Annotated in this window: 47 protein-coding genes (2 of these 47 only partly in view); 13 read left to right on the forward strand and 34 right to left on the reverse strand. The window is 46.8% G+C overall.

All coding sequences use genetic code 11. From position 1 onward, the window contains the following. The 11 genes from ACEN8J_RS20480 to ACEN8J_RS20530 form a co-directional block, all read right to left on the reverse strand. Positions 1-167 carry the 5' portion of an FAD-dependent oxidoreductase gene (locus ACEN8J_RS20480; RefSeq protein WP_029516812.1) on the reverse strand. Its footprint begins 1,444 nt before the window's first position, so 167 of the gene's 1,611 nt are visible here — the first part of the coding sequence; it begins with the start codon at positions 165-167; the stop codon falls past the left edge of the window. Between the two features lie 25 nt (positions 168-192). After that, a complete protein-coding gene (locus ACEN8J_RS20485) occupies positions 193-1,128 on the reverse strand; it encodes an ROK family protein (protein WP_152526700.1) in 936 nt (311 codons plus the stop codon). A 156-nt stretch (positions 1,129-1,284) separates the two neighbouring features. Continuing rightward, positions 1,285-2,124, reverse strand: coding sequence for a MurR/RpiR family transcriptional regulator (locus ACEN8J_RS20490; RefSeq protein ID WP_029516814.1), 840 nt, complete (start codon positions 2,122-2,124; stop codon positions 1,285-1,287). After that, complete coding sequence (locus ACEN8J_RS20495; RefSeq protein ID WP_029516815.1) at positions 2,102-2,821, reverse strand: N-acetylmannosamine-6-phosphate 2-epimerase; 720 nt, start codon at positions 2,819-2,821, stop codon at positions 2,102-2,104. The genes ACEN8J_RS20490 and ACEN8J_RS20495 overlap by 23 nt, the downstream gene beginning before the upstream one ends. A gap of 5 nt (positions 2,822-2,826) precedes the next feature. Then, positions 2,827-4,368, reverse strand: a complete 1,542-nt coding sequence (locus tag ACEN8J_RS20500) for a DUF4127 family protein (RefSeq protein ID WP_495593902.1) — start codon at positions 4,366-4,368, stop codon at positions 2,827-2,829. Positions 4,369-4,465: 97 nt separating this feature from the next. Then, positions 4,466-6,286 (reverse strand): protein O-GlcNAcase, encoded by a 1,821-nt coding sequence (locus ACEN8J_RS20505; protein ID WP_495593903.1) that lies wholly within the window; start codon positions 6,284-6,286, stop codon positions 4,466-4,468. Between the two features lie 49 nt (positions 6,287-6,335). After that, positions 6,336-7,226: a carbohydrate ABC transporter permease gene (locus tag ACEN8J_RS20510; RefSeq protein WP_029516818.1), complete on the reverse strand. Its 891-nt coding sequence runs from the start codon at positions 7,224-7,226 to the stop codon at positions 6,336-6,338. Continuing rightward, positions 7,226-8,107, reverse strand: a complete 882-nt coding sequence (locus ACEN8J_RS20515) for a carbohydrate ABC transporter permease (RefSeq protein WP_029516819.1) — start codon at positions 8,105-8,107, stop codon at positions 7,226-7,228. Before ACEN8J_RS20515 ends, ACEN8J_RS20510 begins: the two co-directional genes overlap by 1 nt. A gap of 61 nt (positions 8,108-8,168) precedes the next feature. Next, on the reverse strand, positions 8,169-9,443 hold the full coding sequence (locus ACEN8J_RS20520) for an ABC transporter substrate-binding protein (RefSeq protein WP_029516820.1): 1,275 nt from the start codon (positions 9,441-9,443) through the stop codon (positions 8,169-8,171). Positions 9,444-9,627: 184 nt separating this feature from the next. Beyond that, positions 9,628-10,194 carry a DUF420 domain-containing protein gene (locus ACEN8J_RS20525; RefSeq protein ID WP_416145688.1) on the reverse strand — a complete coding sequence of 189 codons (567 nt, stop codon included), beginning with the start codon at positions 10,192-10,194 and terminating at the stop codon, positions 9,628-9,630. A gap of 291 nt (positions 10,195-10,485) precedes the next feature. Continuing rightward, entirely contained in the window at positions 10,486-10,761 is a 276-nt protein-coding gene (locus ACEN8J_RS20530; RefSeq protein WP_029516822.1) for a GNAT family N-acetyltransferase, read from the reverse strand. 313 nt (positions 10,762-11,074) lie between these two features. Here ACEN8J_RS20530 and ACEN8J_RS20535 point away from each other — a divergent pair, with 313 nt between their 5' ends. Both ACEN8J_RS20535 and ACEN8J_RS20540 read left to right on the forward strand, forming a co-directional pair. After that, positions 11,075-12,040 (forward strand): ATP-dependent DNA ligase, encoded by a 966-nt coding sequence (locus tag ACEN8J_RS20535; protein ID WP_029516823.1) that lies wholly within the window; start codon positions 11,075-11,077, stop codon positions 12,038-12,040. A 110-nt stretch (positions 12,041-12,150) separates the two neighbouring features. After that, positions 12,151-12,693 carry a MarR family winged helix-turn-helix transcriptional regulator gene (locus ACEN8J_RS20540; RefSeq protein WP_029516824.1) on the forward strand — a complete coding sequence of 181 codons (543 nt, stop codon included), beginning with the start codon at positions 12,151-12,153 and terminating at the stop codon, positions 12,691-12,693. Positions 12,694-12,978: 285 nt separating this feature from the next. Here ACEN8J_RS20540 and ACEN8J_RS20545 read toward each other — a convergent pair whose 3' ends face one another. Next, on the reverse strand, positions 12,979-13,914 hold the full coding sequence (locus ACEN8J_RS20545; RefSeq protein WP_274386410.1) for a manganese-dependent inorganic pyrophosphatase: 936 nt from the start codon (positions 13,912-13,914) through the stop codon (positions 12,979-12,981). Between the two features lie 362 nt (positions 13,915-14,276). On the opposite strand from ACEN8J_RS20545, the gene ACEN8J_RS20550 reads away from it, so the two are divergent. Further along, on the forward strand, positions 14,277-18,563 hold the full coding sequence (locus tag ACEN8J_RS20550) for a S8 family serine peptidase (RefSeq protein ID WP_318628200.1): 4,287 nt from the start codon (positions 14,277-14,279) through the stop codon (positions 18,561-18,563). Positions 18,564-18,646: 83 nt separating this feature from the next. Here ACEN8J_RS20550 and ACEN8J_RS20555 read toward each other — a convergent pair whose 3' ends face one another. After that, positions 18,647-20,143 (reverse strand): sensor histidine kinase, encoded by a 1,497-nt coding sequence (locus tag ACEN8J_RS20555; RefSeq protein WP_209949955.1) that lies wholly within the window; start codon positions 20,141-20,143, stop codon positions 18,647-18,649. Continuing rightward, a complete protein-coding gene (locus tag ACEN8J_RS20560) occupies positions 20,140-20,826 on the reverse strand; it encodes a response regulator transcription factor (protein ID WP_029516829.1) in 687 nt (228 codons plus the stop codon). Before ACEN8J_RS20560 ends, ACEN8J_RS20555 begins: the two co-directional genes overlap by 4 nt. A gap of 286 nt (positions 20,827-21,112) precedes the next feature. Here ACEN8J_RS20560 and ACEN8J_RS20565 point away from each other — a divergent pair, with 286 nt between their 5' ends. From ACEN8J_RS20565 to ACEN8J_RS20585, 5 genes are all read left to right on the forward strand, one after another. Further along, positions 21,113-23,452: a glycosyltransferase family 39 protein gene (locus tag ACEN8J_RS20565; protein ID WP_495593904.1), complete on the forward strand. Its 2,340-nt coding sequence runs from the start codon at positions 21,113-21,115 to the stop codon at positions 23,450-23,452. Positions 23,453-23,469: 17 nt separating this feature from the next. Next, complete coding sequence (locus tag ACEN8J_RS20570) at positions 23,470-24,561, forward strand: glycosyltransferase family 2 protein (protein WP_029516831.1); 1,092 nt, start codon at positions 23,470-23,472, stop codon at positions 24,559-24,561. Positions 24,562-24,564: 3 nt separating this feature from the next. Further along, the gene (locus tag ACEN8J_RS20575; RefSeq protein WP_029516832.1) at positions 24,565-24,987 is read left to right on the forward strand and encodes a GtrA family protein; all 423 of its coding nucleotides are present in this window, start codon (positions 24,565-24,567) and stop codon (positions 24,985-24,987) included. Then, the gene (galU, locus tag ACEN8J_RS20580; protein ID WP_023986636.1) at positions 24,984-25,865 is read left to right on the forward strand and encodes a UTP--glucose-1-phosphate uridylyltransferase GalU; all 882 of its coding nucleotides are present in this window, start codon (positions 24,984-24,986) and stop codon (positions 25,863-25,865) included. Before ACEN8J_RS20575 ends, galU begins: the two co-directional genes overlap by 4 nt. Before the next feature lie 141 nt (positions 25,866-26,006). Then, a complete protein-coding gene (locus tag ACEN8J_RS20585) occupies positions 26,007-26,834 on the forward strand; it encodes a class I SAM-dependent methyltransferase (RefSeq protein ID WP_029516833.1) in 828 nt (275 codons plus the stop codon). Between the two features lie 164 nt (positions 26,835-26,998). Here ACEN8J_RS20585 and ACEN8J_RS20590 read toward each other — a convergent pair whose 3' ends face one another. The 11 genes from ACEN8J_RS20590 to ACEN8J_RS20640 form a co-directional block, all read right to left on the reverse strand. After that, on the reverse strand, positions 26,999-27,748 hold the full coding sequence (locus ACEN8J_RS20590; protein WP_209949951.1) for a glycerophosphodiester phosphodiesterase: 750 nt from the start codon (positions 27,746-27,748) through the stop codon (positions 26,999-27,001). An 87-nt stretch (positions 27,749-27,835) separates the two neighbouring features. Beyond that, positions 27,836-28,897 carry a hypothetical protein gene (locus tag ACEN8J_RS20595; RefSeq protein ID WP_029516835.1) on the reverse strand — a complete coding sequence of 354 codons (1,062 nt, stop codon included), beginning with the start codon at positions 28,895-28,897 and terminating at the stop codon, positions 27,836-27,838. A gap of 24 nt (positions 28,898-28,921) precedes the next feature. Then, positions 28,922-30,817, reverse strand: a complete 1,896-nt coding sequence (locus ACEN8J_RS20600; protein ID WP_165149180.1) for an HSP90 family protein — start codon at positions 30,815-30,817, stop codon at positions 28,922-28,924. 421 nt (positions 30,818-31,238) lie between these two features. Continuing rightward, positions 31,239-32,753: an arabinosylfuranosidase ArfA gene (gene arfA, locus ACEN8J_RS20605; protein WP_039274274.1), complete on the reverse strand. Its 1,515-nt coding sequence runs from the start codon at positions 32,751-32,753 to the stop codon at positions 31,239-31,241. A 305-nt stretch (positions 32,754-33,058) separates the two neighbouring features. Continuing rightward, positions 33,059-34,645 (reverse strand): S8 family serine peptidase, encoded by a 1,587-nt coding sequence (locus tag ACEN8J_RS20610; RefSeq protein ID WP_165149182.1) that lies wholly within the window; start codon positions 34,643-34,645, stop codon positions 33,059-33,061. A gap of 148 nt (positions 34,646-34,793) precedes the next feature. Beyond that, positions 34,794-35,576 (reverse strand): type 2 periplasmic-binding domain-containing protein, encoded by a 783-nt coding sequence (locus ACEN8J_RS20615; RefSeq protein WP_069010098.1) that lies wholly within the window; start codon positions 35,574-35,576, stop codon positions 34,794-34,796. A 157-nt stretch (positions 35,577-35,733) separates the two neighbouring features. Further along, entirely contained in the window at positions 35,734-36,009 is a 276-nt protein-coding gene (locus tag ACEN8J_RS20620; RefSeq protein WP_069010100.1) for a peptide maturation system acyl carrier-related protein, read from the reverse strand. A gap of 13 nt (positions 36,010-36,022) precedes the next feature. Beyond that, entirely contained in the window at positions 36,023-37,147 is a 1,125-nt protein-coding gene (locus ACEN8J_RS20625) for a TIGR04066 family peptide maturation system protein (protein ID WP_209949949.1), read from the reverse strand. Between the two features lie 11 nt (positions 37,148-37,158). Next, on the reverse strand, positions 37,159-38,613 hold the full coding sequence (ccpM, locus tag ACEN8J_RS20630) for a Cys-rich peptide radical SAM maturase CcpM (RefSeq protein WP_318628194.1): 1,455 nt from the start codon (positions 38,611-38,613) through the stop codon (positions 37,159-37,161). Positions 38,614-38,684: 71 nt separating this feature from the next. After that, positions 38,685-38,870, reverse strand: coding sequence for a CLI_3235 family bacteriocin precursor (locus ACEN8J_RS20635; RefSeq protein ID WP_080710748.1), 186 nt, complete (start codon positions 38,868-38,870; stop codon positions 38,685-38,687). A gap of 104 nt (positions 38,871-38,974) precedes the next feature. After that, entirely contained in the window at positions 38,975-40,717 is a 1,743-nt protein-coding gene (locus ACEN8J_RS20640; protein ID WP_318628193.1) for an ABC transporter ATP-binding protein, read from the reverse strand. 229 nt (positions 40,718-40,946) lie between these two features. Between ACEN8J_RS20640 and ACEN8J_RS20645 the strand changes: the two genes are divergently transcribed. Continuing rightward, a complete protein-coding gene (locus ACEN8J_RS20645; protein ID WP_277884425.1) occupies positions 40,947-41,522 on the forward strand; it encodes an RNA polymerase sigma factor in 576 nt (191 codons plus the stop codon). 93 nt (positions 41,523-41,615) lie between these two features. Here the strand turns inward: ACEN8J_RS20645 and ACEN8J_RS20650 are convergent, their stop codons facing one another. From ACEN8J_RS20650 to ACEN8J_RS20660, 3 genes are read right to left on the reverse strand one after another with little or no spacing between them, the layout of a single operon-like run. Next, a complete protein-coding gene (locus ACEN8J_RS20650; protein WP_370682672.1) occupies positions 41,616-42,476 on the reverse strand; it encodes a carbohydrate ABC transporter permease in 861 nt (286 codons plus the stop codon). Positions 42,477-42,488: 12 nt separating this feature from the next. Beyond that, entirely contained in the window at positions 42,489-43,373 is an 885-nt protein-coding gene (locus ACEN8J_RS20655; protein WP_013308374.1) for a carbohydrate ABC transporter permease, read from the reverse strand. Between the two features lie 36 nt (positions 43,374-43,409). After that, positions 43,410-44,663: a sugar ABC transporter substrate-binding protein gene (locus ACEN8J_RS20660; protein ID WP_029516846.1), complete on the reverse strand. Its 1,254-nt coding sequence runs from the start codon at positions 44,661-44,663 to the stop codon at positions 43,410-43,412. Positions 44,664-45,264: 601 nt separating this feature from the next. On the opposite strand from ACEN8J_RS20660, the gene ACEN8J_RS20665 reads away from it, so the two are divergent. The 3 genes from ACEN8J_RS20665 (at position 45,265) to ACEN8J_RS20675 (ending at position 52,059) form a co-directional block, all read left to right on the forward strand. Continuing rightward, positions 45,265-47,427 (forward strand): glycoside hydrolase family 3 N-terminal domain-containing protein, encoded by a 2,163-nt coding sequence (locus ACEN8J_RS20665; protein WP_449292535.1) that lies wholly within the window; start codon positions 45,265-45,267, stop codon positions 47,425-47,427. 25 nt (positions 47,428-47,452) lie between these two features. Beyond that, on the forward strand, positions 47,453-50,893 hold the full coding sequence (locus ACEN8J_RS20670; RefSeq protein ID WP_449292526.1) for a GH36-type glycosyl hydrolase domain-containing protein: 3,441 nt from the start codon (positions 47,453-47,455) through the stop codon (positions 50,891-50,893). A gap of 161 nt (positions 50,894-51,054) precedes the next feature. Next, a complete protein-coding gene (locus tag ACEN8J_RS20675; protein ID WP_449292525.1) occupies positions 51,055-52,059 on the forward strand; it encodes a LacI family DNA-binding transcriptional regulator in 1,005 nt (334 codons plus the stop codon). A 93-nt stretch (positions 52,060-52,152) separates the two neighbouring features. On the opposite strand, the gene ACEN8J_RS20680 is transcribed toward ACEN8J_RS20675, so the two are convergent. The 6 genes from ACEN8J_RS20680 to ACEN8J_RS20705 form a co-directional block, all read right to left on the reverse strand. Then, positions 52,153-52,830: a hypothetical protein gene (locus ACEN8J_RS20680; RefSeq protein WP_165149208.1), complete on the reverse strand. Its 678-nt coding sequence runs from the start codon at positions 52,828-52,830 to the stop codon at positions 52,153-52,155. A gap of 93 nt (positions 52,831-52,923) precedes the next feature. Then, entirely contained in the window at positions 52,924-54,144 is a 1,221-nt protein-coding gene (locus tag ACEN8J_RS20685; RefSeq protein WP_495593907.1) for a stalk domain-containing protein, read from the reverse strand. Positions 54,145-54,476: 332 nt separating this feature from the next. Beyond that, positions 54,477-54,962 (reverse strand): CcdC protein domain-containing protein, encoded by a 486-nt coding sequence (locus ACEN8J_RS20690; protein WP_342434736.1) that lies wholly within the window; start codon positions 54,960-54,962, stop codon positions 54,477-54,479. A gap of 40 nt (positions 54,963-55,002) precedes the next feature. Beyond that, positions 55,003-55,770, reverse strand: coding sequence for an ABC transporter permease subunit (locus ACEN8J_RS20695; RefSeq protein ID WP_029516853.1), 768 nt, complete (start codon positions 55,768-55,770; stop codon positions 55,003-55,005). Continuing rightward, a complete protein-coding gene (locus tag ACEN8J_RS20700) occupies positions 55,767-56,480 on the reverse strand; it encodes an ABC transporter ATP-binding protein (RefSeq protein WP_069010117.1) in 714 nt (237 codons plus the stop codon). The genes ACEN8J_RS20695 and ACEN8J_RS20700 overlap by 4 nt, the downstream gene beginning before the upstream one ends. After that, positions 56,477-56,890: a GntR family transcriptional regulator gene (locus tag ACEN8J_RS20705; protein WP_029516855.1), complete on the reverse strand. Its 414-nt coding sequence runs from the start codon at positions 56,888-56,890 to the stop codon at positions 56,477-56,479. Before ACEN8J_RS20705 ends, ACEN8J_RS20700 begins: the two co-directional genes overlap by 4 nt. Before the next feature lie 217 nt (positions 56,891-57,107). Here ACEN8J_RS20705 and ACEN8J_RS20710 point away from each other — a divergent pair, with 217 nt between their 5' ends. Beyond that, positions 57,108-57,671, forward strand: partial view of a hypothetical protein gene (locus tag ACEN8J_RS20710; protein WP_318628188.1) — the 5' portion only. Its footprint extends 6 nt past the window's final position; only the first 564 of its 570 coding nucleotides appear in the window; it begins with the start codon at positions 57,108-57,110; the stop codon falls past the right edge of the window.

Consider the following 57,671-nt stretch of genomic DNA (forward strand, 5'->3'; position numbering starts at 1 on the left):
TGCTCATCTGGGGGAACCGCCTGTGAAGTTAACTGCCCCCCTAACCAGTCCGTCTCCTCTGTCACGATGACTCTCATGCCAGCCTTCGCCGCCGCGAGAGCTGCCGATGTCCCCCCCAGGCCTCCGCCAATCACAACAATGTCGGTATCAAGCCGTTTTTGCGTCATGGTTCGTTCCCCTTTCATTCTTGTACTAGGACTCGGTCATTTCGAAGGCAAGCCGTGCAGCACCGATAATTCCAGCGCGATTGCCCAACAATGCCCGACTTACTTCCGTTTGAACTCCAAATTGGTGCAGATGCTTTTCCAGCATGGGCCACCAGACCTCTCCCGTGTCCGATACTCCTCCGCCTACAATGATCCTCTCAGGATCAAGAGTCACTGAGATGTTAGCTAGAAGTACAGCTAAATCTGCGGTGTAATCATCCAGCACCTGAATTGCCTCCTGGTTACCGTGAACGGCCTCTTTCACAATCTCGTTTCCCGAGCGGTACAATTTACCGACGTGTTCCCTACCTCGACGTAAGAGGGCGCTCCCCGATACATATTGCTCGGCGCACCCTTTTCTTCCGCAATTACAGGGGTGTCCTCCGGGGAATAGAATACTGTGCCCCCAATCACCGCCGCTCCAATGAGCCCCTCTGCACAAGAGGCCATTTTCCATATATGCACCTCCGACACCTGTTCCCAACGTGAGCATCACCAAGCGTCGCTTGCCCTTCCCCGCTCCCTGCCACGCTTCTCCAAGTAAAGCGGCGTTCGCATCATTATCAGCAACCGCTCGTAAAGCCAGTTTTTCCCTAGCCCATGTTACTAAGGATGTACCTTGCCAGCCAGGTAGGTTATCTGTGGCATACACAACTTCGCCGCTCTCCACATTTACTCTGCCAGCAGTAGCAATGCCAAGAGCGCCTACATCTATATGGGCACCGAGGCTGGTATCTCCAAAAGAACGCAACAGTCCGAGCACAGATTCTGACACCTGCGACAATACCCATTCACGTCCCCGGGAAGCGTCCGTATCCAGCCGGATTTCATCAAGCACCGATCCGTCCCGTGCCACTATGGCGGCCTTCACCGATGTGCCCCCAATGTCGATTCCAATGACTCTGTTCACAGCAGCTGCCACCACACCAACCTCCTTGTTACCTACATAAAAGCTTACTAGCTCTTTGTACAAACCCTCTATTAATAGCAATACATGAAATAGCCATTCATAAGCACCACAAACACAAGTCATTGAACCTGTCGAAACGCACAGTTTTCAATTCACAACTGAAAAATCTCAATAGCTTCGTTCAATAACGGCCCTCGCTGTTTTTTCCTTCATCTGTTTGGTGTGACTCGTGTGCTTGCGAGCAAGCCCTTCGCAGATGAGGTCAATCACGAATAGTTGTGAGATTTTAGCACCGATTGAACCACCTTCTATCGGCGCTTCTTTGCCCGCTGTTAGCAACACGATATCTGCAATGGAGGTAATGGGTGATTTCGCATAATTTGTAATTGCGATAACAGTTGCACCGTTTTGCTTGGCTTTATACAGCATATCGTTCGTATCCAGCGTACTTCCTGATACACTAATGCCGATAGCCACATCACCCGGGTTCATGGACACCGCCATCATCGACTGAATATGTCCGTCTGCCACAGCCTCGGCGCGACGCCCGATGCGTAAGAAACGGTTTTTAGCATCCTGCGCGGAAATCCCCGAAGCACCTACGCCGAAAAATTGAACATAGCCCGCTTGATCGAGACACGCAATCGCACGACCAAGCTCTGAATGGTCCAGCAGCCCCATACTGGAGTGCAAAATATCGAGCATGTTGTGATACACCGTACGCGTAATATCTTGTTCGTCATCTGGGTCGATGTTCTCCTCGCCCATATCAGTTTTACGATAAGTCTGGTTTTGCGCTAGGGACAGTCGGAAATCCTGATAACCTCTGAAACCAATCTTCCGACAAAAGCGCATGACGGTCGTTTCGCCTGTACCTGCAAAATCCGCCAGCTCCGTCACAGAGAAATATATGATGTCTGCGGGATGCTCCAGTACGCACAAGGCAACTTTCTGCTCCGATTTCGTTAATGAAGGATAATACGTTTTAATTCGGTCGTTCATCTCCATAGATGCATTTCACTGCCTTCCTTGCGGCATCGGCAAACCGCTGCGTAATCAATTGGGGTCTGGTAATCGCCGAGCCTACAACCACTGCATGTGCTCCCATTCGGAATGCTTCCTCAACCTGCGCAGGATCATAGATTTTGCCCTCTGCAATTAAAGGAACGGGAACCAGTTCCGACGCTCTCCGAACCAGCTCCAGATCAGGACCCTCAATCTGAGCAGAGTACGGCGTATACCCGGATAACGTGGTGGATACGCAGTCTGCGCCAAGGGAGGCCGCATGAAGTGCCTCCTCCAGTGTCGATATATCTGCCATGGAAGTGACTCCCTGCTCATGGGCATAATCTATGAGCCTCTTCAGCTTGCATCCCGCTGGGCGCGGTCGTAATGTGGCATCCAGCGCAATGATATCCGCGCCTGCCTCCACCAGTTCCTCCATTTCACGAAGGGTAGGCGTAATGTAAATATCAGAATCATCATAATCCCGCTTAACCAAGCCAATCACTGGTAGAGAAATTGCCTGTTTAATCGCACGTACATCCGATGCGCCATTGGCGCGTATCGCCACAGCTCCACCCTGCTGTGCGGCAAGCGCCATTTTGACCATAGAATCTGCTCCATGTAACGGTTCGCCTGGTAGCGCCTGACAGGACACGATCAGTCCGTGCTGAACTTTGGATAATACACCTTCCATTCCCATAGGAATCACCCTCTCTTCTCAGCATGATGCCGTACGGTTAATGCGACTTCAAAGGTGCGGTTCCACGGCATGTAGCAATCTATAATTTCCACGCGGCCTTCCGGCCCGTTCACATATTCATTGAGCGCCTGCTCCAGCCGTCCGCGAATAACCGCAGCTACCGAGCCTCTCGGTCCATCGAGCATAAACTTGGTAAAACCCATCTGCTCCACAATTCCGTTATTCATAGCCGTACGTACCACAGCGCAATAACAGGCATCCTCGGCGTAGCGCAGCGACAGAAAATCCAAATGTTCCTCCGTAGAGCCATAGTGGGTATACAGCATGGACTGGGCAATGACGGTGCCCAGCGTGTTAGAACTGGTATTCCAGCCTGCATAACCCGCCAGCTTAAAAAGCAGTCCTTTTTGCTTCAATAGTCTAAGTAGCTTGAGATCTGCGCCGTTGGCGTAGCCCACATCAGCAACTGCAACATTTTGACCTGCATATTGCAGCATATAAGAACCGTACTCAACCAGCTCTACTACATTCCGATGCACATCATATCCGGTCATTGCACGCTGCTGGGATGAAGCCTCTGCCATCGTGTCACCAGGTGTGTTAGCCAACAAAATCAAATCAGCCTCCGTTGCTGAGGAAGCGATCAGCCCACCTGCCGCCATAATCTGATATTTTAAGGTTTCGTAAAAATAGCGATCTTCAAAAAGCGGTACTACGAATGCCCCCTGCAAAGCAGACAATCGGGGATACACCAGTGGGACTACATTATTCATCTTGTTAACCCAACGAGCCAGCAACGTACAACCCACTTCATCTGCCCCCGGGTACATGTATACATTCAAATCCAGCCCAAGCTCAGAAATACGACTTCTTAGCCGCTGCTGATCCTTGGCGGTATAGCCGTAGGGAGCCGAATCATCCTGTGGGATGATCATAAAATCAATGATACCTTCTGCTACGAGATCCAGCGCAACTTCATTGGCCTCCAAATTCACATGGCGACGCCCTAGGTAATCATCCAATATTTCCATTGGCAGACGCTCGTTGATATCAGCTAATTCGAGTAACTCTTCTGCGGTAGCAATCCCCAGCTCCTGACGATGCTCAATGAAGCCCTTTCTGAATATCTCACGACCCCAATCGGCATAGTAATCCGGTTCTTCATCAGCCAAAGAATATTGCGGACAGCGCATAATCAGTTGAAATGCATACAGGGTCAGTTGCGGATATAGCTGTTTTAGCCTGCGAAGCCGATTCACTCTATCTTTGACCTGCTCGCTCGACATACTGTGTAGTCGAGAAGGTACGATTCCTCCGTACAGCAACGTATCCATCGCAACAATGGCTCCATCAGCCGCCGCTGCGCGTTCTTCGAGCCATGCCCATAGTCTGATCGTATCGCCAGGGGTTTTCTTTTGTCCCATCCATTCTAATGGGGGCCGCTCCATCTCAAAGTCTGTGCCCTGTGCCAGTAAATAAGGAAATTGATAATTACAGGGCCGCTCATCCAGCGGTATAAAAAGTAATCGGGTTTTGGGCTTCACCATACGTTCCACCTCTCCTGAAAATTACCGTTATCCTAACGGCAAATGATTATTTTCAGGGCAGCTATGCTGCCTTGGTTGCTTAATCCAGCGCAAATACTCACAAAATCAGCCGATATTTTCCTTGTTCGTCCTGATCGACATAACCCCACTGCGCAGCAGCACGGATCGCCGGATTGCTACCCAGCCGAGCCTCCGCTTCTAAGCAAGCAGTGATACCGCTTCGCAGTTCTCCTACGATTTCGTCTGTCAGAGGTGACGGCTCTTGCTCGTCAACAGCTTCCCTCGGCGTGCCGCTCGACTGTGCATCGTCCTGTCGCTCGCTGCTGAGCGCAGCTTGACGCAACACCTGCCACAGGCCCGCATCCAGCTCGGCACGTTCCAGCCACGGTGCGGCCTGGGACACGAATCCTGCCGCTGGATCACCGGCAGGCACGCTCCGTAGGACGTTCACGGCCTGAAGCAGCCGCTCAAAGTACATATCCAGTGCAGGGATATCGAGCATTTGCAAAGCAAGGTCCACGTCCTCGTACGTGTTGCAGCCTAGTCGGCTGTTCCTGTTTTGACGACAGAAAAACATCAGTTCATCCGCACGCTCTCCTGCTAACTGCCGCGCAGCCCATTTCCAAGATCGCTCAGGCATATACCGTTCACTGTTCCACATATAGTGGGACATCGTAATGAGCGTCACTTTGGAGCATTCCCACTGATTCATCGGGTTGGCCACCATACCGGTATGTCCACAGTCTGGTAGCCCGGAATATCGTCCGCGCAGCGGATCAAGGAATAACCGATCATGGTCACAATCATTCACCGGGATGTTATCCCACAGCCACAGCTCATGCCCGAAGAATGCATGATTATCAGCGGCGTGCTCGCGACTAATCTGTGGAGCAAAAACAAAGTACCCCGTCCAGAACACCTTAATCTCCGGATGCAGCCGCTCACGGAAATCCTTTTTGTATTCGGTATCCCAATACGACCAATATTCCGAAGGACAGACCGTCAGGGTAAATTCAGGCAGCCGCTCAGCCAGCCATGTATGAACCTTGTTCGTCAAAAAGACATGAGCGTGACCCGAGCGGCCCAGCAAGTGTCGATTTTCCCCTTTGAGTACATAGTCAATGTCATCCATTAATACAGAAAAATGACGTACGCCAATCGCAATCACGGCCGCCAGCTTTTCAGTCAATTTAAGGAAGTCTTCATCACTGCCAAAGCTCAGGTCGTTCCCTGGGCTGATACAATAATGGAAATCAACCTCATGCCGTTCGCAGGCTTCCTTTAATTCGCAAATCTGGGCAAACGTATCCTCAGGGTACGGCTCTCTCCATAGCTCACGATGATATGGATCATCCTTGGGGGCATACATGAATGTGTTCATCCGATGCGTAGTCATAAAACGGACGGCATCCAGCCGATCCGCGAAACTCCACGGTTTCCCATAGAAGCCCTCAATAATTCCTCTGACCGGGAAGGAAGGCTCATCCCGAATAGACATCACCGGCAAAGTACATCGCTCCTGTTCCACTTGAAGCAGGAGATGCAGGGCATCCATGCCGTATTTGAGCCCTCTTTTATTGGAAGCATGGACTTCAATTCGCCCGTCCTTCTGAATGTCCAACCGATATCCGTCTGCAGCAAGCGTTCCGTCATATTCGAGCACCAACTGTACGCTTCCCCGTGTTTCAGTCGGTACACCCGGTCCTGGAGGTACAATAAGCTTGATCGGTCCCTCAGGGTCCAGCACACCTTCATACTCCTGATTCATTGCAAAGCGAGAGGACAGTTCACAGATCAGTCGCGGTTCGGAGATAACCAGCCTTTCCCCGCTGTCATACACATCACGAAAATAATATTGAATCTCCTGCGGTGTTAGCCCTACACTCGAATAAGGCCCCGTTCCTTCGGACAGTTCCATCGCAATCGTCTCCTTCCATTCACAGGCTCTTCGTAGCCGTGACTACTGGCTATCCTTTTACCGCTCCCGCCAAACCTTCCATATAGTAGCGCTGTGTAAACAGGAACAATATAATGATCGGCAGTACCGAAATCATTGTGCCGGCAGCAATCCAGCCGAAGTTATAGGCAAATTGACCGTTGAGATACGTGAGCGCAGCTGCTAGCGGATATAGCTCCGTATCGTTCAAAATAACGATAGGCCACAGAAAGCTGTTCCAGAACGACATCGCCTCCAACAGAGAAATTACAGCAAGCGCTGGCTTGACCAGCGGAAGCACCAGCTGCCACCAAATTCGAAACTCCGAAGCGCCGTCCATTTTACCGGAATCACGTACATCGGTGGGAATATGAATAAACGTCTGTCGCATCAGAAAAATGTTGAACACGGAGACTGCCCCAGGCAACACTACACCCAAATATGTATTGCCCAGATGAAGCCCTTGAATGGTCAGATAATGCACAATAAATGCGGTGTAGGAAGGAATAATCATCGTGGCAATCAGCAGCGTAAACACCAGATTTTTACCCTTAAAACGAAACACAGCCAAGGGATATCCTGTCAGACTGGCGAGTACCACATTGAGCACAACGCCCAACACCGTAATGATGACCGTATTCAGCATATATTTCGGGAAATTCATGAACTGCCACACCTGAACATAGTTGTCGAAATTAATAAAGGTCGGAAAAATAGCGGGCGGCGTTGAAAAAATGTTACGGCCTGGCATGAGGGATACGCTGAGCAGCCAGAGGAACGGTCCCATTAAAAAGAGGGCGAGTAGCACTAGAAGCATGTAGATGACCGTCATTCTCAGCATTCGGGCGAGACTGCGCATGCTGCGGCTACTTTCCTTTTTAGGAAGAGATGAGCATAGCAATTTGTCATCCTTTAGATTCATCAATAGGGATTGACACCACCTTTCCTATTGAATCGGAATACGATAATACTAAGTACGGCAATCATTGCACCGACAATTAAGCCAAGCGCCGAAGCATACCCAAAATTAAACTGCTCCATCCCCTTTTGAAAAATATACAAGCTCGATGTCAACGTGGCCGTTCCCGGTCCACCCTTGGTTAGTACATATACTTCATCAAATACGCGGATAGCTGACATGAGTGATATAAGGGTACAGAACAGAACGTAAGGTCTTAGCAGTGGAAGAGTAATATGAACAATCAGACGCCATCGGCTTGCACCGTCGACTCTAGCGGCTTCGTACAGATCTTGAGGAATGTTTTGTAATCCAGCCAGATAGAGCATCATATAATACCCGAGTCCCTTCCACATTGTGATGAACATCAGTACATACAAGGCCAAGTTGCTGTCCGATAACCAGTGTATGTCTTTGCTAATCAGGCCGATCTGTATGAGCAAGTAGTTCACTACGCTGTTATTGCCCAACAGCCAGCTCCAAATTAAGGCTACAGCTACCATTGAAGTCACAACAGGGATGTAGTAGGTCGTGCGGAATATTTTGATTCCCGGAATACGGCTGTTCACAAGCACGGCCATCAGGATGGAGAAAATTTGGAGAAAGGGGACAATGAGCACGTACAACAATGAGTTCCAAATCGAAATAAGAAAGTTACGGTCCTTAAACGCCGCTTCAAAATTATTCAAACCGACAAAATGGGTATCTGATATGACAGAGTAGTCTGTCAATGCCAGCGGAATGCTGTAAATAATAGGCCAAAATACAAAGACGGCAAGCAATAACAGTCCCGGCGTCATAAAAGCCCAGGCCGTAAAAGACTCCGACCTCAACCATTTGATCATGCTGCATCACCACCTGATTTCGATAAATGAACAGGGGAGTATTCACTCCCCCCTGTCAAACCTATTGCTTTAAAATATCGTTTACTTCCTGCTCCAGAGCAGTTAGCGTCTCCTTCGTATCTCTTCCGTTCAATAAAATATTTTGCAAGGCTCGCGCGATGGCACTATTCACATCTTTGGCATTGGGCACACCAACCATATAATCTGTCGCCTTATCCAAACTTTGCGCGGATACTACCTTGGCTTGTGCTTCTAATGATTTGTCAGACTGAGTAAAATATGGATCCTTAATGGAGTCTTTCGTGGAAGGTAGTGTATTCGCCGCTTTAGAAAAAGCAGTTTGACTCTCTGCGTTTGTCAAGAAAACAGCAAATTTCACTGCTTCGTCCACATGTACAGACTTAGCAGGTACGACCAAGTCCATAGAGTTGGAGAGCCGCACATCGGCTTTGCCAGTTGGGACAGGGACAGCAATTGTGTTCTTATAAACGTCTGGCGCTGCCGTTTTGATAAAATTGATGAACGTGGGGCCTGCCAGCTCGAAAGCAACCTGCTCGCCGGCATAATATTTCACTTGTTGTGAGAAGTCAGCGTCTTCCTTGAGTACAACGCCATCTTCCATCTGTTTTTTTAGATTATCAATCATGGTGACTGCTTCTGGTGTATTGAACGCCGCCGCTGTCTTTTCTTTATTTAGGATAGGAATGCCGTCCACAGCGAAAAGCTTGGATACAAGCTGCTGAGCATAGCCTGCCTTGCCAATTTTTCTATTGATCTGACGGCCCCATTCAGACAATTCCTCCCGGGTTTTGGGCGGATGAGCAGGGTCCAATCCGGCGGCTTTGACCAGCTTTGTATTCATGTAAAGTACTTCTGTACCGGTATACCAGGGCAGCGCATAAGCTTTACCGTTAATGACTGTGGAATTATAAATACCCTCGAAATAAGCAGCCTTTTCCTCGGGCGACAAATGCTCATTCATATCAACAACAGCACCCTTGGAGCCCATTTGGCTAGCAAATTCTGTATTGAGATTAACTACATCCGGACTGCTGTTGCTAGCGATACTTGTCAACAGTTTGTTGGTTACTGCGTCATAAGGGTAATCCTTCCAGTCAATTTTGACATTGGGGTTCTTCTGCTCATAATCGGCAATCACCCGATTGAAATACGGGGTAAATGTAGGTTGTAGTGCAATGGTCCAAAATTGCAGTGTTACTTTCCCTCCGTCAACCTTTTCCGACTTTGATCCTCCACCACCGCAGCTGCTCAGCAGTACAACCAGCGCCAGCATAGATACAAGCAACCGTAACCTGCCTTTCGCTTTCTTTGTCACATGGTGACCCCCTTGTTCTTAGTTGATTAAGGCAAATTATAGCAGAAATACCGTTATAGAAGGAACGTTTTTTTAATAAAATAAATTTAGAAGGAATAATTTTTCTTTTATTGGATACAAAAAAGACGCCTCTTCAGCAAAGACGCCATTTCCCTAAATCAACCCATCAAAGGGTTCACATCTATTAATAGTATGGGGCCATGAAAACGTACACCAGTACCCCGGTCAAGCTCACATATAGCCAAATTGGCATCGTCCAGCGCGCAATCTTACGATGTTTTGCTACCTGCATCGTCCATCCCCATACAACCGTGAACAGTGCCAGCGGTACAATAATTGCAGCCAGTATGCTATGCGAAATCAACAATGTAAAGTAAATCGGACGAAGGATACCCACACCGCCATATTTTGCAGTTTCCGGCGAAATGTAGTGAAAGGTCAGGTAGGAAAATAAAAATAAAACGGTACTGGCAAAGGCCAGCAGAATAAAGGTTTTATGCACCTTGATGTTCTTCTTGAAAATAGCAACCAATGCAGCCACCAGGAAAATAAACGTGAAGCTGTTAAAAATCGCATTCAACCTTGGGAAAATAGTGAGATCAAAACTGACACTCCCCTGGTATCCGATCGGCGAAAAGAATAGCAGCAAAATAATCACGTTGGCTATAATGGAAACGGTGATAATCAAGGTTGTAAAATTACGATTGCTCGTTGGAACGTACTGCTTGTCCTCACTCGCTTTATTCATCATGAGCGTCTCCTTCGTTTAAATTCAGGTTTTCATTATTTTTGCGGTCATAACCATAATATATTATATAGAACTCATAGTTAGCCTGTGAAGTGACAACAGTATGAACAATTTCACAGCCATCCGGCAAGAAATGTGCTTCAACATTTGAGGATAGCCCTTTGTTTCCCTATATCAACGGTAGAATGCATTCTTTTTAAAAGCTTTATGCACACAAAAAAACACCGGAAGAGTCTGATTACCCGCTCCGGTGTTGTGTCGGTTATGCAGTTAAGCAGCCTTGATGATCCATATTCATTGCTGCCACACGTCACTGTATTCTTTATGGCGCTTGAACAGAGCAAGTGCGTACGAGCAAGCAGGGATAACCTTTTTATGCTGATTTCTTGCCATCTCAACCACTCTGTCGATGAGCTCCTTGCCAATTTTTTGACCCCGTAACTGCTCGGATACAAATGTATGGTCAATGACCAATGAGTGGTCATCTACGGATTTATAACCTACTTCTGCAACTACCTGTCCATCATCCACCATGACTACTGCATGGTCCTCCTCGCGAATTTGTCTCATGAGACCAATCCCCTTTCTGACTGAAGAAAATCCCGTAAAACTCATGCTAACGAATTAATGCAATCACTTCATGCCGACGCTAGATATTCTTATCATTCCCCTATTTAGGGATCAGAGAAACATCACATACGAGGATTTTGCAAAAATCCCATAAGCGACTTCCAATGAACAAGATATAGATCGAAATGGTTTAGTTCGTCTATATCTTGCACTTCGGAGCGACTGGAATCAAATTTTGCAAAATCCTGATACATAAAATAAGATCTATCGTCGACACTATATTTATTCATATAAAGGCAAGGGAGGTGCTGCGTTGCGTACAGAAATAAAACCCGTCATCCCGTTTGAACCGGAACTGAGCGAAAAAGTACCTGTAGATGCAACAGGCCTTTGGCGTTACGAAATAAAATGGGACGGTACGAGAATTTTGACGTATCACAACCAGGGCAGCACACGCCTGTTCAACCGCAAACAGCACGAACGAACGCTTTTATACCCGGAGCTTGCTCTCTTTCCCTCCTACTGCAAGGCTGATTCGGTCATATTGGACGGGGAAATGATCGCACTCGGTGCCGACGGTAAACCATCGTTCCATGAAATTATGCGACGGGATCTGATTCGTCGGACGGATCGAATTCAGTCAGCCTATGAAGCTGTGCCTGCTACTTACATGTTGTTTGATATTATTTATCTGAACGGGGAGTGGGTTCATCTTAAACCGTTACAGGAAAGGCTTGAACTGCTGCATCAGATCATCATACCGAATGAACGGATTCAACTGGCTCCCGCTCATCCTGATGGACAAGCTCTATTTCAGGTTATGTGCAGCCAAGGAATGGAAGGTATTGTGTGTAAAAAGCTGGATAGTCCGTACACATTGGGCGGAAAGGACGGACGATGGCTCAAGGTCAAAAATTATGGCGATATCATTGCCGTTATCGGTGGCTATACTCTGAACGGAGGCATTATCAACGCTGTGTTGCTGGGCCAATATGATAAACAAGGAATGCTGCGCTATATCGGGCATGTGGGTACGGGCAAGCTGACTCGGGAAGATTGGCGTCAGCTTACCGAGCGCCTGCTACCACATACCATATCGGAACGACCCTTTAGCAATAAACCGGATCGGCATCAAGATGCGTTTTGGGTGCAACCCATGTATACCGCCAAGGTTCAATATAGTGAGTGGCGGTGGCAAGAAGGACGTACCCTGCGTCAGCCCTCCATACAAGCCTTTGTGAATCAGGACCTCGATCAGTGTATCGGCCCCTGGATGTGACGTTTTACAGATATATTTTCAAAAAATGCGGAACAAAGTTTGTATAAATCATTGCAACCAGTGGTTAATTAAATTACAGTTAACTAATTAACTACATCGAGGTGGATCGCATGTTCTTTTTTTTGGACTCCGAAATTCGTCAACTGGCCTATAATCTCTTTCCAGGTGGCAATAAACCAATTGGTGTTTTGGTAGATTTATTTTCCATAACTTATGAAATACGTAAAAACATGGAGAAGCGTTCACGTGAATTTGGTCTCTCCTACGGGCAATATATCGCGCTTTGTGTACTTTCAGCACAAAGAGATGAAATGTCTTCTCCTTCTGCTTTGGCTGAAAAGATGGGTGTAAGCCGGGCAGCAATCAGTTCCATGGTTATTTCTCTCGAACAAGAGGGATTCATTAATAAATATGACGATCCCAATGACAAGCGGGGAGTGTTCGTGTCCCTGAACGATAAAGGAAAAAGTAAAATTCAACAGATGGATCCCTTTTTCGTAGGGCTGGCTTCACGTCTGATGTCAGACTTTAGTGAGTCGGAAATCTGTCAGTTCCAAACCTATTTGTCACGCGTACGTTCTGCGTTTGAAGATGTCAAAGGTTCGCGTCTAACCGACTCCAGAGAGAAGAGAGAAAAATGGTGCGAAGACTGAGGCAAAAACTGTTCGTCAAACTTGCCCGCATATCTGCTGGCAGAATGGGTGCTGCGTCCGATTTCAAACCTTCGTATTCTCCCAAAGTACATCGGAAAGAAAGGATCATCCACTCCCTGTATTCTTCATTTTTCATGGTAGCGGTTTCATGATGGGCAGCGCTGAAGTTGAAATTGGCATTTGAGTTCCGCATCGGAGACGTCTGGCAGAACTGAAGAAATAAAAATAAGCCTCCTGCTGCCACTGCCATTATGCAGTCGGGTTCAGGAGGCTTATTATTTATCATTACAAACTGTTAAAAGCGTCAGTCAATACAGGTACAATTTGCGATTTGCGCGATACGACGCCTTTCAGAACAGCCTTATTGTCGTCCAACTGAACATTATAGGCTTTTTCAACTGCCTGGGCTTGGCTTCCCAGCGCAATACCAATGGAATCACTGTTCACAATGTCTGTTACGACGAACAAGAACAGATCAAGATTTTTAGCTTCAATGGTTTGGGCCAATGCAGCTTCCAGATCAGCTTGACGGGACAACACATCGTTTACGTCTACTGCGTTCACTTGAGCAATTTCCACTTTGCGACCATTCATCTGAAATTCTTTGGCATCCAGACTTACTAACTGTTCAATGGTATGACCACTCAAGTCAGCTCCCGCTTTAAGCAAGTCAAATCCGTAACGATCTGCATCCACACCAGCAATTTCAGCCAGTTCACGAGCAGCAGCTACGTCTTGATCCGTGCAGGTTGGGGATTTAAACAACAGAGAATCGGAAATAATCGCGGACAACATTAGACCTGCGATATCTTTCGGAATTGCTACACCATTTTCCTTGTAGAGCTTGTTCAAAATGGTGGCTGTGCAACCCACTGGCTCAGCGCGGAAGTATAACGGCTGGCTTGTTTCAAAGTTAGCGATCCGGTGATGGTCGATGACTTCAGTTACACGTACCTTGTCAATATCAGCGGCGCTTTGCTGGCGTTCATTATGATCGACCAGAATGACGTTGTCCGTTTCAGCAGCAACCTGCTCAACCAGACGTGGCGCGCTCACTTTGAAATAATCCAGTGCATACTGCGTTTCCCCGTTCACCTCGCCCAGACGAACCGGCTCTACGTCCGCGCCCAGTTTGGTTTTTAAGTCTGCATAAGCAATAGCTGAGCAAATGGTATCCGTATCCGGATTTTTATGCCCGAAAATCAATGTTTTTGCCAACATAATCGACTCCTTTGCCTTAGGCATTTTACATGATTGTGAAACCTCAACAATTCCAATGCAGATTATATCATTAAATCTCGCATTCTCCCATTCCTCTTCGATTGTTTACAAAAATAATCTAGTAAATTCATAACATTTCCATGGAATCTACATGTAATGTTAACCTTATTTTTTCTAAAAATATAAAAAACATATAGTAATATATCCCACCAATATGGTAAGATATGCCTCAAAACTGGCAAGTTAGTCACCAGTGGTCAATTCTATTATTTTAGATATTAAGGGAGGCGTGAGAATAACGGCAGTGGCTTCAAATCCTAGTATGTAGAGATATCATATTTTGATTGAAAAGAGGGAAATCTTTGAAAAAGCCGATCATTTTGCAAAAAATACCTGTCGTATCACTCGCTCTTGCCTTGACGGTAAGCTTGTCTCTGCCGTCTGTCAGTTCTGCTGCTAGCGCAGATCTGCAAATCAACTCATTTCTGGAAGCTCAGCAAGCATTGACTATTGAGGCGGCTCCGGCCTTCATTTCGCCAGAGCTCAGCACAGATTCTTCCCGTCAGGTCAGAGTCATCGTACAGCTTGATGGTGAGCCCTTAGCCGTGGACAAATATGCAGCACGTTCAGGCGTCCAAGCTTTTACAGCTCAATCTGAGCAAAAAGCGGAATCCGCGATTGCCACTGAGCAAACTACGTTCGTAGACCAAGCCGCTGAGCATGGTATTTCTCTTCAGGTGAATTACCAGTACAACACGGTGCTTAACGGCTTGGAGGTCACACTGCCAGCCAATAAGATTCCAGAACTGGCTAAACTGCCAGGCGTAAAATCCATTCATGAAAACAAAACGTATTATTCCATCCCCGTACAGGACCCGCCAACACTTACAGCCAGTGAAGCCACTTATGATAACGCACCGCTGGACCAGATTGGTGTTCCTGAAGCCTGGGCCAAAGGATTGAATGGCGCGGGAATCAAGGTCGGGGTTATTGATACCGGTATCGATTATGAGCATCCGGACTTGAAAGAAGCCTACAAAGGCGGATATGACTCTTTTGAACAGGACAACGACCCTTACGAGGAACCGTTCCTCGAAAAGGAGAATGATCCATTCGGCACAGGTTTTAGCGGAACGACACATGGTACTCACGTCTCTGGCACAATTGCTGGTAAAGCCGCCAATAAATCCTCGGATATTGTGCAAAAGGGTATTGCCTATAAATCGGACTTATACGTGTATAAAGTGCTTGGACGCAATACCAAGACGGGTCGCTCCTCCGGTTCCTCCGCACAGGTCATTGATGGTATTGAACGTGCTGTCAAAGATGGTATGAACGTCATTAACCTGTCGCTGGGCTCGGATTCCGAAAAGGACCCGAACTCCCCGGATTCCATTGCTATTAATAATGCTGTACTTTCCGGCGTAGTCGCGGTCATAGCGAATGGTAATGCGGCCCAACAAGGACCCTACTTTTATTCCATGGGTTCTCCCGCAACATCCCAGCTGGCGATTTCCGTCGGTGCAGCCACTTCCCCGAGCCATAGCTATTCAAATAAAGCATCCGTCAATCTTGTAACCTATGGTAATGATGAAAAGCCTTTAACAGTTACATCAGATACCTATTACAATTTTAATATGATGGCTTGGCAAACTTTTCATGAGGATTTTTCTTCTATTATGGGGACAGAACCATTGGAATTGGTTTATGCCAATTTGGGATATCCAGATGATTTCACTTCTAAAGATGTAAAAGATAAGGTTGTGATCGTATCGCGTGGCGTCTTGGGCTTCGTAGACAAGATCGCAAACGCACAACAAAATGGTGCAAAGGCTATTATTATTTTTAATGGTCAAGCGAAATCTGGCGACAGCACACGAGCCAATCTGAGTGAAGCTATCCCTGGTTACGATGGTTACATTAATTCGAATCAAGGAGACAATGTAGATTATATCCCTACCTTTGACATGACAGGAAAAGAAGGTAGAGCACTGGCAAGACAAATCATTGAAAGCCAAAACCACAAACAAAAATTCTTTATTGCTTTTGGAGAAGAGTATCATCGTACTGACAATCCTGGTAATACCATGGCCGGATTTAGCTCCCGCGGACCCAATGGCGATGAACTGCTGAGCATCAAGCCGGACGTGAGCGCACCAGGGGTTAGCATCATGTCAACCTACCCTGCCTTCGCCAAGTTCTATCCGGATGCATCCTATGAGCAAGCTTACAAACGCAGCAACGGAACGAGTATGGCATCTCCGCATGTGGCTGGACTTGCCGTGTTGCTGAAGCAGCAACATCCGAACTGGACACCGTTTGATATCCGCGCTGCTCTGGCAAACACTTCGGTTACACTCTTTGATGAGGATAAAATCCAATATGATGTGTATTCCCAAGGTGCAGGCCTTGTAAACATCGCTAATGCGATTCAGACGCCAGCCCTGCTGGAAACCGTCGAAAAGATTACGATTCTCGACAAAAACTTTAATCGGCAGGAGGTTGTGAATTACAATCCTTCCGCCAGCTTCGGGGTGTTACGACCTGGTAGTGATGCGAAGCAGATTCAGCTTCAACTCAAAAACTTGTCGGCTAACACTGTGCAATATGAAGCCAGCACCGTGTTACATGATAATGTAACCTCTGATCCAACTAAGCCGATTGCTACACCTGACGTGAGCAACATTGCCGTTCAGTTGCAAGGTGTTGGCGCGAATGGAGCAATTTCGGCAGAACCGGGTAAATCGCAACCGTTCTTCCTGTCTGTGCAACCAAATTCGGGTGCAGCCACAGGTGTATATGAAGGGGAAGTTATTCTGAAAAGCGCCGGACTGCCAACACTACATTTGCCGTTCGTCGTTCATGTGGGCAAAGAAAATCCAACGACAGGCTTTGGCTTGCAGGACCTGAGTGTTACCAACCCGATTATTTACCCAAGTCGGACAGGTGCTCAGCGCTCAACAGATTTGGCTTTCCGCCTGACCACAGATAAAACCAACCAGATCGCGCTTTATGTATACGGCGTAGATGATAAATTGATCGGTCTGATTGATGGAATAACGACTTCCAAAGAACAAGGAGCTAACGCTCGCCTCAAACAAGGCGTATATTCCTTTAAGGGTATTGACGGAAGTTACGTGGAATTAGATGACAATGGCAAGCCTGTGCTGGATGCTAATGGTCAACCCGTTATTCAACACTTGAAAGATGGCGTGTACAAGCTGGAAGTCAGTTCTCCTGAACTGAATGAAAAGGGCGAAGTTGAACGCAATACCGATGGCCCTAAACTGTTCACCGCCACTAAAGCTATTCGTGTGGATAATAGCGCCGCATCCAGCGGTAGTGGTGGAGGCGGAGGTGGTGGAGGTGGCGGCAGAAGCAATACTACACCTTCTGCTGCAACGAACACATCCACCCCTGTTCCTACATCTGCTCCTTCACTTCAAAGCGTAGTGAAGCAAGGACAGGCTGTTAAAACTGTCACTACAGCCGTTGCATTGAACAATAATGTACAGTCGCTGACAGTAACCGATGCAGATTTGCAGGCTGCCGTGACAGCAGCAGGTTCCAGCCCGACAGCTATTGTACTGTCGGCTACTAGCCAAGCAGGCCAAACGACGAAAGCATCGCTCACTTCCACACAACTGGTAACGCTGGGCAAGGCTGCAGCAGGAAGCAGCTTGATTGTAAGCAATACAGGCTCCTCTCTGGCTTTGCCAGTATCCGCTCTGAAAAATGTTCCTGCTGGTGCAGGCATTGAAGTGATCATCAGCAGCCAAGCAGAGGCGAGCGGTACATTTACAGGCAAGCTGAAAGGCTCCAATGTGATCGGCACCCCGGTAGGGTTTGAAGCTAACGTTGTCACTGGTGGCAAGAGTCAATCGCTCAAAGTTGCTCCAGGACAGTTTATTAGCAGATCTTTTACAGTACCTGGTCAAATTGATTCCAATACAGCCGGTGTACTCTATACGGCAAACGGAAATGTCTATCCCGTTCCATCCGTCTTCACCAAGCAGGCTGATGGATCTACCGTCGTCAAGGTAAGCCGTCTGGGCTTCTCGACGTATGCAGCGGCGACACGTCCCGTTAGCTTTGAAGATATTTCATCGTCGTATGCCCAATCCGAAATTCAATCGCTGGCGAACAAGTTGCTGATCAACGGTACGACCGACACGACTTTCTCACCGAAGAAGAACGTGACACGTGCAGAATTTGCAGCCCTGGTAACCCGGGCACTCGGCCTGACACCAGGTACTGCTGGACCATTCAGTGATATCCCGGCAGGTAGCTGGTACTCCGGCGATGTGGCAGCCGCTTATGAAGCTGGATTGATTACGGGCCGCAGCAGCGACAAGTTCGATCCGAATGCTAATATCAGTCGTCAAGAAATTGCTGTCGTGCTGGGTAAAGCTATAGACCTGCTTCAAATCAAAGCAGCAGCCGATGGCCCTGCACGTACACCGTACCATGATGCTTCATCCTTTGCAGGCTATGCCAAGGACAGTATTGAAAAAGTAAGTGCAGCAGGCATCATTAACGGAGAAGCGATTAAAGGCTCCTCCTACTTCCAGCCGAATGCACCTACAACCCGTGAGGCATCTGCCAAGGTGCTGCATGTGCTCTTACAAAAAGCTGCGCTGATTAACTAACAATTAAAAAGCCTCCCGAGCCGTGTTATAACCAAAGCTGCGGTTCGGGGGGCTATTTCTATGTTACGCCATAATCTGCAATACTATACTGTTCCCGCTAAAGGTAGCGTTACTTTGAATACACTTCCCGTTCCCAGGGTGCTTTCGGCTGTAATGTTCCCGCCGTGTGCTTCCACGATAGACTGTGTAATGGCCAGACCAAGACCCGCCCCGCCTGAGCTACGTGTACGCGATTCATCTCCACGATAAAAACGCTCAAATATCCGCTCCAGCTGTTCTTTACTCATGCCTGGCCCGTTATCACGAATTTGGATATCCACCAACTTCTTACCTGCAGACAGGTTTACCTGGATTACACCTCTTTCCATATCGGTATGCTGAACCGCATTGTGAAACAGATTGAGCACGACCTGCTTGATTTTATCCCCTTCTGCCAATACCCGTATACCTGCCGTCATATCAAAAACCACTTTACGTGTACCTGCTAGCATAAGAAGCTGCGGTTTCATTTCCAGCAGCAACGCATCTAATGGTATGTCTTCCAGCTTTAACTCCGGTGTTCGATCCAGCTTAGCCAACAATAGCAAGTCAGAGACAAGCTTATTCATCCGCTTGGATTCACCATACATACTTTCTAATGCTGATTGGAGCTGCTTCGGATTGGATGCAGCTCCACGAAGCAACACTTCCAAGAAGCCGTGAATAGACGTGAGCGGGGTGCGCAGTTCATGGGAGGCGTCCGCAATAAATCGTCTCATCTGCATCTGCAATTCCCGTTCGGCTGCAAAAGAATGCTCCAGCCGTTCCAGCATTCCGTTAAATGAAACCGCCAAACGATCCACCTCATACTGCCCCTGCTCTGCATCAAAGCGCTCGGCCAGATTGCCGGCATCAATACGTTTGACTGCCTCAACCATCCTGGAAAGGGGTACCAACGTGCGGCGCAGCACCGGAAGCATAAGCGCCAACCCAATCGCAAGTGCAATCAGAGACAATAAAATAAAGGTGCGGAGCTGGTTAATCAACTGCTCTTGCATAGAAGTCGTGGATACGCCCATTTGAAGTAAACCGGAAGAACGGTCAGGTGGACCAAGCGGACGGAATACAACCAGTTGCTCTTTCCCCTGGGCATCCGTGATTAATTGATAGCCGTGACGCATGCGCTTACTCTGCTGCATTGCTTGATACTGCTGAGTGGTGAGACGCGGCGGTTTAAGTCCATTTTCATTGGACAAGCTCTGGAAGGTACCGTCTATACCTATAGAAGCAAGCGACATATCCGGCCAAAACAGAAACGGTCCCGGTCGATTACTCCTTCGATTGGACTCATCTTGAGGAACGGTTACCCCAGCCCCGCTCTTTTCCTGCGAATCCTTAATCAATAAATCGGCAGGAATTGAATTCAGCTGTGTATTCATGGCTTCTGCCCGACTGCGATACAGAAAATCTTTCATCAGAAAATATTGTAGAAAACCAATCAATACAAGCAACAAAGCCAAAATGAGTAACGTTCTGGCCAAAAGCTGGGATCGGAGAGAACGGAGTGCATATTTTCTCCGACTTTTCCCGCCCGCCTTCATAGCAGATCCACCCGGTATCCCACACCGCGCAGCGTACGAATGACCCGGTGCTCCTTGTCTTTGAGTTTTTCACGCAAGGAGCGAATGTACACCTCAACAATATTATCCTCGCCTCCAAAATCGTACCCCCATACCCGGTCCAGAATACGACTTTTACTTAACACAATCCCGTGATTCAACACCAAAAACTTCAATAGTTCATATTCGGTAGGCGACAGTTCCAGCACCTGACTCTGATAACGGATTTCCTTCCGTCGATCATCCACTTGAAAGGGGCCGTGAACCACTTCTCCCAGCAGATCGGGGAACTGATTGCGCAAGCGCGCTTCAATGCGAGCCAGCAGCTCATTAAAACTGAAGGGTTTTACAACATAATCATCCGCGCCGAGTTTTAATCCCTTTACCCGATCGTCGACATCATCCTTGGCAGTCAGCATAATGACCGCGATGTTATCCTCCGTCTCCTTGAGACTTTGGCACACCTCAAAACCGTTCATTTCCGGCATCATCACATCCAGCACCGCTACATGCGGGCGAAACTCTTTTGCCAAATCGAGCGCTTGACTCCCGTTCTCGGCGGTTCTGACTTCATATCCTTCATTAATCAGTCCAAGCTCTAAAAATTGCAAAATATGAGGCTCATCATCTGCCAGCATAATTTTAACTCCGTGTATTGGATTCATTATTCATCTTCCCTTTCATGTTGCTGCATTTTTCTCATATAAAAGTCGATTCATTTTCACCTGTATCTAATATACCTGAATCCTGTCGCAAAAAAAGCACCCCTGCTCAGCTTTCAGCTAACGTTCAGGGAGCGCTCAGAACCAATTAAGGTAGGTCTGGCATGATAATAGCAAGCCGGTAGTTCACCGGGCCAAGATCGGAAGCGACTGGTCATTCCGCAGTCCTGAAGATAGCGGCTAGAACAACGGAATAAATACAAAGAATTTTACAGGGAGTGGAATGAACATGATTAAGAAATGGTTTAAGACCAGGGCGGACATCCCCCTGATCATCATTATGCTGATATCCGCATTTTTGAACGGATACAACATCTGGCAAGACAAATATGTAAACACCTACTACACGACGGCCGTAGCAAGCATGCTACAAAGCTTTCACAACTTCTTTTTCGCCTCACTTGATTCTGCCGGATCGGTAACGGTAGACAAACCCCCTGTAGTGTTCTGGATTCAGACACTGAGCGCCTATATATTCGGACTTCACGGATGGAGCGTTATCTTGCCACAGGCGCTGGCTCAGGTCGGATCGGTCTTGCTCGTTTACTTGCTCGTCAAACCGAGCTTCGGTACGATGGCCGCACGTTTGGCCGCCTTCGCTATGGCAACGACACCGATAGCCGTAGCGGTTAGCCGCACGAATAACATCGACGCTATGTTGGTTTTCACACTGTTGCTCGCAACATGGCTATTGTTCAGAGGCCTTAGAAATAGCAAAACCGGGCTGATCCTTGCTGCTTTCGCAGTCGTAGGCATCGCCTTTAACGAAAAAATGTTACAAGCCTATATGATCGTTCCCGCACTGGGTCTGTTCTATCTGCTGGCTTCCAAGTTTAACTGGAAGCGAAAAGCAGCAACACTGGTAGGATCAGCAGTTGTCCTCCTGATCGTATCACTCTCTTGGGCAGTCGTAGTGGACTCTACTCCGGCAGATGAACGCCCTTATATGGGGAGTAGCGGTACGAACTCTGTGCTGAATTTGGCCTTTGGTTATAACGGCCTGTCCCGTCTGACAGGAGATCAGGGTACAGGTGGCAATCGTGGCGGAGAACGTACGGATCGGAACAATAACGCTGCAACGAATAGCAGCAACACAAACACGGATCAGGCTCAGACGACCACATCATTGGACAGCACTACTTCTACGGATGACTCAGGTGCCAACAACATGGGTGCAGGTGGTCAAATGCCACCGGGTGGATTTGGCGGCAACGGACAAGGTGGTCCTGGAGACGGGCAAGGTGGTCAGGGCGGTCCAGGCGGTGGACCGGGAGGGAATTCTGGTGGAGGCATGTTCGGTACTGGCGAAAAAGGACCTTTACGGTTGTTCCAATCCTCCCTGTCAGGTCAAGCCAGCTGGCTGCTTCCATTTGCATTAATTGCTTCCATCGGCCTGCTTGCAAGCACTCGACGTCGTAATATCACACAAAAACACAAAGAGGTCATCTTCTGGCTGACCTGGTTGATTCCCGTAGCTGCATTTTTCAGCGTAGCAGGATTCTTTCATCATTATTACCTGATTATGCTCGCGCCACCAATTGCAGCGCTCTTTGGAGCAGGATTCGTAGAATTGTGGAAGCAGTATCGTGAGCGTTCCAACTGGCTCTCCTGGCTGTTACCCGCAGCAGTATTGGCAACCTCGGTATTTAGCTGGTTTGTTTTGCAAAATTACAACGATACCATTGGCAGCGGCTGGTCCATCACGGTATTGATCTTAGGGATCATCGGCACGGTGCTGCAGGTAGTGGCACGAATGAAATCTGAGAAGTTCACAAGGTTCGCCATCATTGCAAGTGTACTCGCTATGTTTATCGGTCCTGCATATTGGGCATTGACACCGATCATCTACGGAGGGAACAGCATGATTCCACAAGCCGGACCCACTCAATTTGGCGGCGGTGGCGGTGGCGGAATGCCGGGCGGCAATGATCGCAATAGAGGTCAGAGCGCCAATGGACAACAAGCCGAAGGAACTCAAACGAATAACCAGACCAATAATGCAGAGAATTCCAGTCCTGATGGAAATACTTCAAGCACACAAACAAGTACAGACACGGAGCAAAAATCTTCTACCCGTTCCAGAGGAATGGGAGGACCCAACGGTAGCCAAAGTTTAGATCAAAAAACGTTGAGCTATTTGCAAAAAAATAACACAGGTGAAACCTACCTTTTCGCAGCAAGTAATTATTCAACGGCTGCTCCTTACCTGGTCGAGGCCGGACAAAAAGTAATTATTATGAACGGTTTTGTATCCTACGATCCAGTCTATACCGTCGATAAAATCAAGGCGCTGGTCGAAAGCGGACAAGTGAAGTACTTCATGATTTCTGGTGGAGGCGGCGGACCGGACGGCGGTAACTCTGAAGTCACTGCATGGATCAAAGAACACGGCAAGTTGATCCCTACAGATGAATGGAAAACAACAGCAGACGAAACAAGTACAGACGTTAAAGCCACCGAGAGCGGAAGCGACACGACGAACAGCAATGCGAACGCCCAGGATGGTCAAGGTGGCCCTGGCGGAGACGATCGTGGCGGAAGCGGTACTTTATACGAAATCACATTATAAATGAGGAGGAACTACGAATGAGTGAACCCATCCGTTATTCCATAGTTATTCCGATGTACAACGAGGAAGCTGTTATTACGGAAACCTACCGGAGGCTGAAACAAGTCATGGGCTCAATGGGTGAGCCCTACGAGCTGATCTTCGTAAATGATGGAAGTTCGGACCGCAGCGTCCAATTGATCAAGGAATTCAGTCTCAGAGATGACACCATTGTATTGATTGATTTCTCTCGCAATTTTGGTCATCAGCTAGCGATTACCGCCGGGATGGATTATGCGGTGGGGGAGGCGGTCGTCGTCATTGACGCCGACCTCCAAGACCCGCCGGAACTGATTGTTGAGATGGCTAACAAGTGGAAGGAAGGCTATGAAGTGGTCTACGCCAAACGGCTCAAACGCAATGGCGAAACTCGCTTCAAGAAATGGTCTGCCAGCCTCTTCTACCGTGTACTTAAAGCATCAACGGACATTAATATCCCGGTCGACACCGGGGACTTCCGCCTAATGGATCGTAAGGTCATAGAAGAATTGAAACGGCTGCCGGAAAATAACCGATTCGTTCGTGGACTGGTCAGCTGGATCGGATTCAAACAAACTGCTGTAGAATATGAGCGCGACGAGCGGCTCGCGGGCGAGACCAAGTATCCGTTGAAACGAATGATCAAGCTCAGTCTGGACGGGATCACATCCTTTTCGATTAAGCCGCTCAAGCTGGCAGGGTATATCGGTGCACTTCTCTCCATGTCCGGCTTCCTGTATCTGATGTACGTACTGTTTCTCAACTTTTTCACCGACTCCTACGTGATGAAGGGCTGGTCGTCTATGATTAGCATCAGCCTGATTTTCGACGGGGTGATCCTCATCATTCTCGGTATTATGGGTGAATATGTTGGACGGATTTATGACGAAACCAAAGCACGTCCGCTATACATTGTCCGTGAGCATCTGGGTGGACAATACGAAAACGGTCCGACACATGCTATGAAGGCCCCTGAACCACGCGAGTCCCTGTACATGCAAGGAGCCCGTGAAAGCCTGATTTCGGCAGGACGCACAGTGCGCGGCAACAGTGCGGTATATACCGGACCCAAATCCGGTCATGGAGCCTAAACTATGAAAAGTCGCATGGCCCAGCTGCTTCCTATGATTCGATTTGGCATTGTAGGTCTGGTGAATACAGGCGTAGATTATATTATTTTTATGCTGCTAGCTTGGGGCGGAGTGCCGGTCATTGTAGCGCAGATCATTTCGTACAGCTGCGGCACAGCCAACAGTTATATTTTGAACAGCAAATGGACATTCAACAAACAACTATCAAACGACACAAATAAGCGTCAATTACCCAAATTTATCGTCATCAACCTGGTCGTATTAGGGATAACCTCCCTATTACTGCAAGTGCTCCACACGGGAACCGAGTTGCCACTTGCTTTAGACAAGCTGATCGCCACCGCAGCCGGAATGATCATCAATTATATCGGGAGCCGATACTGGGTATTTGGTTCCCCATCCCGAAAGGAAAGTGAGTTTCTATGAGAAAAATTACAAAAGCTGTTATTCCAGCCGCCGGATTAGGAACCCGTTTTCTACCAGCTACGAAAGCTTTACCGAAAGAGATGCTTCCCATCGTAGACAAGCCGGCTATTCAATATATCGTAGAAGAAGCTATCAAGTCCGGAATTGAGAGCATCATTATCGTAACGGGGCGTAATAAAAAAGCCATCGAGGATCATTTTGACAAGTCTGTGGAGTTGGAGCAGGTACTGGAGAGCAAAGGTAAATACGATCTTCTGCGTGAAGTTCAAAGCATCGGGGGTAAAGCAGTCATTCACTATATCCGTCAAAAAGAACCTCTCGGCTTGGGACACGCGGTAAGCTGCGCTCGTCAGTTCATCGGCGATGAACCATTTGCCGTGTTGCTGGGCGATGATATTATGAATTCCTCCACCCCGGCGATCCGTCAAATGATGGATGTCTACGAGGCGACTGGCAAGCAAGTGGTCGGCGTGCGCACGGTGGAAGAACAAGATGTGAGTAAATACGGCATTATTGACTCTACTCACCAGAACGGTCTCATCCACGAAGTCGGCGGGCTTGTTGAAAAACCTTCTCCGGCAGATGCCCCTTCGCGGCAGGCAGTCATTGGTCGGTATGTATTGGAGCCTTCCATTTTCTCTATATTGGAAAACCTGTCCACTGGGGCAGGCGGTGAATATCAATTGACAGACGCACTCCATCAGGTAGCATTGCAGAACCAACTGCTCGCATTGGAACTGGAAGGCACACGTTATGATATTGGAGATAAAGCTGGATATCTGGAAGCCGTGCTCCACATGGGTATGCAACGCGAAGATTTGCGTCCAATGCTTGACTCCATGATGCGCGAGTGGGCGCTTGCTTCAATGATAAAATAGGGAATTTCCCCTCCGAAATCCGACGGGTGCTGTGAAATCACGAGAGTAGATGGATGAACATGTAAACCTGTACAATGTAGGAGTACAGCAGCATTTGAATCTGCTCGGCCGCCCGGTCGAAACTAAGGAGGAAGAGGACCTATAATACCTGAGGGAAATCTGCAAAGCAACGTAGATCGTTTTAGCGGTTTTGCCGACAACTACGATCAGCACCGCCCGGAAGCACCGTCACTCGTCGTGGAAATCGTCAGCCGCTATCTGGAGCGAAACGTAGAGCTCGTTGCCGATATTGGCTGCGGTACAGGACTTTCAACTTTCATATGGGAAAACGCCGCTCGGCAAGTCGTCGGTATCGAGCCTAACTCGGACATGAGAGGAAAAGCGCAGCACAAGCTGGAGACAGCAGGAACGACAAAGGCAGGAACCATTTCCTTCAAAAGCGGGTTCTCCAACAACCTGCCCTTTGAGGACGGAACTGTAGACGTCATCACCTGCTCTCAATCCTTTCACTGGATGGACCCCGAGAGCACGCTTCAGGAAGCGGGCAGGGTCTTGGCTCAGGGCGGCGTGTTCGCAGCCTTTGACTGTGACTGGCCTCCGGTGCTGCAATGGCAGATAGAGCAAGCTTATACAGAGCTTATCACCAAAGCGGATACCCTTTTGGAACAGGAAGCCCCAGTAGAGCAGCAAGCTCATAAATGGAGCAAGGATCAGCATTTAGCTAATCTGCACCGCAGCGGGCAATTCCGATATACCCGGGAGATTGTTTTCCACAACCGTGAGCAGTGTGACGCAGCTCGTTATACAGGGCTCGCTCTCAGCCAAGGGGGTATTCAAAGTCTCTTAAAACTTGGCAATAGAACGCTTGACGGCGATGTAGCCCGCTTCGTGAACCTGGTAGAGAATCATTTTCAGGGCAGAACACTAGACATTCTGTTCAGCTATCGTATGCGGCTCGGCATCAAGTAGAAAGGAATCAAGGCCATCGTGGATGATACGCTCTTCGGCTTAGGGCAAAAAAGACTCTCCCTCGCCTCGTAAAAACGAGTGCGTACAGGAGAGTCTTTTTCTTCAATAAATAGCCACGCTCATATCCCTGCAAACCTTAGTTGCAGTTCCACTGTGTCTTCAACCTAGGAAGAGCGGACAGCCAATAAGTGCGCCAACCGATCAGGATAGTCCGTGATAATGCCGTTTACCCCGGCCTCTAGCAGACGCTTCATTTCTTCTGGCTCATTCACCGTCCATGGGTGGTAGACGACGCCTAATGCCAAAGCCTCTGATACAGCTTCTGGTGTAACCACTTGTTTGTAGGCATGAAGTGCGGTAACCCCGAATTGGGTGGCATACTCGGATGGGCGGACCATAATTTCGATATACAGCGCCCCCGTCTTGATTTCAGGAGCAAGCTGCGCACAGAGCGCCAGCGATTCGTGATTAAAGCTGGATATGATTACCCGCTGTTCTAATCCAAAACGCTTCACGGTAGCAATGACCTCTTCCTCCATTCCCGGATAGAGATAAATGCTATTTTTCAACTCTAAATTAATTATTGTATTCGAGGAGGACTGGGCTAGTTCCAGTAGCTCATCCAGCATAGGGACCCGCTCACCTCGGAATTTCTCACCAAACCAGCCGCCCGCATCCAATTTATTTAATTCTTCCAGCGTAATATCCCTTACATCCAGTGAGCAACCTGTCGTACGCTTCAGCGACTCATCGTGAATCAGCACCAGATGCCCATCTTGGGTACGCTGCACATCCGTTTCTATACCTGTTGCTCCCAGTTCCAAGGCGTGGCGGAATGCCGCCATCGTATTCTCAGGACATACACCTGAAGCTCCGCGGTGTGCGAAATTAATCACCTTTCCGGTTACAGTCACCACATAACCCCTCCTGTCATTTCACAGGAACATTATACCTGCTCATTGTTTGGGCAGTATAAAATATTCGTCACAGCTACACTTCTTCTATGCCGTTTGAACAATTTTCCCGATCCACTCGGAATAAAACGTATTCCCGTTCCGTCGATCAAAATCAGCCGCCGCTGACTCTGCCAGTGGCCTAAAATACGCAATGATTTCCGTCAATGTGCGCTCCTCTTTCCCCCATTCCAAGGAAGCCGGCAACCGGATCAACCGTTTTTCTCCCGAAGTATCCAACTTTTGCAGCAGACTCACCATCGTCGCGTAAAAATACATCTGCTCCAGCCCGCTCTCATAGTCTAGCGCCATATGTAGATGACGCTCTACCACTTCGATCCCTTGAACCGGATCAGCAATCGTCAAATATTCGATATGCTCTGCTATCGTTTTCAGAAAGTCACGGTCATCCCGGACTAGGCGATAGCCTTTACGATGCTGCTCCTTTGCCTGATCAACCTCGCCTTGACGATAAAGCGGCAATAGCACCTGCGAGAGCGTCACATGCGGCACTTCTGCACATCTCATACGACCCGACAAAATCGGTTTTGCCACGGCAAGCGCCTGCTCATCCTCTCCGGCCAAGTAGTAGAACCGCACCATCTGGCTCTGCTCGCAGGCTTCACAATCACTCATACTGTCCCGTTCGATCAAGCGGAAGGTATCCAGATATCGCCGTGCTTCTTCCAGATTTCCCATGTCCATCGCGATGCGGAACTTATAATAGTAATATGGACGCTCATTATACCCGTATTCGGCATAACGTCTGCGCATATCCTCCGCCAGATCTTCTATTTGAGTCTTCGATATATTGGAAAAGCTGCACACCTTCCCAAGTATCCATTTGTAATTCCACAACAGCTCATCTGCGTCGTATTCCTCTGGATTTTGATCAAATTGGCCCAACTGCCACGAAAAAGCAATCAGCGACTTCAATGGGTATCCGTTAAAAATAGCGCAGTCTACAATCTCTCCCCGAATTTCATAAGCGAGTTCCTTCAATCCGGAAGTGTCTGCCAAGCGAACAGCCTCTTCCAGAATCGCCAGCTTTGCCGCCCCTCCGGGCATATCCTGCGCCTGCTCCATCAATTCATATATTGTCTCTTCCATTTGAATCCTCCCTTAATTACGCAATTACGTATTCTGTCCGTTCCCTAATCCCCAATTGATAAAATGCAGTACACTCCGGTTCATCAGCCCTAGCTCACTGCGGTTCATCGGATAGTGACCCATCATAAGCGCATTCACATACATCATTTCTGTAGCAGCCGTAACCATCTGCGTATCGGTAGCTTCAAGAATTCGGGCCACCACCGGGTTGTTCAGATTAAAGTATAAAGTGGAGTAGCCCGAATTTTGCTGGACTCCTGCTTTCAGACTATCAAGCACATTGGAAAAAAGTGAGGTTGTCTCCTCAACCGTGTTTTCCATGGAGCGCAAGGTCAGTGCATCCTGAGAAATGGTATACAATACTGGCAAACTCGCAGGCTCAAAACGCTTCAACTCAGCGCGACAACGCATTGGCTGCAAAGCAGCATCCATGACACGTAGTACACCGTAATAATTCTCGCGCTCTTCCTGTGTTAGCCCGGTAAATGATAGAGATACTTCCTCAGGGCTAAGACGCTCTGTTTGCAGGTTAGGGTCAATCCAATGCAGCTTTTCCAAAATGTCTGAATCATAAATATAGCCGCCATTGATCACCAACATGGATTGCGCCGCCGCCACATGCGTAATCTGACGATACTCATCTACTGTCGATGTGTAATGCAACGGACGTCCGCCCGCCTCTCGGATCAGTTCACTCAGTTCACGCCGCCCAAATGTACTTTCGAAGGAAAACCAGCGATGCATAATCCGCAGAAATTCATCATCCTCGACCGCGAGCGCCTTCATGGACAGCTCGTGCAAACGAATCCAGTGTTGCAAACGGTCTGGTTCATATTCCGCCATGCGTAGCAGTTCTTCCCGAATACAGGTCCCCAATTCAGAACGAACCGCATCAAGCTGCTCATTTTCATAAAAATATTCACGTGATGCCGTTGGTTGCAATTCATCTGTCCAAATCAGGCTTTTAATGAAGAATGCCCATTCTGGCAATACATTTTCCGCCTTATCGGACACCAACATATGCTTCAAGTACACCCGGTGCAGCCGCTTGCTGTTCAGATTAACACTACGAGGCAAAATGAATGCAATCCCGCCTGTTCTGCCCGATGCCGTCCGCAACGGTATAAAATCACTGAAGCGCTCGCCCATCAGGCGATAGCCTAAATCTAGCACCTCACTACGGCGGCTCCGTAATTGTTCTGGGTCCTGCATCCAGCTCGTCGATGGAAGATTGACGCGCTTGGTCTCCCCGTCTACAGACAGTATGACCGGATACGGCAGCAACGCACCATAATAGAATAAAGACTCCTCTACATGCGCCGGCTCATAATAAAACTCACTTCCCGGCTTGCAGCGCAAATAAATTTGCGTTCCTACAGGCAGTTCGGTCTCCAATCGACGAATCGTATACGTCCCATCCGGCTTCCCTCTCCATTCCATGGAGACGCCTTCCTTCACCGAGCGGGTCAGCACCACAATTTCATCGCTCACCATAAAGCAGGATAGCAACCCAATCCCAAATCGTCCGATAAACGAAGTCTCAGAAGCCAGCAAATCGGCTCCCTTCTTGGAAGACTGACCGATAATCGATAAAAAACGGTGAATGTCTTCTTCTGACAACCCAATGCCGTTATCCTGAATCATCAATACCTGTTGCTCCCCGGCACCAGATAACTCTACGATGACTTTGCCTTCATAGTTGTTACTCTCAGAAGCTGTAGCTTCAAGGGTCTTGTCTTCTTTTAATACATTACTTTCAGTAGCAACCTTCCGCAGCTCCTTGCGAGCCGTGATCGCATCTGTTGCATTTTGCAGAACCTCACGTATAAACACTCGTGGACTGCTATATAAATGATTGGCCAAAATATCAATCATACCGCCCAAGTTCACTTGAAAACGATATTCGTCTGTTTGACTCATAGAGATCATTCCTTTCTCGAAATACTACAACCACCATTTGGATTTAAATAGACTGTCTTTTAAAGTATAACGTGGATTTAAGTCGGATTGCACACCCTGCATTTCAGATATCAGTACGTTGACAACGACATAATAGGGTCTTTTTTCACCTGGGAAGTCTGGCACTGGGTCTAATTAACTTCATAAAAATGTACGGAGTACGAGCACTTAGTGAATAAAGGTCATCTTTGTCTAGTTAAATTTAGTAATAAACATAATATTTATTTAAAATCCACCCTTCTCTCAGAACCCTATATCTATGGAGGGACAAATGGCTCATTTTACGCAAAAAGCTCGCATTGCCGCTCTTGTAATACTCTTACAAGAGAGAATGCGAGCTTATTTAGGTACAGTCGAAGCTGTACCCTTTTACAGAAGAGAATTAATGAGACTTAGCGAGACGGATAACGTTCCACGATGCTTTGCCCAAATGAGCTTTTACAATTCCGTCATCAAGCTTGGCGTTACCGCCGTTGTGAGGCGTAACTTTTTCACCGGCTGGACTGTTGGTCGCTTTAAGATCATCATGCTCCAATACAGTATGCTCGACAATGCGGTAGCCTTCAAAACTGCGTACATCTACTGTCAGCTCCAGCGATTCAGACAAATGACGGTTCACTGCAAAGACAGTCAGCGCGTCTCCCTCTTCATCATAAACTACAGCGCTGTCCAGATAAGGGATGTCTGTGAAGTCCTTGGAGTCGTATTTTTCCGAATCCACGACAGGCATCAGCGATATCCCACGACCATAACGGGAGGCATGCAGATACGGATAGAAGATCGTTTGTTTCCACGCCTTTCCGTTATTCTCGGTCATGATTGGCGCAATAACGTTGACCAGTTGGGCGAGACAAGCCATTTTCACACGATCCGCGTGGCGCAGGAACGTGATCAACATGCTGCCTACCAACAATGCATCCTCAAAGTTATAGATATCCTCAAGCTGCGGTGGTGCCACAGACCACGGATCAATTTTTTTGTCCGCATCATTGGAGTGGTACCATACGTTCCATTCGTCAAAGCTGAGCATCATTTTCTTCTTGCTGCGTTTCTTTGCTTTGATATAGTCACAAGTCGAAATGACCGTATGGATAAAATGATCCATATCCATAGAGCGTGCCAGATAATTAGCCGTATCATTGTCATGATTGCCGTAGTATTGATGCAAGGAAATATAGTCGGCTACCTCATAGGTATGATCCAATGTGGTTGCTTCCCATTCCGGGAACGTTGGCATCGTGGAACTGGAGCTGCCACAGGATACAAGCTCAATGTCAGGATCAATCAGCTTCATAGCTTTTGCAGATTCAACAGCCAGACGGCCATATTCTTCTGCTGTCTTGTGACCAATCTGCCATGGGCCATCCATCTCGTTACCAAGACACCAAGTTTTAATCTTATGTGGTTGCTCAACCCCGTGACTACGACGTAGATCACTCCAATAGGAGCCGCCTGTGTGGTTGCAATATTCCACCAGATTACGCGCAGCATCAATTCCGCGTGTACCCAGATTAACCGCCATCATGACTTCGGAACCTACATCCTTGGCCCACTTGAAAAATTCATTCGTACCCACTTCATTCGGCTCGACTGTTCTCCACGCCAGCTCCAACTGTCTAGGTCTGGACGCAACAGGACCGACACCGTCCTCCCAATTGTAACCGGATACAAAATTGCCTCCCGGATAGCGTATAATAGGAACATCAAGCTGTTTTACCAACTCTTTAACATCATTACGGAAACCGCTTTCATCACTAGTTGAATGAGTAGGCTCGTAAATGCCACCATATACGGCACGCCCGAGATGCTCTACAAAAGAGCCATAAATGCGTTTATCGACTTCAGCAATACGAAAAGATTTGTCTACAATCATCTTTGCTTTTACAGCTGCTGCCACCTAAACCATCCTCTCTGAATGCGAAAATAAAATCCGTTGTACCACCAAGAACTAAGATGCCGTTTTATTTACGGTTTTAATATAACACACCCTATTTATTATAGTCAATATTATCGTTAAATACTTAATATAATTATTAATGTTTATGATAAACGATAAGCAATTGGTTACGTATTTCTAAATATTTCGTTTTATAAACAAACTTATTGAGTGAATAACCCTTTCCTAAATAATAATAACGAATTACAGGTGCGTTCAAAATAGTGCTACTCCCGTATCTTGCAGTCTGTTTTAAATAGTGAATATCAGTCTACCAACAGTTGTTCTAAATATGTATAAATACCACCTATATCGCCCGCGTTTAAGTTTGAGAGGACCCATTCTTTCAAATATCCCTGCTCTGTCCGTATAGATATGTAAATACCTTCAGTTTCCACTTTCACCAGCAAAGAAAGCTCAATATCTACGCCTAATAAAACTCGTTCTTTGGTGCAATCCTCAGTATTCGCAGCCTTTACACACAAAATAGCAATATCCGTATAAGCGTTATATGCCATTTTACCCGCATTATATAACAGTTCCTGTAATCCATTGCTTGCATCCAAAGGGAGCGTATACTCCATATCATGCAACACTGCCGCGGACTGGTCCACCGCGATCCAGCTTTGGTATTCATCCCGGGCAAAGGCCCCTCTCAACTCATGCAAAAAATAAATAATGTCAATGCCCTTGTCATAATAAATACAAATATGCGGAATGCGTGAATCCTCTATTGAGCTAGTCTCCTCCTGCGCCATAAAGAGCCCCTCCTCTTGCTGCCACCAGCGCAAATAGCAAGACGAAAAATTCAGTGATGGGGTGTGTCGTTGATTTTTAGAGATATAGACGACATGTTTTCCATACCGTGAAGCCAATTGTTCCACTTCCTGCAAGCTCACTGGCTCCATTTCCCCTAGCAAGACAATCGTATCTGTCAGGTCGCATACCCGTTGTCCACCTTCGAGCGCTGTATCCTGTTGTTCTCGCTCCCGCAGGATGGCTTGTTCGATGATCGCGGCAACTTTGTCGCCAGAGGGTTGAGCTTCACATTGGGTCTGAAAATAATAGGGTGCTTTCGAACTAATTGCACACTCCTCTATAAACACATAGGCGCGCCGTATCCAATCCGGATGTCCGTAACGCATTACGGGTAATTTAGTATCCTGTATCGGAAGATAGCTATACTTATGTAACATATGTTTTAGCTGTTCTATGGAAGGAACAGCTTTGGACTGCTGCAAAACTTTACATATGTGTGCTGTAATCAATGGAGTGGCATAGCTATTGCTGTTGGGACATTGTACAGCCTCTCCAGCTGCACCTACTAGTTCATGCTTGGCAAAAGCGATAAAATCGATACCGCTTGAGAATGCTAACTCAGCATCATATGTATATTGTCCTGCTGTGAGTATACCGCTATGATCGCAGCGCACACCAATCACATTGGCAAAGGAGGCCGGATAAGTAAGAAGTCCTCCGTTTTGTGCAGCACATACTATAATTAATCCCGCCATAGCTGCATCATTTACAGCCTCCCGCAGCATGCTTCGATCTCGATAATTTATACTCCCCAGGCTGATATTTGCTACCTGTACACCATGTTTTACACACCAATCCAGCGCAGCACAAAGCTGAGTTGCATTTCCTTTTCTATGGTTCATTATTTTTACACTGCTAATGATCGCATCTGGAAAATACGTTTGTACAATAGCTGCACATAGCGTACCGTGATTTAAGGTACGTCCATCTTCTACGTCTCCATGAGCTATTTCGACGTTATATAATAATTGGGTGTTTAAAAAGCCAGCATTAACCCCGTCGTCAATAATGGCTACATGAATCTTGCCATTCATGTTTTCTCCCCCTGTCTCTTCGGATTGTGGAATGTATCTCACGGCTCTGTTCCGTTCTATTAGAGTAAGCGGAGGGTGCCTCTGCGAACGATAGCGTTCGTCTGAAAGCACCCTCCTAATTTAGCAAACCATGTACATAATAGCTGGATCAGACTGCAATATTCACCTTCGTGCCTGCAGTCTTCGCCCCGTCTTTGGCCGAGTCCAGATAAGCATTGAGCTCTTGTTCAGTCCACACCCTGCCTGCCTCTGGATTTGCCTCCTGCTCTTCCTTAGGTTCAACCCGATCTGTAATCATCGGTTCGTTATTCACTGCTTCACTGATACGCTCATTAATATTCGCAGCGATTTCCATGATCTTTCCATTAAGTCCTTCTGCCTTTTCACGCAAAGACGCTGATTTTGCAGGGTTAGCGTTTTCCCACCCCTTAGCCTCGCTTCCCAATGTGATTTGTGCCGTTTTGGCTATTTTGGCACTCTTCAACTCATTGTTTGCAGATACAACACTATGCATTGTATAGGTGACCAATCTTTGCTGCTGCTCCTCAGCAGTCTTAGGCGTATATTCTTCCTTTCTACCTTTTTGAGCTTCTTTTTTACTCTCCTCATCCATGCCTAAAGCCTTTTTTTGCTCTTCCAGTGACTGCTTTTGAATGTTCTCGTCAATTTGCTGAATCTGCTTATCTATCTCTTCCATTTCAGCTTTTACAGCTTCTGGACCGAGACCACGCTTGAGCGCATTACTTAAATAGTCCGAACGCCTCTCCATCAAATTTTGCTTTTGTTCTGTCAATTGTTGAATAACCTTGTTTTGTGGCTTGCCTATACCCTTCTTTTCAGCCTGAGCGGAAAAGGGATGCCGTAGTTCAAGTCGGTTGTTATCTGCGGTGCGGAACGGCGATTGGTGAGATGATGTAAATGATACATTCATCCTAAAACCTCCAATTCTCTTCTAAATGAGGATTTTTTCAAAAATCGAGTAAGCGACTGAAATCGAATTTTGCAAAATCCTGAAATAAGTGATTCTAGAGGTATATCGGATATTTTTGTATGTTTTTGTATGTTTTATCATCATTTTCACAAATCCTTCATTCCTTTTCCACTGTTAAGCAGCCCTTTATCGTCTCATACAAGCTGTTATATGTAAGCAACCCCCCTCCCACTATACGCTCTTCCGGAATTAGGATAGCAAAACTTTTTTCCACTTCAAATAATAGATATACCAGATCCCTGGGGAACAACCCCATATCAGGCCCCAGTAATGTAGCCTCTTTATTGATCTCGCCCGCTTTTATTTTAAAAAGCTTCCAAAATATATTTTCCAGTGTCATTCCTGTTCCCGTTACATCCTGAGTAAAGTTCATGTTCTTCCCTCCATTACAACTGAACTACATGATGATCAACCGAAAAATAATGTAAAATATTCTCCGTCAGCCTATTCATATCTTCATCGTTGGACAGATGGAGTACGGGCACGGAATAATTGGAAAATTCCTGTTTTTTCTCTTCCACGAAACGATGATCAACAGATGCATATTGCATATTGACCGTGGAAGAAGAGTAACTGTCGAATACATTGTTACATATGGCGTATCCCAATAAGGAAGAGGAAAAGCGGTTTTCCATGTACTGTTTCACATGCTCCAAATATTTTATATTGTATTCATCATAGTGAAGACAACAGATCAGTCCATCCGGTCTGACAGCACGGGATACCAAAAAAGAGGTTACTCCAAAATAATTCGTGAACGTATTGTTAAAAGGAACAATCCCACCTGGAATGCCCACGAGTATTAGATCAGGCTTTTCGCTCTGCTCTATTTTTTTCAAATACCGATTAAACATGATAATCTTCTGGGTTTCCGTCATACCGCTCTCAAACATAAACTGTGGAAAAGAATGTGCACCAATCAGCTCCCCGCATCCATTAGATGTGATTTGCGACACCCGATATCCTTGTGCTTCAAGCTTCTGCCGAAGGTTAAACTGTAAATTAAGCTTATGCGTTCGCTCGTTCAGCCCTAATACAAATAGAACCGGTGTAAAAAAATCATGAATAACAGAGCCCGGGTCAGGCGGTAAAATATCTTTCGTGCGTACATCAAATGTATTTTTTAAAATCAGCTTGTCCTCATGCTCCTCACAGGGTTCGATGAATTCCATACATGAGTCTGGCAAAGTAAAATTACACATGACTTTTTTGCCAAGCTGTCCAGCCTTCTTGATCACGGGAAGATACACCTCAGCTACATCCAGCTTGAAATTGGATTTCACCAGTAATATAGCATCACAACGCTCTATTTCTTGCTCCAAACAAGACTCTGGCTTCACGATGAAGCCTGTCACTTCCCCCTTGTCCGTTACACAGGCATCTTTCCCGATCATCCCCGACCCTTGAAAAGAAATAAGGACAACTTCCTCATAACTTCCTAATAGATTCAAGTTCCTAACCAGGGCTATCGTTTCATAATCAAACGGAAAAATGATTAATTTATTGGTCATGGAGACACCCCTCATGCTTTTTCAAAATCGAGAATCGTATCCTCGGAGAAATCATAGCCCAGCTCATTCATCATGCAATAATCAAGTAAGGTGTGCCGAATATCGTTTTTGACTACCGAACAATGACTCAGCTTCTTTTCCTTGGACAAGGTATGCAAATCATCTGCTACAGCAACACACAACGTACAAAAGCGGAAATTCCAACAGTTTTTACATGCATCCTCCGTGATTGTCCCTACATTCAAAATTCGGTTGATTTTATCCACTTCAAAGCCCGTGTCCACCGTTCCAATCTGCACCACTTCCGACTGCTCACTGACCCGTTCACATGGATACAGATTTCCATGCACATCCGCAAACAATCGCTGTACACCAGGCACACAGGGTCCGCCATGATGCGCCTCTATCGGCATCCCCGCAGAAGGCTTTCTATAATGAAACATTCGGAAATATATCTGAATATAATAGTCCTTAATCAGCTTCGAGACATGGCTTTCATCTACTCTCCCAAATTTGGAAAGCATCATTTTAACTACCTCATAGCCCCTCTGCTCAATAAATTCATTCCTGTACAAAATTTCATCCTTCACATAAGCATCGTTAATGTAGGAGGACCTTACACTGTACAGACTTTCGAAGGTTTCATAATTCGTATAAAAATCATTGATACAACCAAAATCATTACGGGTATCCAGCACCACATTAAAATTAATCCATTCAAAGAGGTCCGGGTAATTTCTCTTAATTTTATCTACATTGGCAATAATGGTATCAAAGGAGCCTCGTCCGTTAACAGCAAATCGTCTATTTCTATCATGATTCTCTTGATCTCCATCCAGACTGATCGTAAGTACAAAACGATGCTCATCCAGAAAGTCCAAAATATCGTCATTAAGTAGCGTACCGTTGGTCGTCAAATGAAAACCTACATCTCTATACGCCACCTGCTCCTTGATATATTCGACACATTTCTTGACCAACGGGAAATTAATGAGCGGCTCTCCCCCATAAAAACCGAAATCCAGACGGTCACTGTCTACTGATCTATCAATGACAAAATCAATACACTTGCGCGCTGTCTCAAAATCCATCATCAGATTCGTATGACCTCGATTGTCATATCCTCCTGAATAAACGCAGTAAGAGCATCTAAGATTACAATTTTGAGTTACCTGTAAGGTGAGGGTTTTCAGCTGATGCTGAAGCATATGCTCCAGGTGCTTTGTCTTGGGATGATTCATAATCTGCGGACGCTGTGAAGATAAAAATCCGTTATCCAACAAGTCACGGATATACTGCTGCAATTCCGGTGTATCCTCCATCTGATCCAGGTTGAAGCTGGAATGCGAATTCAGAAAATGATAAGCCTCCTCTTTAATCCGCAAAATTAAATTAGTATTTACATCATATACATAATGGTGGAGTCTCGTTTGAAATGTGTATATAAAGGGTTGGCACACGTTCATGATTCACACCTACTCTGTTTTGATGTGGACAGAAGCCTGGAATGTCCAGGCTCCTCCATACAGGTACAAGCTTAATAATTACCAATTCCAGTTCCATTATCTCTGCGATAAGAACCGTCACTTTCTCGCGATGTATTGGAGCTTCGAGTCAGACTGCCTGCGCAATAACAGGAGCAAGGACAGTAACAGGAACAACCACAGCCAAATGCCTCAATCGTGTCGCCTACATTCGCGCTTCTTTTCACAAGCTTACGCATGTTAAACTACTCCTCCCATTCATGATATGATTTAAAAAGGTGTTCACCTATACTAATTCCGTACATGGTGTTAAATCACACTATGAATGCGTTTGTTTTTTTCATCATTTTATGGGGACCTCTTCTTTCTCTAATACCCATCCTCTGTATTCCGCATGACAGGTCATAAAATGGGAGTGTGATCCTATTTGGGCTGGTTCGCCGTTCTCCAACAAAATAACTCTATCGACATGCGCTAATATCTCGCTGCGATGTGTAACGATGATTACGGTCTTGTCACGCAATCGGGTCTTCAACAATCGCTGAACATTTAGCCTAGCTTCTGTGTCCAGATTGGAGGTCACCTCGTCGAGAATAAACAATGACGCTTCCCTGATCAATGCCCGGGCCATAGCAATTTTCTGTCTTTGCCCACCCGACAATCTGGAGCCGTTCGAGCCTATGGGGAAGTCATCTGCCGAGTTCTGAACCAATTCTTCCAGGCCAACCTCAGCGATAATGTCCTCTATTGCATCATTAGTGACTTCTGTGCCTATGCGGATGTTGCCAAAAATAGTAGTATCAAATAAATACACCTGCTGACTGACCAAAGCTATTTGACTTCGATACTCATCTATTTCATAGCTTTGGATGTCAATGCCGTCATAGGTGATTATCCCCTGATCAGGCTGGCTGAATCTCATCATCAAATCCAGCAGCGTAGACTTCCCTGCCCCATTTGCTCCAATGATAGCTACCTTTTCCCCTCGGGCAATCCTAAAGTTCACGTCGGATAGGACGGGTTCATCCTTGGTATAAGAAAAAGAAACATGATGAAATGCAATGTGATCTTCGAATGGCGGCTCAGTTAGTATAGACGCTGGGGTGACTGAATTAGATGTCTCTTCCTCTGCCCAGTCCAAGAACTGATAATATCGAATGGCGGAGGGAACGACTTCAGCCAGCATGTAGCCAATGTTTAAAATAGCGAAAACAGGAGTGGTAACATAAGCACTGTAAGAAACAAAGGCAAAAATCCCCCCTACAGTGAGCTGTAAACGAAAGATAAGATTAGCTCCCACAACGTACACAAGCATCATTAGAAGCTGAATTAAAATAGATTCCGAAGCGATATTCCAGGCGTCCAGAAGTGACAATTTCCGTTCTGAATCTACAATTCGACGCTGCTTGGTTGAGAACTGCTGATGCTTATGTGGAATAAGACCAAACATTCGCTGCTCCTTCATGCCCCCGACAGATTCCCCAAACCACTGGGCAAAATCACTACTGCCTTCAATAAAATCCCCTACCAGTTTTTTCCTACGCTTCACAAAGTACTTCACCACAACATATTTGATGGGTAAAAAAAGCAGCACGATTACAGTCATTTTCCAGTTAATGAGCAGCAAACCACATAAACCACCAATCATGCTGAACGCCTGCATAATTACAAAAAATACTCCACTATCTGTGATCCTTGATACATTGCCTACATCCGTGCCAATTTGGTTCAGCAACTCCGCTTCATTGGTTCGGTTAAAATAGCTCATTCGTACTCTTGTCAGATGTAAATACGCTTTTTCAAATAAAGTAAAGGTAACCTGTGCGCTTAAACCTGCCCGAAAGGTTTCTTTACACACATTCAGCAGCTTGTCCAAGCAAACGATTAAAAACGCAGCAGAAGTGTACAGGATTACAGCCTGCATATTCCCTTTCAGAAGACCTTGATCCACAATAACCTTGCTTGTTAAAGGCAATAATATATTCAAGCCCGCTGATAGGATGAGACATATCAAAATGATAGTGACCGTCTTCAGATAAGGCCTAAATGTTGCCGCCAGACGTTTATATACTATGGATTCTTTCATCCTTTTCCCCCTTTCATCAGATGTACCTTCTCCCCCTATTAACTAATTCCGTATCAGAATCAAAATCACCTTAAAACATCTTTTAACTGTTCTAGTAATTCCATATTTACGAGATTAAATATGATTTATGTCATTCTTGAAAATTGGAATTAATGTATATGATTGGCACATACAAAAATCACTTATTTTTTTATCCGTCCAAAGGGGGCTTGAACAAATGCCGACCACGATGGTTATCGACTGTTGCAAAGAGGATCAGTGCAGAGGTAGTTCCAGATGCTTTTACAGAAAAATTTGTGAACTTTATCTGAGCGAGGTATACCGTTTCTGTATGCATTTAGTCAAGAATCAGTCTTGCTTTACATTTATGGCAGAAGAATGTACACAAGATACTTTTGTAGCGGCAAGACAGCAACTGGTCAAGCTCAAACAACACCCCAATGTAAAAGGTTGGCTGTACCTCACGGCTAAAAATCTTATATATAAATCATTTAGGTGCTACTATACACAAAAAAAGCATGAAACTACGCTTGAATGTGAGAAGATCTGTAGTTATTCAAATTCGGTAGAGGAGGAGTGGGAAAATCGTAGATTGGGAGATGTGGATACGGTTATCGTTAATATACTAATGCAGCTTTCCAACAATGAATATACGCTCTATGAAGACTACTTTTGTCGACAACTGGCTGTGCCCTTCCTTGCTGTCAAATATAATATTTCGGTTACGGCTACAACGACTCGAATCTATAGACTGAAAAGAAAACTTCGTACATTGTCTCATCAATATTGTCTAACTCATATATAAATTTATCCATGAAAGCAAAAAAGCGGAGCCCCTCTTCCTAAGAGAAGCTCCGCTGTTCGTATTGTGACTATGAATTGTATTCACACTACACGATTACTTAATCCCCGAAATCGTATAGTTCTCAATAATATACTTTTGGAAAACAATGAAGATAATCATGATCGGAACGACCATGAAGGTCGAGCCTGCCATTTGAAGGGCAAATTGGCTTTCGTTCTGTCCCTTGAGCAGTGACAGTCCGACGGACAAGGTGTACAGCTTCTCATCGTTCGCAATAATGAGTGGCCACAAGAAGCTGTTCCATCCGCCGATGAAGGTCAGGATGGCCTGTACTGCGATAATTGGCGTCGAAATGGGCAGTACGATTTGTAAAAAAGTGCGGAACTCCCCTGCTCCATCCAGACGTGTCGCCTCCAGCAGTTCTTCCGGGATATCGGACATGAACTGCCGGAACAGGAAGATCGCGAACGCGCCTACCAATCCAGGCAGGACAATCCCCAGCATGGAATTGGTCAATCCCATCTGGTTCAGAATCAAATAGACGGGAATCATTGTCACTTGACCTGGAATCATCATCGTTGCCAGTACCAGATAGAACAGAAACCCTTTGCCTTTAAATTGGAATTTGGCAAAGCCATAACCCGCCATGGCATTCAGGAATAATCCGAAGAAGGAAGCTAAAACAATGATCAGCGTATTCGTCAGATAGGTTCCAAAAGCCATGCTATCGAATAGTAATTTAAAATTATCCAGTGTAAAATGCTGCGGCCAGATGGTCGGGGGAATTTGGGTTACCTCGCCCTCAGTCTTAAAGGAGGATAAAATCATCCACGCAAAAGGCAGCACCATCAACAGACCTCCCACGGTCAGGAGAGTCGCCACGAACCATTGAAATGTTTTTTCACCACTGCGCGTATTGGCGCGGGCTTGCTGAACAGCTGTTTTCACGTTCATCACCTCTCTCTATCAGGACTCCGCTTTATTTTGCAAACGGAACTGAATCAGCGTCACCGCAATGATTGCGAAGAACAGAATGAACGATCCCGCCGCGGCATACCCGAATTTACTAAATTGGAAGCCGTTATTGTAAATGAACAGGGATGCCGTCAGTGTGCCATCGAGCGGTTTCCCTTTGGTCATGACAAACGGTTCCTCGAAAAATTGCAGCCAGCCGATCATCGTTGTGATGGACACGAAGAAAATAGCGTAACGAAGCTGCGGAAGCGTAATATAACGAATTTGCTGCCATGTATTGGCACCGTCAAGCTGAGCCGCTTCATAATAAGAACCCGGAATCCCTTTAATAGCCGCAATAAAGATAATCATGTTTAAGCCGATGCCCCGCCAAACTGCTAACACAATTAACGAAACTTTCGCAACTGTTGGATCGGTCAACCATGGGACGGGACCTAAATTCATCAAACCAAGTACATAGTTGAATAATCCAAGCGTCGGATTATACAAGTAGCTCCAAACGACCGCGACCGCAACTACATTCGTTACGGACGGTAGATAGAACACGACGCGGAATACTTTGAACGCACGTGATTTACCCATGTTAATCAGAATCGCGATGCTAAGCGAAAATATCAGCACCAACGGAACACCTATGATGACGAAGAACAGGGTATTACCAAGGGACTTTATAAAGGAAGGGTCCAATAGTACGTTTGTATAATTTTCGAGACCTATAAAGCGAATACTATCATAATTAACGAGTCCGGACAGATCCATATCCGTGAAGCTGATCACGAGCGCCAGTAGTATCGGCAACAGCGAAAACAGCGTTAACAGGATGATGGAGGGACCGATAAACAAGTATGGCGCAAGCTTCTGCGAGCTTCCTTTCATGCCTTCACTCCCTTTGACAATGGCGGATATGGATCATTATTTTTTCATAATACTTGCAGCCTGCTGATTAAAGTCATCCATTTCCTTTTGTACATCGGCATGACCGCGGTAAATACGCTCGAAGCTCTTGATAAATTGTTGAGAAACCTCTTCCCATGCAGCCAGTTGCGGCAATGCTGCGGAATGATCTAGCTGTTTGCGAATCGTCCGAAGCATCGGATCACTCTTCAGTTTGGCATCTTCCCACGATTTAGTAGTCGCAGGCAAGTTACTGGACAGATCCATCCATTTCAGCTGCGTTTCTGGTTTGCTCATGTAAGCCAGGAATTTGGCTGACTCCTCTGGATGCTTGCTGAATTTCATAATTGAAAGGTTGGCACCACCCAAAACGGACAGGTTGTTTACTTTTCCAGGAAGCTCCGCTATATTCCACTTACCTTCCAGTTCTGGTGCCTTGCTCTTGATTTCTTTAATCATGAAAGGACCGCTGATAAACATTGGAACGATCCCCTCGCCTTGCAAACCTTGAACGGAGTCAATTCCAATATCCACTGCGTTAGAGCCATTTTGGAAAAAGGTATTTACATACTTCACAGCATCTACAAACGGTGGTTGGTTGAACAGCGGATTGCCCTGCTCGTCAACCAGTTTGGAACCGTTCTGGAGAGCAAACATAAAGCCCATAGACTGCTCCTTTGCACTAAAGGAGATACCATATTTGCCTTTGCCCCGAGCCGCCAGCTTTTGGGCAGCATCGGAAAGCTCTTCCCACGTTTTAGGTGCTTCATTATATCCGACTTGTTTCAGCAGGTCAGAACGGTAGAACAAAACTCTCGTTTCAGTGTACCAAGGCACACCGACCGGTTTTCCTTCAAATTTTGTCGTACCTACAGCACCCTCGAAGAAATTCTTCGATTCCAGCTCAGGATACTTGCTGATATAAGGGGTAATATCCGTCAATGCACCCGCAGACGCAAGTTCTGGAACCCATGATGTACCTAACTGAACCACGTCCGGACCGGATTTTGAAGCAACTGCTGTCAGCAGCTTATCGTGAGCGTTATCCCAAGGCAACGCCTGTACCTCAACATGAATATCCGGATTTTCCTTTTCAAAACCTTTCACAATTTCAGGCAGCAGCTTTCCTTCCGCTCCCATACCCCATAAGGTAATGGTCGTCTTGCCACTCGCATCTTTGCCAGACGAATCATCCTTGGACGAGCAGCCCACCAGCGCGCCCCCCAGTAATAAGGTACTTGCCAAAATGATCCCTAACGTTCTTTTCATCATACGAATTCCTCCCGAGATGACCGGTTTACCGATCATGCAATATGATAACGGATTCAAATACGAGGACTTTGCAAAAATTCAATAAGCAACTTCCAATGAACATTATATAGAACGAAATGGTTTAATTCGTCCATATATTGCACTTTGAAACGACAAGAATCGAATTTTGTAAAATCCTGATGCATGTAAATACCTAGCGATTAAAGCATACCGCTATAACACTTATGTTCAAAGCACAAGGACCATACCCCTCAATAGAAACGTTTCGATAGTCATTATAAAACAAATTGAAACCGTATTCAATAGGAATATTATTTTTTATTCACCTACAATTCCGACTTTTTTACATTTATATCATCTTTATTACGTTATTTATTCTATAAAAACTTCCCGAATTGGATTTGACTCTTCATTTGAAAGCGTATATAATCCAACTGAGTTCAACAATAGAAACGTTTCGATTAATAATACAACAGAATATTATGCTTCTATACTAGCTATTAGCCTGTTCAGTACTTTTTTGAATCAATTTTATCCAAAAAATCTCATGAATCTGAAAAAAAGAGCTGTCCACCAACAATACAGCTTATGGAGGATTATGATGGAACAACACCTGAATTCCTATTTAGAAAACATGACGCTTGAAGAAAAAGTCGATCAGCTACTACAGCTTGTAGGCGCCTTTTTTGAAGAAGCAGGAGCAGATAGTCAAATTACCGGACCTATGGCTTCGCTCGGCATCACAGAGAAAAATATCCACAACGTCGGTTCCGTGCTAGGCCTCGCAGGGGCTAAGGAAGCGATTCGTGTTCAACAGGCTCATTTGAGTAAAAATCGTCTGGGTATTCCGCTTTTAGTTATGGCAGATATTGTACATGGCTTCAAAACGATTTTCCCTATACCGCTGGCTATTGGTTGCTCATGGGATATGCGGCTGGCAGAAGAGAGCGCTACCATTGCTGCCCGCGAGGCGGCTGTATCCGGTGTTCACGTCACATTCGCCCCTATGGTCGATCTGGTGCGTGACCCACGCTGGGGCCGTGTGATGGAATCTACTGGGGAAGACCCTCATCTCAACAGTCAATTTGCCCGTGCGTTTGTGCGCGGATTTCAGGGTAAAGATCTGACGAACGATACCGACCGGGTGGCCGCATGCGTGAAGCATTTTGCCGCATATGGAGCTGGCGAAGGCGGACGGGATTACAACACTGTAGATGTATCCGCATGGCAGTTGCGAGAGTATTATCTTCCCTCCTATAAAGCTGCCTTAGATGAAGGCTGCGAAATGGTGATGACGTCCTTCAATACCGTAGAAGGCGTAGCCGCAACGGGCAATAAGCGCCTGATGCGTGATTTGCTTCGTGATGAATGGGGCTTTGATGGTGTACTCATCTCGGATTGGGCCGCCATCAAGGAGCTTATCCCTCACGGCATCGCCGAGGATGAGCGCGAGGCAGCGAAGAAAGCACTGCTGGCTGGCGTAGATATTGAAATGATGACCTCTTGCTATAACGGGCATCTGCCTGAGCTGGTTCGCAGCGGACAGCTGGATGAAACACTCATTGATGAAGCAGTAATGCGTATATTGAAGCTCAAGCAAAAGCTGGGCTTGTTCGAAAATCCGCTACGCGGCGCAGACCCTGAGCGTGAACGTGAAGTTGTGTTCTGTGAAGCTCATCGTACGGTTGCCAAAGAATTAGCTATTAAATCTTGCGTGTTGCTCAAAAATGATTCCGTTCTTCCATTAAATCGCAATCAACATATTGCGTTGATCGGGCCTTTTGCAGAGAACGGTGATATCCTGGGCTCTTGGTCGTGGAGCGGTTCGCAAGAGGAAGCTATTCGCGTTGTTGACGGGTTCCAATCGAAAATATCCTCCTCGCTGCTCACGGTTGCGACAGGTTGCTCTATCGACGATATAACTGAGGAGCAATATGCAGAAGCTCTGCAAGCTGCCAGCCAAGCAGAGGTTATCGTGTTGGCGCTTGGAGAGCGCTCGGATATGAGTGGTGAAGCAGGCAGCCGTTCCAATATTCGCCTACCACAAGCCCAGTTGGAATTGGTAAAGCGCCTGAAGACGCTGAACAAGCCTATGGTAGCCGTATTATTTAATGGTCGTCCGTTGGATCTGCACGGTGTTATTGAAGAAGCAGACGCTGTACTGGAAGCCTGGTTCCCTGGTGGCGAAGGCGGCGCGGCGATTGCCGATTTGTTGTACGGTGATGCCGAACCTACGGGTCGCCTGACCATGTCATTCCCGCAATCGGTCGGACAGGTGCCCGTGTACTACAATCATTTTAATACAGGACGCCCGCAGTTAGATCCGAATACAAAAGAACGTTATGTGTCTCAATATCTAGACGTACCGAACGAACCTTTATTCCCGTTTGGCTATGGACTGAGTTATACCGATGTCGCTTATGACAGCGTACAGCTTTCAGGCGATACCCTTATACCTGGTCAGGAACTGACCGTGAAAGTGCAGGTAACGAACACAGGAACACGTCCAGTCGAGGAAACCGTCCAGTTCTATGTTCGTGATATCAGCGGTGATACGGTTCGCCCAATGAAAGAACTGAAAGATTTCTGCAAAGTCCTTCTTGCCCCAGGCGAAAGCCGGGAAGTGGAATTTGCATTGACCGAGCCTCAGCTGCGCTATCATCATGCAGATTTGAGCTTCAGCAGTGACAGCGGTGAATTTGCCGTCTTTACAGGACCTAACAGCCGAGATACCAGCGAAAGCCGTTTTCGGTTAGTGAAATAAACAAGAAAGTGAGGCGTTCCCTTTGATGAATACAAGTCTGGATCAAAATATTTTGCTGCGGGCCGGCGACCTGTCTTTTACCTTCTTGAGCAGCGGTGATGTGTATAAGATCGCCCATGGCTCAACGATGATCAACCAGCTGTTGACCAATTCAGTCGATGGTTCCCTGAACAATCTGTACTTGAGATTGTACCGTCCATCCGGTGTAAGTATCACTCCCCTGCTTGGAGTTCGCTCACCGGGAGTAATTCGACAAACAGATCAGCAGATTATTTGGGAAGGTTTCACCGCTGGTGTAGGCTATCAGGTGACCTTCACGCTAAGCCGCCTGGGAGTATGGTTCTGGGATGTAACCCTACAGGGCGATGACGTGGAAGCAGATGTCGTGTACGGTCAGGATATCGGCATTGCCGATACCGCTGCTGTACGCAGTAATGAAGCTTATTTGTCTCAATATATTGACCACACCGTCTACCATAATGAACAAAGAGGCTATACCGTTTGCTCACGTCAAAACCAGCCTCAAAGTCAGACATTCCCATACATTCAACAAGGCTCGTTAACCCGCACTGTTGGTTACTCGACTGACGGTTTTCAGTTCTTTGGACTATCGTACAAGGAAACGAATGAGCCGGAAGCACTCCGTCGCGACTCGCTCGCCAATGAAGTATACCAATACGAATTCGCCTATACCGCATTGCAGTCCGAGCGAGTGGAACTTGCCGGGGAAGCTCGCTTTACTTTTTACGGTCTGTTCCAGCCCAATCATCCAGCCGCAGTGACAAAGCTGGAGTATCAGGAACTGGTGACAAAGGCACGCGACGAAGTAACTGCCGTTCTAGCAGATGCCTCTGAGACCAGCATACCGACACACGCGGCAAGTGATCTTCAGGCAGGGCGTGTGGCTCCAGCTCAAACCATCGGTGAGCCGCTGCGTACGCTGGACTTCACCGATGCCGAAGTGAATCAACTTTTCCCGAAACGGCAGGAAGAAGAACGGGATGGCAATAAACTCCTTTCCTTTTTCACGGACAGCTATGAGCATGTTGTACTCAAATCCAAAGAGCTTCGTGTAGAGCGTCCCCACGGGCACATTTTAATGGGCGGGCATTACTCAGGAGGTAAGGAAGAAACCATTACAACCACCTCCTATATGTACGGAGTGTTCAATTCCCAGCTCGTAATCGGCAATACGAATTTCAACAAAATGATTACCAACGCGCGTAATGCGCTCAATATTCCCAAGACATCCGGTCAGCGCATTTATGTCGGAATCCAAGGGAAATACCGCCTGCTCACGATGCCTTCCCTGTTCGAGATTGGCTTTAATTATGTGCGCTGGTACTACAAAACGGCTGACGATACATTCATTATTACAAACTATACGAATGCCGATAGCCCAGAAGTACGGCTTCACATGCGTGCGGCAAGTGGCCAAACCTATCCGTTCCTCATCACTCAGCAAATGTCTATGCATGTGAACGAATATGAGCTTCCGTTTCATATGGAACGTGAAGGCGACGCCTTACTCTTCCGGGCAGACTCTGCTTCCCTGAGTGCCGAAGCCTATCCCGACCTGCTGTACCGAATGCACATAGAAGGCGCTCCATTACAGCATGTGAGCGACGCTCACGCACTGCTACAGGGTAATGCTTCCCCTGATGCATCTCTGGTTGTGCTAGAGCTGGGTGACAGCAGCGAATGGACCTGCACCGTGCAGGGTTGGCTGAATGGACTTTCAGCCGGGCAAGAATCAGCACACAAAGAGCGTCACGCTTCCTTTGAAGATGAGCGCGAGCACTATCGGGCATATTTTGCCGAGCTTATGAACGGTTTCCATCTATCGCTGGGTCAACATGAAACAAGCGAGCTGTTCCGTGTGAACGCAGTGGCTTGGTGGTACACCCATAATATGCTCGTTCACTATTCTGTACCTCACGGTCTGGAGCAATACGGCGGTGCAGCCTGGGGAACACGCGATGTGTGTCAGGGGCCTGTGGAATATTTCTCAGCTGTGCAAAAGTTCGATGAGGTTCGTTCCATTCTGCTGACTGTCTTCAGCCATCAGTACGAGGACAGCGGAAACTGGCCGCAATGGTTTATGTTTGACAACTATACTCACGTGCAGCAAGAAGAAAGCCATGGGGATATTATCGTCTGGCCGCTCAAGGTACTGGGCGATTATTTGACCGCTACCCGTGATTACAGTATTCTGGAAGAAAATGTACCTTACACCCATCGACATACTTTCGATTATACCAAGCAGACCGCGACTCTCATGGAACATGCCCTGAAGGAAATCGAATACATTCGAGATAATTTCCTGCATGATACGTATTTGTCGGCCTATGGCGACGGCGATTGGGACGATACCCTCCAGCCAGCCAATGCACAGCTGAAGCAATACATGGCGAGCAGCTGGACGGTTGCACTCACCTACCAAGTTATTAGTAACTTTGCTGCAGCTTTGGAGCAGGCCCCCGCGGGTGTAGTAAGCGAAGCCGACAAGATTGCACAAGATCTACATCAGATGGCCAATGGCATCCGTAAAGACTTCAACCGCTACATGCTGGAGAGCGGAATTATTCCGGGCTTCGTGTATATGGAAGAGCCCGGTCAACCTAAGCTGATGCTCCATCCGTCTGACACTGAGACGGGAATCCATTACCGCTTGCTGCCGATGACGCGCAGCATGATCAGCCAGCTGCTCACGCCTGAGCAAGCATTGGCTCATGAGCAACTCATCCGTGAGCAGTTCCTCTGCCCGGATGGTGTGCGTCTGATGAACCGTCCTGCACAGTATGATGGCGGTGTGAGCTCGCACTTCAAGCGCGCAGAGCAAGCGGCCAACTTTGGACGTGAAGTCGGGCTGCAATATGTGCATGCCCATATCCGCTTTGCGGAAGCGATGGCCAAGTTGGGACGCAAGGATGACGCTTGGCATAGCTTGAAGCTCATCAATCCGGTCGGCATCCGTGCGTCCGTACCGAATGCCGAATGGCGCCAAAGCAACGCCTATTTCAGTAGCTCGGACGGTAAATTTAATTCCCGCTATGAAGCACAGGAACGGTTTGGTGAACTGCGTGAAGGAGCCGTACCCGTCAAAGGCGGTTGGAGAATCTATTCCAGCGGTCCGGGAATCTATATGAATCAGCTGATATCGAATGTCCTTGGTGTTCGTCAGTCAGGCGAAGACCTGATCCTGGACCCTGTGCTGCCGGATCATCTCGACGGATTGGAATTTAAGTTTTCCTTTGCAGGGAAACCGATCACCTTCGTCTACCGTATGTTGCAAGAGCATACTGGCGGTGAGCAGGGCCGTGTAGTATTGAATGGAACACCACTGGAAAGCGAGCCAGCCGGCGATAATCGCTACCGCTCCGGTGCCTTACGCATCAAACGCGAGGTTTTCGAGCAGACGTTAGCAGAGCATGATGGTGTACATCGTCTGGAGATTATTTTATAAAGAGTTTTTGATGCTAATCTGGTATAGGCAACAAAGGGATGGCGATCTTGCGGGATCGCCCTTTGCTGCTTAGGTGTAGGACTACGACATTTGGAATAGATATGTGGTTAATAATGAATATACAATAGCAATGATAAGACGGACGACAAGGAGGTGACGATGTGGTCAGCATTAAAGATATCGCCAAACAGGCGGGCGTTTCCATATCTACCGTTTCATATGCCTTGAATGGTAGCGATAAGGTAACAGAAGAAACTTGCGCACGTATTTTAGCCATTGCCAAAGAGCTTAACTATGTGCCCAATGCCGCCGCACGTAATCTCAAGAAAAGGCAGACCAAAATTATTGGCGTTTTCCTAACTGATTTTCGTGGAGACGTTTATGGAGATTTACTGTACGGCATCAAGGAAATTTTGAACCGCAAGGGCTATGATCTCATCGTATGTAGCGGTAAGCAGTCTCACCGAATGCTGCCGGAACGCATGATTGACGGCGCCATTGTGCTGGATCAGACGTTTGAAAGTCAGGAGCTACTGAACTACGCCGAGCGAGGACATAAAGTTGTCGTGTTGGACCGTGAACTGAATCATCCTAACATTAACCAGGTGCTGCTGGATAACAAAGCAGGCGCCGCTCTCGCCATAGAACATCTATTGGAATTGGGACACCGTAAGCTTTATGTGGTTACCGGACCAGAAGGTTCTTACGATTCATGGCAACGGATGCAGGCGGTCAAGCAGACCATTGAGCGTAGCGGCGTCGCTGAAATGATTGAAATTTACGGCGATTTTGAGAAATCGGGCGGTGAACAGGCGGCTGAGATCATTTTGCAGCAACAAGTTGGCCCGGGTTTGGAACCTGTAGCCGTATTTTGTCTCAATGATGAAATGGCAGTGGGCTTTTACAATCGAATGGCTCAGTCAGAGCTGACGATTGGCAAGGATATTCATATCGTCGGCTTTGATAATATCGAGCTGGCGCAATATATTCAGCCCCGTCTGACAACGATTGACTACTCCAAACGTAAATGGGGCGCTGTAGCTGCCGAACAAGTTCTCAAAATCATTGCCGGGGAAGACGTGGAGCATGAACGTTTATACGTTACGCTTGTCCAAAGAGAATCAGCAGGCGTAGCATTCATCACCCAAGATCAACAGAATTTGTGATGAGCAACGCAGAAGTAACCTGCTCGCCGACCTCCAAAAAAAGAACTTCCACAGTCCCAGTACACGGGTTGGAAGTTCTTTTGGTTATACTTTTTAACCTAACAAGTCCTCAATTGAATTCGACAACGACCGTAAGGGATTACCAATCGTTTGCCCCGTCTCCAGCTCCACTTGTAACGCAGCATCAACCATAGACAACTGTGCTACAGCCAGCCCTCTGCTTGGATCAGCCTCCCTTAGCTCATACAGCGAACGAACCAGCAGTTCCTTATACTCGTCTTCACGTCCCTGCATAATCAATTCAAAAGCGTCCTCCACCACCTTGACCTCTATCAAAGGAGAGATATCCGGTTTGCCTAACAGAGCAGCCGTATGATAAAGACGCTTCATCGTTCCCTCTACAGTAGCCGGATTCGTGAATACCAAGGTCCGTGGCCGCAAATCATCGCATATCTCATGAAAAAAGGGCTCATCCAGCGCAATTACTGGTGTAGACAGGGTCAATTGAGCCTTTTCTGCCAAAACAATATAATTCGTGCACGTTATCAAAATAACGTCTATATCGCTTTGGGCAATCCATCTCAGTTGCTCTTCTACCTTGCGACTGGCATCGTCCGCAGAAAAATGCGGGTCTGACGAGATCCGGCGCATAAGCCCAGGGTCCACAAAATGTATCAGCTCCACCTCATAAGAAGCCAAAGCTCGTTCCACATAGGCTATGTTCGAGTGATGTGCATGCAGGCAGCCCACACGTTGCTTCAAGCCTTCCATCGTCCAACCTCCTGTTATAAGTTTGCATCATTTTAACAGGAAGAGGACGATTAGGAAAGCATGCCAATCACGCCATACCACAAATGCACTTTCTTAAAACTTGCCGTTTGTATTTTTCCACTCTGTTTTAGCTGGAACCTCCTGAACTACGTCCCAATGTTCCGCTACCTTGCCGTTCTCTACCCGGAACAGATCATAGACAGCGGCTGAAGTTCCCTTAGACGATGTCAATTCACTCACAACCAGCACAAAGTTGCCTTCTCCAATGACCATGTGAACCTGATCATATCCAAAGGGAGAACCCTGGCTTCCCGCTGCGGAAAATGCTTGTTTCAAATTGGATACACCGTCACCAAAAAGAGGATTATGCTGAATGTAATGGTCACCGTTATAGTAGCTTTCCAATGCAGCACGATTTTTGCCAACCAGGACATCATCCACAAACTTGCGGATCAGTGTTTTGTTCGTCTCAGTTTGGTTGAGATCCGTGATCTGTGTTGTTCCGTCAATCATGGTATGTCCGCTTGGATTGGCTGGAGCCGAGTCCTGTATGTTGTCCCAATGCTCGACAATTTTACCGTTGCTATCGAAGCGGAAAATATCAAACACAATGCTCGTTTTCCCTGCAATGGACTTTTTATAATGAACCGCTACATAATTGCCATCCTGAATAACACGTTGGATTTCAACCTGTACATTGGCTCCCTTCAATTGGCTAATCCCTTGCAGCAAGGCATCTCTCCCGCTAGCAAAGCTCAGATTGTGCTGAATGTACTGATCCTTGCTGATCCAAGTCTCGGCCGCTTTCGTATTTCCGGTTTCAAAGCTTTTCAGAATCTCTATAACCTTATCCTTATTGCTCACCCCGATTTGCACCGTTTTGCTGGTCGGGTCCCAAATCACTTGCTTGCCCCATGCTTCTTTGATGACATCGACCGGTACATAGGTTACCCCTTGTTTAGTCAAGATGGGTGAGGTGGACAGCGGTACCTTAATCCCGTTGATTTGCGCTTCCGGGCTGCCCGACATCAGTACAACCGTCGCCTGATCATAACGAATGGTTGTGCTTTGACGCGCCGTATTGAACGTAATATGCTTGGAATCCAGTGGAATCCCCAAACTGGAAGCCAATTGTCTCAAAGGAATCAAAACCTGCTGATTTTCCACGATAGGAGCAATCTTGTAAGCCTCTTTCTTGCCATCTACCCAAACCTGAATACCCGTATCAGGTTTTACCTCGGCCGCTAAAGCCGGTACAGCAGAAGACAGAACAAGCAAACCAGCGAGTGCAGCAGTAACCGTATGTTTTTTCATGAATGTAAGCCCCTCTCAACCTGTAAAATAGAATATGAATACAATTCCTTTTTATGTAACTAATAAAGTTACACCTAATCACGAAAAAGCAATTTTTCCCCGCATACCTAACCTTAAACCCCATTTAAATCTTTTGAAACCTCAATACCCCCCCTTTCAAAATTTATATTTGTACTGCTACAATGCAAGCCACAAGCCTTAGAATAAAGGATATGGGGAGCAATAACAATGTGTGATAACTTGCTAATGCCGAAACTCAAAAAAGCGGCTCCTATCGGCAAGCGAATGAACGCTTTTTGAATAGTAAGCCGCTGTTAACCCCACTGCTATTGTTATACGGATAACGTTCTCCGAAACTTGATAAAGCTACCGATTCGCCAGATCGAGATATACACCAACGCCATCGTAATTGCCAGCATGCTAATTTCGGACGTACCCAAACTACTAAGGTACTGGGTCAAAACAACGCGAATCAGGATAATAGCGATAATAATATATTTAAAATATTGGTTCGGCTTGGGATAAATCAGACCGTCAGACCGTCTTTCATACGCTGTATGCAGCAAAATAACATAGCCAAACAGAGCCCCTAATAGCCCGGCAGCCAGCAGTTCCCAAAAGGCGGGGGGCGCGTACGTTTGACCGGGAATATGCATTAATTGGTACACAGACATCATCATAAGCGGGAATACGATAAACAAGGGGAGGAGAATCCGTGTTCCGTTTCCCTTTATCGGCCCCCTTCGTCTCTTGGTTCTTAACCAGATCATCAGGCCCACCAGAACAGCTACCAATGCATATATGAATATCGTCGTCATGGTGTAACTCCTTCCTCATAGATCATATGGATACGCTAGTCTAAATCGACAGCTTTTTGTCCAACAAATAAGCGTTCAAGCGGATTAATATATACGCAGCAATCCAACTGATCAACACCGCAACCGGGAAATGCCAGGTAAAAGAAAACCACTGTCCTGTCTGAGCATGATCAAACTGCTCATAAAGCCCATGATCGCCCGACCAATAAAAGACACTCCCGCCACCCATCAAAAGAATCCACAGTATCGGGCTAAGCGGCCGCAAGGTACTGTATTTGGTACTGGCAGTCAGAAGGCCCAGCGCAATAACAAAAGGTGTGAAAGCGATAATCATCACAAACCAGTTCAATCCAGCTACAATAAAGCACGCTGCATCCGCGAGCGTATAAGGCTGTATCGTTGATGAGATGAACAATGCGTACAGAGAACCCACCACAAACAGGAACAATATCACGACAATGGTTTGTAGAATTGCCGCAATCCATTTGGCGCTAATCAGCCACATGCGCGGATAGGGAAGGGTCAGCCACCATCCGTAGGTGTCATTTTCCCATTCTCGTCTCAAACTTCCCACACCCATGAAAATGATCATGTACGGCAAGCCCAGGGTCACATACCACAGCCTTGTCAATTCGAGTTGGTTGTGAAGCGCGAAGTACAAGGAAATAGCGAACGCCGCAATGAGAAATAGTGAGAAATACACAAGTCTCCACGATCTCGGTAGTCGATTGCGGCTCTGTTTTCTCCAGCTTCCTTTATTTCGAAATTCATGGCGTATTAAATCTTTGAACAGCCCTGATGAATTCACGCCTTCCACTCCTTTTTGTACAAATTGCGGAACACCTGATTCAGCGAGCCATGCTCTGCACGCAGATCATCCGAATCACCAGACCATAGGATCCGTCCGCGGCCCATCATGACCGTGTAGTCAAACAAGCCTTCCACTTCCTGAATATCATGCGTGCTAATGAGTATAGATTGCTGCCGACCCTCCAAATAATCAATAATCCCGGCCACAATCGCCTCTCTGGAGAGGACATCAATACCTGCGAACGGTTCATCCAGAATCATGAGTGGAACCTCACGTGCCAAACATAAAATCAGTAGCACACGCGCCTCCTGTCCGCGACTCAACCCGGCCATTTTCAACTCCAACTCCACGTCCATATGATCAGCAAGTTTATAGGCATCTTTTATATTGAAGCCAGGCAAAAAGGACTTCCCCCATTCCAGCGTCTGCTGAACTGTATGATTAGGGTACCAGCGTGCCCGGTCAGGAAGATAGGATATATCCCGGTTGGTTTCCCAACCAGGCTGTCGGCCCAACACCTGAAGCTCGCCCCCATCTGGCTGAATCAATCCAGTGATCGCTCGAAAGAAGCTGGACTTCCCACAGCCATTGGGTCCAAGCACGCCTACTATGCGTCCTGCCGGAATGACAACATCCAATTGATCCAACGCTTTTTTACTGCCATATTGCTTCACCAGATGATTCGCAACCACAACAGACTCCGTCATGCCTTATCGCCTCCTTCCTTCTCATTTCCGTCCTGTTTGCTTCGTATATACTGCTGAACATCTCCCCAGGATAGTCCCAGGCTGCTCATTTGTCCGAGAAACTGATCTATATACGTCATAGCCAGTTGTTCCCGAAAGCTGGCAATCCGCTCACTGGATGACGTAACATAAGTGCCTAGACCACGCCGTTTCTCAGTCAATCCGTCCCGCTCCAGCTCCTGATACGCTCGCATCACGGTATTCGGATTCATGCGTAATTCCTGCGCCAGATCACGAACAGACGGCATTTTGCTTCCCATTTCGATCTCCCCTTTAGCAATGGAGCTTCGTACTTGATTTAATATTTGTTCATATAATGGCTGGCTAAAGTCAATTAAAAATCGGAACGAGCCAACCCGTTGTTCTTCCATGGGTGTTTCCCCCTAATCGGCTGCATCTTTCGTGCCTGTAGTGTATTATATCACTTAATACACATAATACAAGTACTCTATTAGCTAAAATGTCAGTTAGTCACGCTCTCCAAATTCATTCAGTAAATGCTCAGCTTACACTCAGATAGCATTCAAGTTGATCCCTTATGATGTACCACGTACCAAACAACTCATAACCGAAAGGTGGAAAATGAAGATGAAGAGCACCAAAAAAGCAATTTTAGCTGGAACGATGGCGTTAGCATTTTTAGGAGGCGGAGCACTGTACTCCACAAGCGCAGCTCATGCTGCTTCCACTACACCTGAGAAGGCTCCCCTTGCAGACAAAGCACAGGCACCTAAGGGTAACCCAGGCGATGCTAACGGCCCTAAAATCGCAGGAGGAAACTATGCTGAGAACAAAGCTCTCCTGAAATTATTAAAATTATCCTCCAGTCAATTGGATACACAGCTGAAAGCAGGTAAATCCCTTGCTACAATCGCCAAAGCACAAGGCGTAAGTGTAAATTCTGTTATTGATGTGATGGTTTCGAATATGAAAGCGAAACTGGCTACGGAAAAACAAAACGGCAAGATTACGGCAACTGAATATAACCAACGCGTCTCTAATCTAAAACAAATGATGACAGACATGGTGAATGGCGTGAAACCATCCAAGCCACCAGTAGATGGCGGTAAAGCGGATGCAGGTAAAACTCCTGCTCAAGGAGATGCCAAGGCTCCTGCTAAAACCAATACAGCTAAAGCCTCTACTAAGCAG

It is taken from the genome of Paenibacillus sp. Paensp38, assembly GCF_059491915.1.

Excerpts from the sequence above, each read along its gene's own strand:
- ACEN8J_RS20490 (WP_029516814.1), bottom strand. The coding sequence starts at position 2,124 with ATGGAGATGAACGACCGAATTAAAACGTATTATCCTTCATTAACGAAA.
- ACEN8J_RS20495 (WP_029516815.1), bottom strand. The coding sequence starts at position 2,821 with ATGGGAATGGAAGGTGTATTATCCAAAGTTCAGCACGGACTGATCGTG.
- ACEN8J_RS20500 (WP_495593902.1), bottom strand. The coding sequence starts at position 4,368 with ATGGTGAAGCCCAAAACCCGATTACTTTTTATACCGCTGGATGAGCGG.
- ACEN8J_RS20505 (WP_495593903.1), bottom strand. The coding sequence starts at position 6,286 with ATGGAACTGTCCGAAGGAACGGGGCCTTATTCGAGTGTAGGGCTAACA.
- ACEN8J_RS20510 (WP_029516818.1), bottom strand. The coding sequence starts at position 7,226 with ATGAATCTAAAGGATGACAAATTGCTATGCTCATCTCTTCCTAAAAAG.
- ACEN8J_RS20515 (WP_029516819.1), bottom strand. The coding sequence starts at position 8,107 with ATGATCAAATGGTTGAGGTCGGAGTCTTTTACGGCCTGGGCTTTTATG.
- ACEN8J_RS20525 (WP_416145688.1), bottom strand. The coding sequence starts at position 10,194 with ATGATGAATAAAGCGAGTGAGGACAAGCAGTACGTTCCAACGAGCAAT.
- ACEN8J_RS20530 (WP_029516822.1), bottom strand. The coding sequence starts at position 10,761 with ATGAGACAAATTCGCGAGGAGGACCATGCAGTAGTCATGGTGGATGAT.
- ACEN8J_RS20540 (WP_029516824.1), top strand. The coding sequence starts at position 12,151 with ATGTTCTTTTTTTTGGACTCCGAAATTCGTCAACTGGCCTATAATCTC.
- ACEN8J_RS20545 (WP_274386410.1), bottom strand. The coding sequence starts at position 13,914 with ATGTTGGCAAAAACATTGATTTTCGGGCATAAAAATCCGGATACGGAT.
- ACEN8J_RS20555 (WP_209949955.1), bottom strand. The coding sequence starts at position 20,143 with ATGAAGGCGGGCGGGAAAAGTCGGAGAAAATATGCACTCCGTTCTCTC.
- ACEN8J_RS20560 (WP_029516829.1), bottom strand. The coding sequence starts at position 20,826 with ATGAATCCAATACACGGAGTTAAAATTATGCTGGCAGATGATGAGCCT.
- ACEN8J_RS20565 (WP_495593904.1), top strand. The coding sequence starts at position 21,113 with ATGATTAAGAAATGGTTTAAGACCAGGGCGGACATCCCCCTGATCATC.
- ACEN8J_RS20570 (WP_029516831.1), top strand. The coding sequence starts at position 23,470 with ATGAGTGAACCCATCCGTTATTCCATAGTTATTCCGATGTACAACGAG.
- ACEN8J_RS20575 (WP_029516832.1), top strand. The coding sequence starts at position 24,565 with ATGAAAAGTCGCATGGCCCAGCTGCTTCCTATGATTCGATTTGGCATT.
- galU (WP_023986636.1), top strand. The coding sequence starts at position 24,984 with ATGAGAAAAATTACAAAAGCTGTTATTCCAGCCGCCGGATTAGGAACC.
- ACEN8J_RS20595 (WP_029516835.1), bottom strand. The coding sequence starts at position 28,897 with ATGGAAGAGACAATATATGAATTGATGGAGCAGGCGCAGGATATGCCC.
- ACEN8J_RS20600 (WP_165149180.1), bottom strand. The coding sequence starts at position 30,817 with ATGAGTCAAACAGACGAATATCGTTTTCAAGTGAACTTGGGCGGTATG.
- ACEN8J_RS20610 (WP_165149182.1), bottom strand. The coding sequence starts at position 34,645 with ATGAATGGCAAGATTCATGTAGCCATTATTGACGACGGGGTTAATGCT.
- ACEN8J_RS20615 (WP_069010098.1), bottom strand. The coding sequence starts at position 35,576 with ATGAATGTATCATTTACATCATCTCACCAATCGCCGTTCCGCACCGCA.
- ACEN8J_RS20620 (WP_069010100.1), bottom strand. The coding sequence starts at position 36,009 with ATGAACTTTACTCAGGATGTAACGGGAACAGGAATGACACTGGAAAAT.
- ACEN8J_RS20625 (WP_209949949.1), bottom strand. The coding sequence starts at position 37,147 with ATGACCAATAAATTAATCATTTTTCCGTTTGATTATGAAACGATAGCC.
- ccpM (WP_318628194.1), bottom strand. The coding sequence starts at position 38,613 with ATGAACGTGTGCCAACCCTTTATATACACATTTCAAACGAGACTCCAC.
- ACEN8J_RS20635 (WP_080710748.1), bottom strand. The coding sequence starts at position 38,870 with ATGCGTAAGCTTGTGAAAAGAAGCGCGAATGTAGGCGACACGATTGAG.
- ACEN8J_RS20640 (WP_318628193.1), bottom strand. The coding sequence starts at position 40,717 with ATGAAAGAATCCATAGTATATAAACGTCTGGCGGCAACATTTAGGCCT.
- ACEN8J_RS20645 (WP_277884425.1), top strand. The coding sequence starts at position 40,947 with ATGGTTATCGACTGTTGCAAAGAGGATCAGTGCAGAGGTAGTTCCAGA.
- ACEN8J_RS20650 (WP_370682672.1), bottom strand. The coding sequence starts at position 42,476 with ATGAACGTGAAAACAGCTGTTCAGCAAGCCCGCGCCAATACGCGCAGT.
- ACEN8J_RS20655 (WP_013308374.1), bottom strand. The coding sequence starts at position 43,373 with ATGAAAGGAAGCTCGCAGAAGCTTGCGCCATACTTGTTTATCGGTCCC.
- ACEN8J_RS20660 (WP_029516846.1), bottom strand. The coding sequence starts at position 44,663 with ATGATGAAAAGAACGTTAGGGATCATTTTGGCAAGTACCTTATTACTG.
- ACEN8J_RS20665 (WP_449292535.1), top strand. The coding sequence starts at position 45,265 with ATGGAACAACACCTGAATTCCTATTTAGAAAACATGACGCTTGAAGAA.
- ACEN8J_RS20670 (WP_449292526.1), top strand. The coding sequence starts at position 47,453 with ATGAATACAAGTCTGGATCAAAATATTTTGCTGCGGGCCGGCGACCTG.
- ACEN8J_RS20680 (WP_165149208.1), bottom strand. The coding sequence starts at position 52,830 with ATGGAAGGCTTGAAGCAACGTGTGGGCTGCCTGCATGCACATCACTCG.
- ACEN8J_RS20685 (WP_495593907.1), bottom strand. The coding sequence starts at position 54,144 with ATGAAAAAACATACGGTTACTGCTGCACTCGCTGGTTTGCTTGTTCTG.
- ACEN8J_RS20690 (WP_342434736.1), bottom strand. The coding sequence starts at position 54,962 with ATGACGACGATATTCATATATGCATTGGTAGCTGTTCTGGTGGGCCTG.
- ACEN8J_RS20700 (WP_069010117.1), bottom strand. The coding sequence starts at position 56,480 with ATGACGGAGTCTGTTGTGGTTGCGAATCATCTGGTGAAGCAATATGGC.
- ACEN8J_RS20705 (WP_029516855.1), bottom strand. The coding sequence starts at position 56,890 with ATGGAAGAACAACGGGTTGGCTCGTTCCGATTTTTAATTGACTTTAGC.